A 42,042-nucleotide genomic window follows, 5' to 3' on the forward strand; every position below is an offset into this window, starting at 1 on the left:
GCTGACCAGTTGAAGAAGATCCGCAACCCGCCCAAGGACGACACGGATGGCGAAGGCCACCCCCAAAGCGATGTTGCCGCCGCTGCTGACGGCCTGACCCAGACCGCCGTGGAGTACTGAGCATGCGTACCGTGAATCTGATTCAGGGCACCCCGGAGTGGCATGCCCACCGCGCCAGCCACTTCAACGCCAGCGACGCTCCGGCAATGATGGGCTGCAGCCCGTATAAAACCCGCAGCCAGTTGCTGCGCGAGTTCGCCACCGGCGCGACCATCGAGCACGACGCCGGCACTCTGCAGCGCTTTGCCGATGGCCACCGCTTCGAAGACCTCGCCCGGCCACTGGCCGAGCGCATCATCGGCGAGGAGCTTTACCCCTGCGTCGGTGTCGACGGCAAGTTCTCGGCCAGCTTCGACGGTCTGACCCTGCTGGAGGACAAGGCCTTTGAGCACAAGTCGCTCAACGACGACCTGCGTCTGGCCATGCCGCTGGATGGCACCGACGCATGCCTGCCGCTGCACTACCAGGTGCAGATGGAGCACCAGGCCATGGTCAGCGGCGCCGAGCGCGTGCTCTTCATGGCATCGAAGTGGGCCGGCGACGAACTGGTCGAGGAGCGCCACTGCTGGTACACCCCGAACCCGGAGCTGCGCGCCAGGATCGTGGCCGGCTGGGCCCAATTCGATGCCGACGTGCTTGCGTATGACCCGGCGCCGGTCGCCGAGCCGGTGGCCCCCGGCCGCGCCCCGGATCAGATGCCGGCCCTTCGCATCGAGGTGACTGGCGAGGTCACCGCTTCGAACCTGGCCGAGTGGAAGGAACAGGCCATCGCCGTGTTCCAGGGCATCAGCACCGAGCTGGTCAGCGACCAGGACTTCGCGGATGCAGAGAAGACCGTGAAATGGTGCGGCGACATTGAGGACCAGCTGAAGGCGGCCAAGCAGCACGCCCTCAGCCAGACCCAGAGCATTGACCTGCTGTTCAAGACCATCGACGCGATCGCTGAGGAGGCCCGCTCCAAGCGCCTGGCGCTGGAGAAGCGCGTCAAGACCCGCAAGGACGAACGCCGCACCGAGATCGGCAACGCTGCCCGCCGTGCCGTGCAGCAGCACGTGCAGGCAATCAACGAGACGCTGGGCGAGTACGGCATCCCGATGCCGGCAACGCTGATTGCCGATATCGGCGACGCGATGAAGGGCAAGCGCTCGTTCGCCAGCATGCAGGAAGCGGTGGACGCCGTTGCCGCCAACGCGAAGGTCGATGCGAGCCAGTCAGCCGAGCGGATCCGCGCCAACATCCGCGTGATGGAAATGGAGGTCGGCACCCATGCCGCGCTGTTCCCTGACCGCGTGCAGCTGTGCTCCACGAAGTCGGCGGAGGACCTGCGCAACCTGATCGCCGCCCGTATCGCCCAGCACCAGCTGGCGGAGCAGGCCCGCCTCGACGCAGAGCGCGAGCAGATCCGCAAACAGGAGGAGGAGCGCGCGCGGGAGCTGGTAGCTACGGCCGCGCAGCCAACTGCGGCGCCGGAGCCCAAGCCCGAGGCGAAGCCGCACCCAGCCGTCCAGGCAGTGCCGGACCCGGTGGCGACGGAGGACCGCGCGCCCTGGGTGGCTGAGGGAAAGAGGCTGAAGCTCGGCGAGATCGTGGATCTGATCGCCCCACTCAAGATCGATGCAGAGGGCTTGCGTCGGCTTGGCTTCGATCCGGTAGCGACCGAACGCGGCGCCAAGCTCTATGCCGCCGACCAGGTGCCGGCGATCCTCGCCGCCGCAATCCGCGTTCTGCAGTCGGCAGCCAACGGCCAGAGCTATCCACTCGCGGCCTGATCGAACCTACACGGCGGGGCTGCTGCAGCAGCGGGCCGCGCGGGAGACGTAACCCGCCCCAGCGAAAGCTCATGGGTGAACGAGTGGTGCGGACGCAACGCCGCTGACTGCCGGGAAAGACCGGCCCCTATTCCGAAGGAGACCACCATGGCAATCCGCATCGATATGCAGGACGTCGAGTCCTCCCAGATTCACAGCATCGGCCACGATGCAGAGACCAGCACCTTGGCAATCCGCTTCACCAGCTGTCGAGGCGGCGTGATCGGTCCCGGCAGCCTGTACCACTACGCCAACTTCGATGCAGCAGAGTTCGCTGCGTTCCGCGACTCGGAGTCTCTGGGCAAACACTTCGGGCAGTACATCAAGCCGTTCCCGGCGAAGTACCCGTATCGCAAGGTCGAAGAGCCGGCGAAGGCCGCGTAAGGAGACTGCGATGGCCAGGAAGCTGCGCACGCAGTTGGACATCTTCGACCGCGATCCGGCGCGGCTGGCCAAGGCCAACCGAGATGCAGCCATGCACGCGCTCACTGACGTGCAGTTCCCGCCGGCAATCCGGCAGGAGCGCCACGACCACTACATGGCAGAGGCAGTGCGGCTGGAAGCCTTGGCCGCTCTCTGCACCCCTTCACAAGCCGCCTAACGGCGGACACCCACCGCAACGCGAGGAACGCACTTTGAACGCCATCACCATCCGTACCAAGGGCGATGCTGAAATCCAGCTGTCCCTGCCTCCCGCCTCCATCAACAGTTTCATCGAACTCGCCGCCGAGCAGGTGACCGCTCAGGGCGTGGTGGCCATCGGCCACACGAAGCTGCTTGCCGACGGAACCAGGGCCGCCGGCAGCGACCCGCGCATCGACCACGTCGCGGTGATCGATCACTCCACCGGCCTGATGTGGGCAGTGAAGTCCATCGGCGACAGCGATGGCGACCCGATGAGCCAAGCCGACTGCGAGAAGGCCTGCAGCGAGCTGCGGCTGCTGGGCCACGACGACTGGCGGCTGCCCACCCGCAGCGAGCTGGCCGCCCTGGTCGATGACACGCGCCATGAGCCGGCCATCGATAGCTCGCTCTTCCCCGGCGTGCTGCCCCGCTGGCACTGGACCAGCACGCCCTGCGCCTGGTCCTCGGCGTCCGCGTGGCTCGTCTCTTTCCGCAACGGCCACGTCTCCAACTACCGCCGCCACGGCGACGGGTTCGCGTTGGCCGTGCGTCGTGCCGGTCAGTAATTGGCCCTTTTGACCCTTTCCCTGGAGCAATCATGAACCCCATCACCCTCAAGAAGATCGGTGCCGACCGCAACCAGCTGCCGGACGATTCCAACGACCACGTCGCCGTCTTCCTGCCCGACCACGGCCTGACCTTCACTGCCACCAGCATCGTGGACAGCGACGTGCCGCACGCCGAGTGCGAAGCGGCCGCCAAGGCACTGACCCTGCTCGGTCACAGCGACTGGGATCTGCCGACCATCGAAGAGCTGCAGCTGCTGATCGACCGCAGTCGCTACTCGCCGGCCATCAACACCGACTTCTTCAAGGACATCGAGAACGACTGGTACTGGTCGAAAACCCCGGCCGCCTGGTCCTCGGCGTCCGCGTGGCTCGTCTATTTCTACAGCGGCGGCGTCTACGGCGGCCCCCGCTACGGCTACGGGTTCGCGTTGGCCGTGCGTCGTGCCGGTCAGTAATTGGCCCTTTTGACCCTTTCCCTGGAGCAATCATGAACCCCATCACCCTCAAGAAGATCGGTGCCGACCGCAACCAGCTGCCGGACGATTCCAACGACCACGTCGCCGTCTTCCTGCCCGACCACGGCCTGACCTTCACTGCCACCAGCATCGTGGACAGCGACGTGCCGCACGCCGAGTGCGAAGCGGCCGCCAAGGCACTGACCCTGCTCGGTCACAGCGACTGGGATCTGCCGACCATCGAAGAGCTGCAGCTGCTGATCGACCGCAGTCGCTACTCGCCGGCCATCAACACCGACTTCTTCAAGGACATCGAGAACGACTGGTACTGGTCGAAAACCCCGGCCGCCTGGTCCTCGGCGTCCGCGTGGGTCGTCCATTTCCTCAACGGCCTCGTCTACGGCTACCACCGCTACTACCTCGGGTTCGCGTTGGCCGTGCGTCGTGCCGGTCAGTGATTTGATTTTCTGCTGAGGCTTTCCCGATGACCTCCCGTTTCCAGCCACCACCCATCATCAAGGCCGCCGAACGCATGGCGGTCGAGATCGAGAATGCCGTGCGCAAGTTCGCTCGCTACCATCGCTACCAGATCGGCAGCGACCTCCGCGCACGTGCCCAACAGGTGTTCATCAACGCCAACAACGCCTGGCGTGAGCGCGCCGAGCAGGCGCGGTGGGTGGCGGTGCTGGTTCGGGACATCGACGCCCTCAAGCAGCTCCTGCAGATTGGCAAGGGGGTTGGCGCCTTCGCCAGCTTCCGCCAGTTTGAAATGCTCATTCGCCTGGCCGAAGAGGTGGGCATGCAGGCGGGCGGCTGGCGCCGCCGTCTGCGCGAAGTCTCCCATGCCCAGAGTGCGCAAGCCGATGGCGTCGCGCAGCGTGGCAAGAAACTGAGTACCCGTACCGCCCTTGCGGGGGCCAACTCATGACGAAGCCGCGCTATCCGCATCCGGGCTGCGCGGCCTGGTCGCAAGTGTATGGGGAGGCGGCCGCCTGGTCCTCGGCGTCCGCGTGGAACGTCAATTTCAACAACGGCAACGTCAACAACAACCACCGCAACAACAACGGGTTCGCGTTGGCCGTGCGTCGTGCCGGTGAGTTTCAGGGAGAGGTAGGCCTGCAGGAGCTGTATCAGGCTTGGCGGCGTGCGCGCCGCCAGAAGGTTCCAAGCTTCAACCAGCTGCGATTCGACCACCGCTGGGCCGATGGCCTGCTGCAGCTGCAGCGCGAGCTGCTGGCCGGCCGCTGGCAGCCACGGCCCTCGACGTGCTTCGTGGCAACGCGGCCCAAGGCGCGCGAGATCCACGCGCCGGACTTCGCTGACCGGGTTGTGCACCACTGGCTGGTGCCGCAGCTGGAAGCGCTGTGGGAGCCTACGTTCATCCACGACAGCTATGCCAACCGCAAGGGACGCGGCAGCCATGCGGCCGTGCGCCGGGCCCAGCAGTTCGTGCGCCAGGTTCACAGCGGCCAAGGCGGCGGCTGGTATCTGCAGCTGGACGTGGCCAACTTCTTCAACAGCATCCACCGGCCCACGCTCTGGCGGATGCTTCGCTCCCGGCTGCGCCGACAAGGCGTACCGTTGGTCGTCCAGCGGGCCACCCATGCGCTGCTGCGCCATTCGCCGCTGCACGCGGGCGTCCAGTACCGCGCCACTGCCGCAGAGCAGGCTCAGGTGCCGCCGCACAAGCGCCTCGCCAATGCGCCGGCCGGGCGAGGCCTGCCGATCGGCAACCTGTCCAGCCAGTTCTTCGCCAACGTCTACCTGGACGCACTTGACCAGTTCGCGAAGCACACCCTCAAGGCCAAGCGCTACCTGCGCTACGTCGATGACTTCGTGTTGTTTCACCACAACCGCGAGCAACTGGCGGCCTGGCGTGACCAGATTGAAGCCTTCCTGCGGGATCAGCTCGGGCTGCGTCTGAAGGCCGAGCAGAAGCTCTGCCGCCTCACCGACGGCCTGGACTTCCTTGGTTACGTGATCTACCCGACCCACACGCTGGCCCGCCGCCGCGTCGTTGGCCATCTGCATACGGCGCTGGCGGAGTGGGAAGGCCAGCACGTCCAGGGCGACCGCCTGCGTGGCACGCCGGCCGACTTTCGTGACATGGCCAATCGCATCGCCAGCTTTGCCGGCCACCTGCAGCACGCCAGCAGCCATCGCCTGATGCGGCGCGTTCACACCCGCTTCCCTTGGCTGCGATCCGCAGCCCGACCGCGCCGTTTCAGCCCGAAGGCAGAGCGTCGCATCCATTCGATTCAGTGGCACCAGCGCAAGGAGATTGCATGAACACCACGATGGCAGACGGCGCCAACGAGCGCCTGGACGCACAGATCGCCGAAGCGCTCTTCGGCCAGCCGGGCATGAGCAAGATGGACGTAGCCAACCGCGTGCGCGAGCTGCGCGGGGATGGGCCGGCGCTGCTGGTGCCGCGCGAGGCAGGTCAGGACGAGCGGGCACGGTTCGAGGCGTGGTATGTGGGAAACGCGTTCGACTACGAAAAAAATCCAATCGGCAGCAGAGAGTGCAGCCTGATGTGGAAGGCATGGCAAGCTGGACTCGCTACTCGTCAGACGGCGGGGCGGGAGCCGGTTGGCTATCTCTACGACTAGACCCACAGCAGCGCGCTCGGTCGAGGCGAGGAAACTTTCACGGCGTTCACGCCTGATATCGAAGCTGCGCGCGGCAGCAAGGGTGCAGTCAACATCCGTCCGGTCTACGCCGCCCAGCCCTCCCCGGGTGGTCAGGGGGAGAGTATGTCCATCAGCGACGACGACCGCGCCGTGCTGCAGCGCCTGCAGGATGCTCTGCCGACCGCTGGCATCAGCGGCTGGGCCAAAGGCGTCGAGGTGCTGGAGCGACTGCTGCGCGACTCGCTCGCCGCCCGCCAGCCGGTTGGTGTTCCCGCCGACACCCTTCGCGCACTGGCTGACCGCTGGGCGTCAGACCGCGACTACACCGGTAGCCCTGTCGATGACATTCGGGCACTGATTGATGCTCCGACTTTCGCGCGACAGCCGGAAGGCGCAACCGTAAAGGATTCCTTAACCATTGCCGCCCGCCAGCCGGTGGGGGAGCCGGTGGAAGATGACGCAGCCAGCGAGGCATTCGGCGAGTTCGCCGACGACTACCTGACCGATGGCAACGGCTATGCGCCGGCATCGACCTATGCCGCTTGCAGCAAGGCATTCGAGGCGGCATGGCCGGATCGTGCAGCCGCCACGGCCGCAGCGCGGGCCGAGTTGAAGCGCCTGCACGGGGATGACCGCACGGTCGGCGCGCGACGCGCCGAGGCTCTGAATCGTGCTGACGCACGCGACGATGCAGCCGATGCCGCCGCCCCGCCCGCGCAGGCAGTGGACCTGGGGAAGATCCTCGACCAGATCGCCCAGCAGTGGGAAGGGTGCAACTACGACGCCGTCGGCGAAACCATCGACATTGGGCAGGCAATCCGCGCGGCTGGCAAGCGGCTGATCGACAGCCAGGCGGTGGGCAATGGCTGACGCTGCCACTCTCACTCATGCCGAGCTGGTTGAGGCTGGTAGGCGCTGGTTACGCAGGCAGGGCTGCGGCGTGATCCTGCATGAGCCATTCCGGTCCGGAGTACTGATCGAGCAGCCGGACGTGATCGGCTGGCGCGAAGGCGCGTCCATCCTCGTGGAGGCCAAGGCCTCACGGTCGGATTTCGCCGTAGACGCCAAGAAGCCCCATCGTGCTGAACCAGAGCGCGGCGTTGGCGACTGGCGCTTCTACATCGCGCCTGCAGGCCTGATCGCTGTTGACGAACTGCCGGAGCGCTGGGGGCTGATCGAGGTTCAGGGCCGCAAGATCCTGCACACCCATGGAGTGCCCGGAAACTGCTTCTGGTTCCGGCACCCGTTCCCGCACGCGAACAAGCGCGCCGAAATCCAGCTGCTCATCAGCGCGATCGCTCGCCCAGAGTTCATCCCCCGACCGGAGACCAAACTTCGCCCGGGTATCGACTTCTCCGATTGGCAGGTGGGACAGGACAACAAGGAACCGACCAATGGCTGACCAGCTGCTCACCGCTGCAATGGTCCACGTGTTCGCCCTGGCTTGGTTCCTGCTGGTGCTGGGCGCCCTCTGGATCGCGCTGCAGGGCTACCGCGCCGCGCGCAATGGGCTGCGCTGGTGCTGGCGGAGGTGCGCTCATGGCTGAGGCAATCGACCACCGCGAGGTCGGCCGGCAGCTGGCCAGCATGTCCGGAGTCGAGCTGGACTCGGCTCGGCCGGCAACCGTGCGGACATGGGAGGCCCGTGGGCTGGCGCTGCAGGCGCTGGCGCGCGGCGACATGACCGAGGCGCAGCGGGTGATGGCACATGCCACGGGTGGTGCCCGATGAACTACTACAGCGAATGGGATCCCTACACAGCGCAGTGGATCCGCAACCTCATCGATGCCGGGCTGATCCCGCCCGGCCACGTCGACACCAGGAGCATCACCGATGTTCAACCCTCAGACCTCGCCGGATACCGGCAATGTCACTTCTTCGCCGGCATTGCCGGCTGGTCCCTTGCAGCTCGACTTGCTGGGTGGCCCGACGACCGCGAGCTCTGGACCGGAAGCGCCCCGTGCCAGCCGTTCTCCGTCGCGGGTAAGGGAAAAGCCCAGGATGACGATCGGCACCTGTGGCCCCACTTCCTTCGCCTCATCCGTGCCAGACGGCCCGCTGTCGTCATGGGAGAACAGGTTGCGGCGGCGGTTGGCAAGAACTGGCTCGACGGAGTGTCTGCTGACCTGGAAGGAATCGACTACGCCTGCAGGGCGGTTGTTGTCCCGGCTTGTGCCGTCGACGCGCCCCACCGACGGGACCGGCTCTGGTTTGTGGCCCACGCCAATGGCGCACGAAGCGCGGCTGGGCTACCAACGTCGGCGCGGGGACACGAAGGGCTCGCAGGAATCGCTCACCACGGTGGTGGTGAACGTGTCGGCGCCGTTGGACGATCCGCGCATTGCGGGCCTGTGGCCGACGCCGACCGCCTCGCTCGCCGACAAGGGCGTGCGATCGACGGAGGGTGCGGTCAAGGAGGCGGCGCGGAACCACGGGCCGGATCTGGCTGCGGTGGTGGTGGCATCGATGTGGCCGACTCCCGAAGCAAGCGATTCGACCGGGGGCCGCGTATCGAAGGAAATGGGGGGGTTCCGCCCAAGCGGAGCGAAGCGATCAATCACGCTGGGGACAGCCGCGCACCACGTTGGGACGGCGCAGCATGGCTCGTCGGCCACGACGGAAAAGCCCGGCGCGTTGAACCCAGCATTCGTCTGCTGGCTCATGGGGTTCCCGGCCGCGTGGGACGCCTGCGCGCCTACGGCAATGCCATCGCGCCCCCGCTCGCTGCGGAAGTAATTGGTGCTTATCTGGACTGTTACCCATGAAGATCTGCACGAAATGCAAAGCTGAGAAGCCTGAGGCTGAGTTCTGGCCCGACCGGCGTCGTGCTTCAGGTCTTATGGCGCGCTGTAAGGCCTGCAAGACCGGTGACGCTCGCGAGTACCGAGCCTCGCGTCCGGGCTACCACAAGGCAGCCTACGCCAAGACCCGCACAGCTACGCGAGAACGGCATTTGGTCCGAAAGTACGGTGTGACGCTTGCCGACTACGAAGCGATGCTGAAGGAGCAGGACGGAAAGTGCGCCATCTGCAGCGCACCCGAGGGAGAGCAGTTCAAGGGCGTATTCCACGTCGACCACTGCCACGCCACCGGGCAGGTGCGCGGGCTGCTGTGCAGGGGCTGCAACCACATGCTGGGCGTAGTTGGCGATGACCCGCACAAGCTGCTCAGGGCGATCACCTACCTGAAAGGCCCGCAGGTCGCGGCGGAAGTGATCGGCGCCTACATGGACTGCCACCCGGATCCAGACGAGCAGCTGCGCGCTGCGCTGGCCACGAACTGAAGGAGGACACCATGGCTACTGAGCCGCTCGTTTTCATCAAGATGCCCGAGGTCAAACGCCGCACGGGCCTGAGCAAGACCACGATCTATGACCGGATCAGCGCCGGCACCTTCCCGGCGCCTGTGCCCCTGGGCGGCAACGCGGTCGGCTGGATTGAGGCCGAGGTGGATGCCTGGCAGGCCGCCCGCGTCGCCGAGCGGGATGGAATTGAACCCGCCAAGGCTGCATAGAATGGGGGTATTGCTGGGGGTATCGATTTCGAATACCAGCACCAACCGCCTGCGCCATCAACAACTTACGTTCACATTGCGGTAGGGCCCACCTCCACCAACGAGCGGTCCTTCAAGGACCGGAGAAGCCCGGACATTCCCGCCAGAAGGGGATCTCCGGGCTTTTTTATTGCCTGCGGTACACACCGCTCGCCGCGCGTGTCGATCTCGACATCGGTAAATCAGTTCAGAAATTTCCTACCCCCGCACTGGGGGAGAACGGTCTGCGAAGCCGTTCGTTCAAGGTCGCCATCAGAGAGGAGACCGCGCGGACATACCCCCTTCATCTCGAGTCGAGCCCCCAGGGCACGACCGGCTCATCGCACCTTTCACAAAGGAACTGTATTCATGCGTACGTCGCTTCGGGTTTCCCTTGCCAGTGCCATCACCCTGGTCCTGGCCAGTGCCCCTGCCTTCGCCCAATCCACCGAACGGGTGTGGACACGGGGCATGGACAACAACCAGCAGTACAGCAGTTTCATCGTCAAGTACCGCGATGGCAGCCGCAAACGCGTCTCTGCCGACACCGCCCAGGATGCGCTGAAACAGCGCTTGGGCGCGCAGCAGCGCAGCAAGCGCTCGGTGGGTGCGGCGCAGGCTGCGGCGGTGGCGCATCAGCGCCGCATGGGTGGCGGCGCCGATGTGATCAGGACAGACAAGGCACTGGATCGTCCGGAGGCCGAGATCCTGATGCAGCGCATCGCCGACGACCCGGACGTCGAATACGTGCAGCCGAACTTCATGATGAGCGCGTTCGCCACGCCCAACGATCCGCGTTACGCCGAACAGTGGCACTACAGCAATCCCGTCAGTGGCGCACGCGTGCCGGCGGCATGGGATCGCTCCACCGGCCAAGGGGTCGTGGTGGCGGTGATCGATTCGGGCTATCTCGACAACAACGACCTGCAGCCGAACCTGCTGCCAGGCTACGACATGATTTCCTCCACCCGGCCGTTCAGCAATCTGCAGTGCATCCTGGGCGGGCTGAATCCCGGTTGTGGCGGTTCCGACGATGGGGATGGCCGCGATGCGGATGCCTTCGATGCCTCGGGCATCGCGCACGGCACCCACGTTGCGGGAACCGTCGCGGCGGTAACCAACAACCAGATCGGCGTGGCCGGCGTGGCCTACAACGCGAAGGTTGTACCGGTACGCGTGCTGGGCAACCAGGGCAATGGCGGCTCGGATGACATCATCGACGGCATGCTCTGGAGCGCTGGCATCGCTGTGCCGGGTGTTCCCGCCAATGCCAACCCGGCCGAGGTCATCAATCTCAGCCTGGGCGGCCGTCGGCCCTGCTCGCCGGCCGAGCAGGATGCGATCGACGACATCACGGCCACCGGCACCCTCGTGGTGGTCGCGGCGGGCAACAGCAACCTCGATGTGTCCGAGTTCGCACCGGCGAACTGCAACGGCGTGATCGCGGTAGCCGCGAACGACCAGGGCGGGCGCCGCGCGTTCTACTCCAACTACGGTGCAGGCATCCATATCACCGCGCCCGGTGGCGAGACGTGGTCGTGCCGCGCCTCGGTGGGCGAGTTCCTGCCCCTGGCCACACCCCCGAACTCGACCAACTGCGCACCGACCCGCCAGCATCCGGCGCAGGGCGTTCTGTCCACGGTGGGCAACAATGCCTTTGACTTCATGTCCGGCACCTCGATGGCGGCACCGCACGTGGCCGGCGTCGTCGCGCTGATGCAGGCGGTGGCACCGGTGCCGAAGACCACCAGCCAGGTCAAGGACATCCTGCGCCGCACCGCCCATCCGATCGCGGCGGCCAACTGCCCGGGGGGTTGCGGTCCGGGCATCATCGACGCCGCAGAAGCTGTCAGGGAGGCCAGCAACTGAGGCCCGGGCGCAGCGGCCCGCCACAGCCGCTGCGCCATGCGTTGCCCGCCGGTCAGATCCACAGGCCACCTTCTCCCACATTCCCGGCACGAAACCCATGAACTGGTTCGACGGCATGGCCATCGGCTTCCTGCTCGGTGTCCTGGCATGTACTGCTGCGGTGGTCCTGGCAATCCGCAACAGCGATCTGGACGATTGACGACCGGCCGCTGAAGGAACCGGCGCACGCCGCTTCCGCCTTGACATACCTCCCGCTAGAGTGGCGCGACCGCGCAGGAGGATCGTATGGCAACCACGGGAATGGGCATCGTCGGCCGCACGGCTCTCGTCTTCACCCTGCTGCTGGCGCTCAGCGGCTGCGCCACCCTGCGCCAGTTCGGGCCCTCGGTGCAGGTCGCCTCGGTTACCCCCGGCCAGTACATCGCGCTCAAGCGCGGTGACATCCTCACCACCGGCAAGCTCAGCTCGGCCACCCTGGAAACCCTGCGCGTGGCCGGTCTGGACGAGGGTGTCTGCGCCAGGCCCGGTCCGCCCTGCATCGATGCAATGGAGGCCAGCATCGTCGTGCGCGAGGAAGACAAGCGCTCGGCCCTGGCCGAACTCTGGCTGCAGTACGCATTGACCCTGCCCGCCCCCAAGCGCGAGTACTCCGCCGAAGGCCGCGCCAAGGCCGTGGTCACCGAACTGGACGCCGGCTTCCAGCCGCGTCTGGATGCATGGATGCAGGTTGCGAGGCAGGCCTACGCCTATCTGTTCTTCACCGAGCGCACCGCCAACCAGCGGGGTTTCGAGGATCGCCAGACGCAGGTGCGGGACTACTACAACCTGGCCGTGCAGGAAGCCTCCGTGCAGCTGTTCGAGGCCTACGCCACCGGCCGGGTGCACGGCGACACCAGCCGCTTCCAGCTGGGACGATGGACCTTTGTGCTGGCGCCATCGGACGACGGCTCGCCCTTGGACGAGCGTACGCCGAGGGAGCTGGTTCCCGCCGCAGCGCTCTCGTTCACCGGCACCTTGCGCAGCGTGCATCGCCGGGATGGCTTCGGCGCCGAGCTGGTGGCGGTGATGGATGATCCCGGCAGCGACGTGGACACGCCGGCTGCCGCGGCCAGCGCCCCCCCGCCGGTACAACGCAGCTGGAGCGAAATGCCTTCGCCCTCGATGTCGGTGCTGCTGCGGTTCTCCGGCAACAACCTGTGGGAAGTGCTGCACGACGACGAGCCGGAGGTGGAGATCCACGATCCCTACCAGGTTTCGGAAGTCACCCTGCATGGCCAGCAGGTGCCACTGGCGGCCAACTTCACGGCAGGCTACGCGCTGTGGCTCGCACGCTCCAACTTCAGCCGGCAATCGCTGCGCTCGCTGTTCGGCAGCAAGGGCGGCATCGATACGCCGCATCTGTACATGATGCAGCCCTACGACCCGAAGCGCCGCGTGCTGTTGATGATCCACGGCTTGGCAAGCAGCCCGGAGGCATGGGTCAACGTCGCCAACGAGCTGATGCGCGACGATGAGATCCGCCGGGACTTCCAGGTGTGGCAGTTCTACTACCCGACCAATATGCCCATCGCGATGAGCCACGATGCGATCCGCCACATGCTGGCCGACGTGCTGCAGCACTTCGATCCCACTGGAAAGGCGGCGGCCTCGCATGACATGGTGCTGGTCGGGCACAGCATGGGCGGAGTGATCTCGCGGCTGATGGTGTCTTCGTCCGGCGACCATCTGGTCGAGACCCTGCTGGCAACCGCGCAGATGACGCCGGCACAGCGCGAGCTGCTGCGCACCCGCGGCGCGCCGGTGCTCACGTTCAAGCCGGAACCGGAGATCTCACGGGTGGTATTCATTGCCACACCGCATCGCGGCACCGACGTCGCCGGTACCCGCCTCGGGCGCTGGATCGGCCGTCTGGTACGGCTGCCACTGACCGTGCTGGAGGACGTGGCGACGATCGCCAACGACGGCCACGTCGACCGCGACGACGGCAAGCACGGCTACCAGATGAACAGCATCCAGAATCTCGACAAGGATGACCCCTTCGTCAAGGCCGTCGCCGATCTGCCGATGTCCCCGAGCGTGCGCTACCACTCCATCATCGCGCGCGCCAAGGCCGATGGACCGCTGGAGCAGACCAGCGACGGACTGGTGCCCTACTGGAGTTCGCACCTGCCGGGCGCCGAATCGGAGAAGGTGATCGTGTCCGGTCACAGCGTGCAGGAAGCCACGCCCGCCATCGTCGAGCTCAGGCGCATCCTGCATGAAGACATGCAGGCACACGACCGGCGCGATGAATAGCGCAGGCTGATCGCCGTTCCGCCACCGGCGGAGACGGCGGGTCAGGCGTTGCGGGAAATCCCTCATCGCACGTACGCACAGTGCCTCCTATGCTGGCCGCACCTCCCCGACAGCAGGCCAGCCACATGAACACCCAGGACCTCAGCCGCCAACCCCGTCCCGATCCGGCCGAGCGCGATGCCTTCTTTCCCTCGCCCTGGTCGCTCTCGCAGTTCACGTCACCCACCAGCAATCTGTCCGGCGCGGACTATGCCGACGCACGCCGGGATGGCCGCTGGAAGATACTGATGATCGGCGCCGATGAGCGCTACCTGCCGACCGCCAACGGCCACCTGTTCTCCACCGGCAATCACCCGGTCGAAACGCTGTTGCCGATGTATCACCTGGACAAGGCCGGCTTCGACTTCGATGTGGCAACCCTGTCCGGCAACGCCGTGAAGTTCGAATGGTGGGCGTTCCCCGGCGAGGACCGCGACATCGGCGGTCTGTACGAACGTTACCAGGCGCGGTTCCGCCAGCCGAAGGTGCTGGATGACATCGTGGCCTCGCTGGACGCGGCGTCGGACTATGCAGCCATCTTCATTCCGGGCGGGCATGGTGCACTGATCGGCCTGCCGGAGAGCCGCGCGGTCAGCAAGGCGCTGCACTGGGCGATGGCACAGCAGCGCTACATCATCACGCTCTGCCACGGCCCTGCAGCGCTGTTGGCTGCCGGGATCGATGAAGCGGGCGGTGATTCGCTGTTCCGTGGCTACCGCATCTGCGCCTTCCCCGATGCGATGGACCGGCAGACGCCGGACATCGGCTACATGCCCGGGCAACTGCCGTGGTTCTTCGGTGAAAAGCTCGCGCAGCAGGGCGTGCAGATCGTCAACGAGGGTATTGACGGCAGCGTGCTGCAGGATCGCCTGCTGCTGACAGGCGATAGTCCGTTGGCCGGCAATGCACTCGGCCAGTTGGCCGCACGCACCCTGCTGGACGCGCTGGCAGGTCGCTGAACACCGTGGCCGCGCTGGTGCCCATGCTGCTGGAACTGGAGCAGGCGCGTTCGATCGCCGGGATCGGCGCGCTGCTTCGCTCGATCGCCGCGCCCCTCGGCTACGATCGCGTGCTGGTGTTTGCGGCCGGCACCGGGCTCGAACGCGGCGCACACCGCGTGTACTGGATCGAGGGCGACTGGCTGGGCGAAGGGCGTGAGACCGATCTTGCCCGCTACCTGCATGCCTGCCCGGTCAACCGCCACGTGCTCGACAGCGATGCCCCGTTCTTCTGGAGCAAGCGCGACGGCGTAAGGGGGGCCCGCTACCAAGTGGTCAGGCAGCCCCGCGGCGGCGGGCTGCATGGGCTGCAGGTACCCGTGTTCGGAACCACGGGGCTGGAAGGGGCGATCAGTTTCGCCGGAACGATCATCGACGCTTCCGCGCCTGCCCGGCTGCTGCTGGAGTCTGCCGGCACAGCAGCATTCCGCGCCGCCCGCCGGCTGGCCGAAGCACCGGCCGAACGCCCCTTGGGCGAACTGAGCACGCGGGAACGCGAGGTTCTGCGCTGGGTCGCAGCCGGCCGGCGCCAGGCGGAGATCGCCGCCACGCTGGGGTTGTCCGCGCGCACCGTGGAGAACCACCTGCGCCGCGCGCGCCAGCGCCTGGGCGTTGCGACGACGGCGCAGGCCGTGCGCGCGGCCGCGCGACGCGGCGAGATCGAAGACTGAGCGGGCCCCCGTGCAGCCGCCACGCCAATGACCCATCCCGGCATACCCTCCCCTGCCAATCCGTGCCATCCTTCATGGAATCGTTTACATGGAATGGAGGGATTCCACGATGCTGTCGCGTTTTCGTTGCCCTGCGCTGTGTGCGCTGCTGGCCTTCGCTCTTCCCGCCATCGCCTGGGCGGCGGCCCCTGCGCCGCTGAAGGTGATGTCCTTCAATGTCCGCACCCCGGCCGACACCGCGCCAGGCAAGCGCTGGCCGGATCGCCGCGATGCGATGGTCAAGGTCATCCTGGATGCCCGCCCGGCCGTCATCGGCACCCAGGAGCTGGTACAGGAACAGGCCGACTATCTCGCCGGCCACCTGCCCGGCTACGCGTGGTTCGGTGAAGGACGGCGCGGTGGCAGCGGCGATGAGCACATGGGCGTGTTCTACGACACGCGGGTGCTGGCCGTGGAGGAATCAGGCAACTTCTGGCTGTCCGATACACCGGAGGTCGCCGGCAGCATCACCTGGGGCAACCTGTACCCGCGCATGGTGACCTGGGCCCTGTTCCGTCGCCTTGACGATGGCCGCCGCTTCTACTTCATGGACACCCACCTGCCCTATCGCGACGAAGACGAACCGCGCCGGGTCAAGGGAGCCGAGCTGATCGGCAGGCGGGTGGCGACGCTGCCGCCGGATCTGCCGGTGGTGCTGACGGGCGACTTCAACAGTGAACCCGGGGGCGGAACCTACGCGACGCTCACCCGCGTTCTGCAGGACGCACGCACCCAGGTGGCGTCTCCCCAGGGGCCGCGCCTGACCTTCCATGATTTCACCGGCAAGGCCACCACGCAGCTGGACTGGGTATTGGTGAGAGGCTTCCGTGCGCGCAGCTTCCTGACCGATGACCGTCGCATCGACGGCGTGCTGCCCTCGGATCACTTCCCGCTGGTGGTCGAGCTGGACTGGCCCCGGCCCTGAGTCGGGTTGCCGCCGCGTTCACCGCGGCGGCTGCCGCGCCAACAGGCGATACAGCGCCTGGTGCTGATCGCGCGCCTGGCAGATGCGAGCGCCGATGGCCAGCAGCACGGCCACGCCGATCAGGCCCAGGCCCAGCATGGAGTCCGGCAGCCGTACGAAGCCGATGGCCGCGGCCAGCATCGCCAGCACCAGCAGAACGACCACCGCGACGGACAGTCCTGCACCGGGTGGTCCCGGATCGCCGAACAACATTCGTTGGGTATCCCGCTTGCCGTCCGTCATCGCCTGTCCTCTGATGGCCCGCCCCACTTGTTACACGGCAGAAGGCGCTTCCGGGAGAGTCAGAAGCGTCATGAATGTGACGGTGTCCACGGCTCACGCCGCGCTGCCCTGCCTGAGTTCGCAAAGTGTGGAGGACGGCATGGCAGGGCGGCAGGCGCCCGCCCATCGGTGGCCCTGACCGGAAACGAGGACGGAGGCCACTGCCTCCGTCCCCGTCCGGTCAATTCACCTGTGCCACGCTCGGCGCCTGCGGGGACTGGCCCCAACCACCCAGCGCCTTGTATACGCCGACTACGCTGACGTTGACCTCCGCCTCGGCGGCCGCCAGTGCATCATCGGCGGCCAGCTGGGTGCGCTGTGCGTCGAGCAGGGTCAGGAAGTCTTCCGAGCCCTCGCGATAGCGGATCTGCGCCAGCGACTCGGCTCGTCGTGCGGCCTGCGCCTGCTCCACCACGATCGCCAGCCGTGCCTGCTGCTTGGAGTAGCGTGTCAGCGCGTTCTCGGTGTCTTCCAGTGCCAGCAGCACCGTCTGCTCGTACTGCGCGGCAACGCCCTCGGCCTCGGCCTTGCTGGCACGCAGACGTGCGCGCACGGTTCCGAAATCGAAGGCTGCCCAGCTCAACGACGGCGTCAGCGACCAGGCCTTGTTGTTGCCGTTGACCAGGCCATTGGCGTCGCCGCCGAGGAAGCCGACGAAACCGGAAAGCGACAACCGCGGGAACAGATCGGCCGTTGCCACCCCCACCCGTGCCGTGGCGGCTGCCAGCCGCCGCTCGGCCGCACGCACGTCGGCACGCTGGCGCAGCAGCTCGCGGGTATCGCCCAGCGGCAACGGCTTGGCGAACGCCGGCACCTCATGCGGCGCGAGCATGTCGGCCAGTACTTCCGGGCGCTGGCCCAGCAGCACCGCCAGGCGATTGCGGGACTGCGTCTCGGCCACTTCCAGCAGGGGAATATCGGCCTCGATCGCCTTCAGCCGGGCACGGCTGCTCTGCACATCCAGCTCGCTGCCGGCACCCAGTTCCCAGCGCGCCTCGGTCAGCTTCTGCGTATCACGCAGATTGACCAGTGTGTGCTGGGCCACGGCGATGCGCTTCTGCGTGCCGCGCAGCTCGAAGTAGTTGCGTGCCACTTCGGCGGCAACCAGTACCTGCGCATCGGCCAGGTTGGCCTGCTCGGCCCCCAGATCGGCGCGTGCCGCTTCGGCAGCACGGCGCTTGCGGCCGAACAGATCCAGCTCCCAGCCCGCATCGAAGCCGAGCTGGTAGCTTTCACTGAACACCCGCTGCCCACCCAGCCGCGGATCGGGTTGCTTGCGGCGATCGTAACTGCCGCCTGCGGTCACGTGCGGTGCCTGGTCGAAGCGGCTTTCGACGAACACCGCCCGCGCCTGGCTGACACGCGCCACGGCCACGCGCAGGTCAAGATTGCTCGACAGTGCGCCGTGCACCAGCTCTTCCAGCACCGGGTCATCGAACTGCGCCCACCAGCTGGCAACGGGCGATGTGGTGCTGAACACCGGCTGCTCCGCGCCCTGCAGGACGACAGGCTCCTGCTGGGGCGCCTTGTAATTGGGACCGACGGTGACACAGCCGGCCAGCACGAGGCTGGAAACGGCCACCGCCAGGGTGCGGATCACCATGGCAGCACCTCGCCCAGATAGGTGAAGCTGCCGCTCGGGCCTTCATGGCCGATCAGCGCCATCTGCACGCTGGAACGCGCACCTTCGGCGATCTCGATCTCGCCGTGGCCACCATTCATGTCGGTCTTGACGTAGCCCGGGTGCACGGTATTCACCTTGATCGGCGAGCTGCGGAGCTCGTGCGCCAGGGCCAGCGTCCAGCTGTTCACCGCCGCCTTGGAGGCGTTGTAGGCCGGAATCTTGAAGTCATAGATGACCGAACCCGGGTCGGCATGCAGGGTCTGCGAACCGAGGATGCTGGACACGTTGACGATGCGCCCGGCCTTGGCCTGCTTCAGCAGCGGCAGGAACGCCTGGGTCACCGCCACCAGTGCATACACATTGGTGTCGAAGGTGCGACGCCACGTATCCAGCGACTGCTCCGACGGTGCCTGTGCCGGGTTCTCGATCATGATGCCGGCGTTGTTGACCAGGATGTCCAGCCGGCCGTGACGCTGGCGCACCTGCTCGACCGCGTCGGCGATGCTCGCAGCATCGGTAACGTCCAGCTGCAGCGCTTCCACCGGCAGGCCTTCCGCCTGCAGCTTCAGTGCCTGCTCCACCGCCGTCTCACGCTTGCGGCCGGCCAGCAGCGTGTGCACGCCTTCCTTCGCCAGCTGGCGCACGGTCTCGGCACCGATGCCACGGGTAGCGCCGGTAACCAGCGCGATCTTGTTCTGATGGGTGTTCATGGATTCATGCCTTTGGAGGGAGAAGCCGCCGCCGATCATCGACCGGCGGCGACGGGGTTCCGTATCAGTGATGAATGGTGGGCTCGCCGTGCTGCACCAGCTGGCCACCGCCGTTGCGGGTGACGAACTTGCGCAGGGCGACGTAGAACACCGGGGTCAGGAACAGGCCGAACAGGGTGACGCCCAGCATGCCGGCGAACACCGTGATACCGGTCACCGAGCGCACCTCGGCACCCGCACCGTGCGAAAGCACCAGCGGCACGGTGCCGGCGATGAACGCGATGGAGGTCATCACGATCGGGCGCAGGCGCAGGCGGCAGGCTTCCAGCGCGGCCTCGACGATGCCCTTGCCGCCCATCTCCAGCTCACGGGCGAACTCGACGATCAGGATCGCGTTCTTGCATGCCAGGCCCATCAGCACCACCAGGCCCACCTGCACGAACACGTTGTTGTCGCCGCCGGTCAGCCATACGCCGAACAGAGCCGACAGCAGGGTCATCGGCACGATCAGGATCACCGCCAGCGGCAGCGACCAGCTCTCGTACAGCGCGGCCAGCACGAGGAAGGCCAGCATGATCGCCACGGGGAACACGATGAACGCGGCCTTGCCCTGGGTGGCCTGCTGGTAGCTCAGGTCGGTCCATTCGGTGGCCATGCCGACCGGCAGCACCTGCCCGGCGATCTCGGTCAACTTGTTCATCGCTTCCGCCGAGGACAGCAGGCGCGGGTCGGCCTCGCCGGCCAGGTCCGCTGCCGGATAGCCGTTGAAACGCAGCACCGGGTCCGGGCCGAACGTCTGCTTGATGGTCACCATCGAACCGATCGGCACCATCTCGCCGCGGTCGTTGCGGGTGCGCAGCTTGGCGATGTCCTCGACGCTCTCACGGAACGGGCCGTCCGCCTGGGCGATCACCTGCCAGGTGCGGCCGAACTGGTTGAAGTCGTTGACGTACGCCGAACCCAGGTAGGTCTGCAGCGTGTCGAACAGCTCGGTCAGCTGCACGCCCTGCGCCTTCGCTTTCACACGGTCCACTTCCGCATCCAGCTGCGGCACGTTGGCCTGGTAGCTGCTGATCGGGAAGGCCATGCCCGGAGTCTGTGCAACGGTCCCCTGCATCGCCTGCACGGCATTCTGCAGCGCGCCGTAGCCCAGGTTGCCGCGGTCCTCGATGAACATCTGGTAGCCATTGCCGTTGCCCAGGCCCAGGATCGGCGGCGGCATCATCGCGAACGCGAAGCCCTCCTGCAGGCCTGCGATCTTCTGGTTGATCTCGGCGTTGATCTCCGCCGCGGTCCGGCCATGACGCTCGTTGAACGGCTTGAGCGGAATGAACGCCACACCGGTGTTCGGGGTGTTGGTGAACTGCAGCGCGTTCAGGCCCGGGAACGAAATGGTATGCGCCACGCCGTCGGTTTCCTGGGCGATCTTGGCGACCTTGCGCAGCATTTCATCGGTACGTGCGATCGACGAACCTTCCGGCAGCTTCACGCCCGCGATCAGGTACAGCTTGTCCTGGGTCGGGATGAAGCCCGGCGGCACCAGCTTGAAGATCACACCGGTACCGACCAGCAGGATCGCGTAGACCACGAACACAGCGCCGCGGCGGCCAAGGATGCGCGCCACGCCGCGCTCGTACTTCTCCGAGCTGGACTTGAAGAAGCGGTTGAACGGGCGGAACACCCAGCCGAACAGGCGATCGATCAGACGGCTCGGGCCATCCTTCGGAGCGCCATGGGCCTTCAGCAGGCGGGCGGCCAGGGCCGGCGACAGGGTCAGCGAGTTGATCGCCGAGATCACCGTGGAAATGGCGATGGTGACAGCGAACTGCTTGTAGAACTGACCGGTGACGCCCGACAGGAACGCCATCGGCACGAACACCGCGCACAGCACCAGTGCGATCGCAACGATCGGGCCGGACACCTCACGCATGGCCTGGTGGGCGGCTGCGGTCGGCGACAGACCTTCTTCGATGTTGCGTTCAACGTTCTCCACCACCACGATCGCGTCGTCGACCACGATGCCGATCGCCAGCACCAGGCCGAACAGGCTCAGCGTGTTGATCGAGAAGCCCAGTACGTACAGCGCTGCGAAGGTACCGACCACCGACACCGGAACCGCGATCAGCGGAATGATCGACGCGCGCCAGGTCTGCAGGAACAGGATCACCACCAGCACCACCAGGGCGATCGCTTCAAGCAGGGTCGAGACCACCGCCTTGATCGAATCACGCACGAAGATGGTGGTGTCGTACACCGCTTCGTACTTCACGTCGGCGGGCATGGTCTTCTGCATCTCGTCCATCGTGGCGATGACCTTGTCGCGAATCTCCAGTGCATTCGCACCGGGCGACTGGAAGATGCCGATACCCACCGCATTCTTGCCGTCGAGCTGCGAGCGCAGGGTGTAGTCGCCAGCGCCCAGTTCCAGGCGGGCAACGTCGGACAGGCGCACGATCTCGCCGTCGACACCGCTCTTGAGCACGATGTCGCCGAACTCCTGCTCGCTGCGCAGGCGGCCCTGGGCATTGATCAGGGTCAGGAACTGGCTGTTCGGCAGCGGCTCGGCGCCGAGCTGACCCGCAGAGACCTGCACGTTCTGCTCACGCATGGCACGCACCACGTCGCTGGCCGTCAGGCCGCGCGAAGCAACCTTGTCCGGGTCCAGCCATGCGCGCATGGCGTAGTCACCACCACCGAAGATCTGCGCGTCGCCCACGCCGGGAATGCGTGCCAGCGCGTCCTTGACGTGCAGGCGGGCGTAGTTGCGCAGGTACAGGGTGTCGTACTTGCCATTGGGCGACGTCAGATGCACGACCATCAGGAAGGTGGGCGACTGCTTCTGCGTGGTCACGCCCTGCCGGCGTACGTCCTCGGGCAGGCGTGCCTGCGCCTGCGCCACACGGTTCTGCACCTTCACCGCCGCCGCGTCCGGATCAGTGCCCGGGCGGAAGGTGACGGTCATCTGCAGCACGCCGTCGGAACCGGCGACCGACTTGAGGTACATCATGCCCTCGACGCCGTTGATCGCCTCTTCAAGCGGCGTGGCGACGGTTTCGGCGATGACCTTGGGATTGGCGCCCGGATAGACCGTGCGCACGACCACCGACGGCGGCACCACTTCCGGGTACTCGCTGATCGGCAGGATCGGAATCGTGATCAGGCCTGCGGCGAAGATCACGATCGACAGTACCGCCGCGAAGATCGGCCTGTCGATGAAGAAACGGGAAAAGTCCATGGAGGAATTCCTGGGAAATGCCGCCGGCGGGCAACAGCCACCCTGCCCCTCGCCGATATGACGAAGGCAGGGAAGGCCGCCGCTGGCGCCGGCAGCTAAGCGGAAACTCGGATCAGGAGACGGCGGATCAGCGGTTCAGCGCAGCCGTGGCATCACGACCTGGTGCGGCGGCCGCAGCCGGCTGCATCGCCACCGCCTTGGCCTGCACCGGCATGCCCGGCATGAAGACCTTCTGCACGCCATCGATGATGACCTTGTCGCCTGCGGACAGGCCCTGCTCGACGATGCGCAGGCCTTCCGCCGTGCGGCCAAGGCGGATGTCGCGGCGCTGGGCCTTGCCATCCTTGTCGACCACGTACACGTACTTGCGGTCCTGGTCGGTCAGCACAGCCTTGTCGTCGATCAGCATCGCCTGGAACTGGCCACTGCCCAGCAGCTGCACACGGGCGAACAGCCCCGGGGTGAACTGCCGGTCGGCATTGTCCAGCAGCGCACGCACGCGGATGGTGCCGGTGCTGCGTGCAACCTGGTTGTCGAGGAAGTCGACCTTGCCCGCGTGCGGGTAGCCTTCTTCACCCGACAGGCCAACCTTCACCGGCAGGTCGCTGTCGCGCTCGCTCGGGCGCTCGCCCTTGCGTGCCATCTGCGCGTAACGCAGGAAAGTGCTTTCGTCGGCATCGAAGTAGACGAACACGGTGTCCAGCGAGACCAGCGTGGTCAGCACGCTGGCGCTGTCGCCGGCGGTGACCAGGTTGCCCGCGGTGACCATCGCGCGGCCGGCACGGCCGTCGATCGGCGCACGCACCTTGGTGAACTCCAGGTTGAGCCGGGCAGCATCCAGTGCCGCCTGCGCGGCCTGCACGGCTGCGCCGGACTGGTCTGCCGCAGCGCGACGCTGCTCGGCGGTCTCGGTGGAGATCGCCTGCTGCTCGGCCAGGCGCTTGGCCCGCTCCGATTCACTGCGGGCCAGGGTTGCCTGGGTGCGGGCGCGGGCCAGTTCAGCGGCGGCGCGATCGTACTCGGCCTGGTAGCTGCGCGCGTCGATGGTGAAGAGCACATCGCCCTTCTTCACTTCCTGGCCTTCGACGTAGTTGACCTTGTCGATGTAGCCGGACACGCGTGGACGCAGTTCAACGCTCTGCACCGCTTCGATGCGGCCGCTGAACTCGTCCCATTGGCTGATCTGCTTGACCAGCACCGGGGCTGCGCTGACCTGCGGCGGTGGCGGTGCACCGGCTTCTTCGGCATGGCCGCCACTGCAGGCAGCGAGCACCGCCGCGGCGAGGATCGACACGCCGACCATCGCAATGCGATGGCCGAAACGATGTGGGGTGGTTTTGGGGGAAGTCATGGCATGCATCCGTACGGAGGGGTGGTACAGCTAATGAGAATGGCTATCAGAAAGTGCGGCGTATGCTGCAACCTCAACCAAGGTCAAGGTCAAGGTCAAGCGACACCGACGGCGTCGCGCCACGGTGGTGGAACTTCCAGTCGCAGCAGGCCCCGCGGCAGTTCCGCATCGCTGCTGTCGCAGCGAACGATGGCGCGGTTGTCGCGGCAGCCATCAAGCAGCGACACCACGCGCCGGCCGACCAGCAGCGAGCTCGGCCACTCGATGCAGGCGTTGGCGGCGTTGGCCGGTGTACACACCGGGCTGCACACCTCCAGCATCTGCGCACGGACACCGACCGCCTGTGCTTCCTGGTGCACCACCTGCGCGTACATGCGCAGGGCGGCGGTGGTGATCGAGGTCTCGCCGTAGCCGGCCCAGGGCTTGAGACCGGCAGGGCTGCCGATCATCACGTAGCGCCGCGCATGCACGTTGTCACGCAGCAGCGGCAGCAGGTGGCGTACCGCATGCACATGGGGCATCAGGTCGGCCTGCAGTGCGCCGAGCAGTTCGTCGCCCTTGCGGTCCATCACCCGGCCACGGTTGTAAGGACCGCCCATGGCCGCGATCACCGCCGCCAACGGCCGAGGGCGTTGCGCGACGCGCTCGGCCAGGACCTGCGCCGAACCGTCGTCTGCCAGTGAACCCAGCATGGTCTGCAGGCCGGGCTCATCGGCGAACTGCGCTTCCAGCGACGCCAGCCGTCCTGGATCGCGGCCGACCACCAGCACCGGGCTGCCGGCTTCCAGCAGCGCACCGACCACGCCCTGGCCGACCGCACCGGTTCCGCCGAGGACCAGGACTTCGGGCATCAGAATCCCATTCACGGGACATTTCCTCCCAAATCCGGGATAGTCCCGATTCGGCGCAGTCGATCGCTCTTCTGCGGCGCCAAGCGGATGGCACCGCCACGCTGCTGCCGCATGGGCGCGGTAAACTCACGGAAATCCTTGTGCACCAAGGAACTCGGGCGGATCTCAACGGTCATCGCCAGATCCAGGGCGTTCTGGCCGGCATGCCGGAAACGGGCAAGAATGTTGCGCAGGCTCATGGCGGGGGGACTCCATTTCACGAATGGCGCCACGATAGACCTCAAACCTTTACTTGATTAGTCCTGATTAAGGGGAATAATCATCCCGTTCCCGGTCCAATCGATCTGTCACGATTGTCCCACCCCCGACGTCCAGGACTCCCGACCATGTCCCACGATCTCAATGAAACGCTGATCTTCGTCAAAGTGGTCGAGCAGGGCAGCTTCATCGCAGCTGCCAAAGCGCTCGGCCTGCCCAAGACCACTGTCAGCCGCAAGGTGCAGGAGCTGGAGACGCGGCTGGGCGCGCGCCTGCTGCACCGGACCACGCGCCGTCTTGGCCTGACCGAGGCGGGCTCGATCTACCACGAGCACTGCCAGCGCATCGCGCGCGAGCTGGAAGAAGCCGAGAGCGCGGTCAGCCAGTTGCAGTCCGGCCCACGCGGCTGGCTGCGTTTCACTGTGCCCTACTCCATCGGTATCACCTGGATCGCGCCGTTGCTGGGCCAGTTCCATGCGCAGTACCCGGAAATCCGCCTGGACATGCACATGGGCAACGAGAAGCTCGACCTGATCGCCGGTGAAGCCGATCTGGCCCTGCGCGTCGGCGCCCTGCCCGATTCCAACCTGGTCGCACGCAAGCTCGGCAGCCTGCGCACGCAGGTGTTCGCCAGCCCAGCCTACATCGAGCGCTACGGCGAACCACTGCACCCGGAAGAGCTTCAGTTCCATCGCATCCTGGCCATGCGCAAGCCCTACCACACTGGCAATTCACCGCGCTTTACCTGGCAGCTGGGCGAGAACGGAGGGGAACTGCGTGACTTCCCGGTGACGCCGCTGATGACGGCCAACGACATGTCCGCGCTCAACGGCGCGCTGGTGTGCGGTGAAGGCCTGCTGCTGACCGGCGATGTGATGGCCAAGCCGTTCGTCGAGTCAGGCATGGTCCGTCGCGTGCTTGCCGGGTGGACAGGTCCGGAGGTGGATTTCAACGCGGTCTTTGCCGGCGGCCGCCTGGTCTCTCCGAAGGTGCGCGCATTCGTCGACTTCCTGGTGGAGAAGCTCAACTTCGACGCCAATTACATGCTGGCGCAGTGCCCTGGCGCGAAGCTGGCGCGGCAGCAGCAGGAGCAGGAAGATGCCGCGCTTGAGATCAGCGGCAAGCGGATCCTGGAGAAGGTGGCCGCGCCGGCGGCGTGAAGCGGGGCCTGCCCGGCGTCATGCGGTGCGCTGTTCCAGCAGATGCTCGATCAGTGCCCGCAGCTTCGGCTCGGCCTGGCGCCGGCTGGGGTAATACAGGAAGAACCCTGCGAACCACGGACAGTACGGCTCCAGCACGCTGACCAGTTCCCCACGCTGCAGCCACGGGCGCCATGTGTCCTCCATGCCGAAGGCCAGCCCGGCGCCCGCCAATGCCAGGCGGGTCATCGTGGCCATGTCATTGCTGGTGATCTCCGGCTGCACATCGACGCTGAACTCGCGTCCGCGCTCTTCGAATTCCCAGCGATAGGGCGCCTTGCGTGGTGCGGCGCGCCAGCCGATGCAACGGTGCCCGGGCAGCTCGCGCGGGTGCCTGGGCATGCCGTGCTGCTGCCCATACCGCGGAGTGCACACCACCACCTGCCGCTGCCGGCCGGACACCGGAATCGCCACCATGTCCTGGGCGATCACCTCGCCCAGACGCACGCCCGCGTCGAAACCCGCCTCGACAATGTCGAACTCCTCATCGGTCACCGTGATGTCCAGCTGCAGCTCCGGGTGCCGGGCGGCGAAGCTGGCCAGCAGGGGACCGGCCAGGAAATGCTCGGCAATGGAGGACACGGCCAAGCGCAGCTGGCCCTTGAGGGTGCTGCCGCGACGTAGCGTGGACTCCACGGCGCTGCCCAGCTCAGCCAGGGCGGGTCTGACCGCCGCAAGCAGCGCCTGGCCGGCATCGGTGAGGTTGACGCTGCGGGTGGTGCGCAGCACCAGAGCGACACCGAGCGACTGTTCCAACCGGGCGATGGTCTGGCTGACGGCCGACCGGGTCACGCCCAGTTGCTGGGCCGCCGCGGTGAAGCTGCTGCAGTCGGCTACCCGCTGGAACACCGCGAGGGCATTGAGATCGACGGACATTGGTTAGCGGATCTATACAAGGTAGTCAGCAGTCGCCATCTTATCGCGACGAGGCAGGCCGTCTACCGTGACTGCACCGGGCACGACCCGGCATTTCCCCCTAGCCCTTCCGGAGACCTGCCATGAGCCATTCCCGAACCATCCTGATCACCGGTGCCTCCAGCGGCATCGGCGCCGGCATCGCCCGCTCGCTGGCGCAGCCCGGCGCGCGCCTGGTGCTGGGCGCGCGCCGCCTCGAACGGTTGCAGGCACTGGCGGATGAACTGCGCATGCACGGCGCCGACGTACGCGTGCATGCGCTGGACGTGACACAGCGCGCGCAGGTCGAAGCGTTCGCCGCTTCGGCCCTGGAGCAGTTCGGCGCCCTCGATGTGATCGTCAACAATGCCGGTGTGATGCCACTGTCGCCGATGGCATCGCTGAAGGTGGACGAATGGGACCGGATGATCGACGTCAACATCCGCGGTGTACTGCACGGGATCGCAGCCGTGTTGCCCCATATGTGCGCACGCGGCCGCGGACAGATCATCAACATCGCGTCCATCGGCGCGCTGTCAGTCGTACCGACCGCTGCGGTCTACTGCGCCACCAAGCACGCGGTACGCGCCATCTCGGAGGGCCTGCGCCAGGAACACCGCGAGCTGCGGGTCACCTGCATCCACCCCGGCGTGGTGGAAAGCGAGCTTGCGGACAGCATCACCGACCCGGTCGCCGCCGAAATGATGGTCGGCTATCGCGCCATCGCCCTGCAGCCGGATGCGATCGGGCGCGCGGTGCGGTTCGCCATCGAGCAGCCCGACGACGTGGACGTGAACGAGATCGTGGTGCGGCCGACGGCCGCAGCATGACCCGGCCGCCGTTCCTGCGCTAGGCGCCGCGCATCTCGCCCAACGAAAATGCCGCCTGCAAGGGCGGCATTCCCGTTCCGGCTGCGCCGGACCTGCACGCACGCGCCGCGCGTTACTGCTGCAGCGGAATCACGCGGATTTCAACACGGCGGTTCTTGGCACGGCCGGCATCGGTGCTGTTGTCGGCAATCGGGTACGCCTTGCCGGCGCCCAGCGTTTCGATACGCACGCTCTGCACGCCCTGCCCGATCAGGTACTGGGCGACCGAATCGGCGCGCTCCTTGGACAGGCGGTTGTTGACCGCATCGCTGCCGATGCTGTCGGTATGGCCGACCACTTCGATCATGGTCTGGTTGTAATCACGCAGGGTGCCGGCCACGCCGTTGAGCGCGCCGTAGAACTGCGGCTTCAGTGCCGACTTGCCGAAATCGAAGGTGATGCCGTCGGGCAGGTTCAGCATGATGTTGTCGCCCTGGCGCTGCACATCGATGCCGGTGTTGGCAGTGCGCTCGCGCAGCGCGCGTTCCTGGCGATCCTGGTACTGGCCCACGGCCGCGCCACTGAGCGCGCCGATGCCTGCACCGATCAGCGCGTGCTGGCGGCGCTCGGTCGCACTGTCGCCGCTGAGCAGGCCGGCGGCCACGCCAATGGCGGTACCGATCAGCGCGTTGCGACCGGTCCGGTTCTGCTGCTCGGTCGGGTTGCCGTACTGATCGCTCTGCACGTAGGAACCGCCGGTGGCGCAGGCCGACAGGACGGCCGCGCTCATCAGGGCCAGTGCGACATTGCGGGTGGTGTTGCGGATCATGATGGTCTCCTTGGTTTCCGGTCGGGCCGGCGGCTTGCGGGCCGCCCAGAGGATAAACAGCAGGACGCGATGCCGGGATGATGAACACGCCGCTCGACAGGCCCTTGTTCAGCTAGCTGTCTGGAACTCCGCGACGGCGCTTTACCCCGCTCCCGACTGGCGGTAGGCGGCGAGCGCTGCATCCCGGCCGGCGGCCAGATCCACAAGAGGGCTGCGCGGATACTCCGGCGCGTGCTCGGCCAGCCACTGCGGATGCTGCCACGGCGCGAAGCGCGCCTTCACCGGCAGCGCCGCCAGTTCCGGTACCCAGCGGGTGATGTAGCGCGCCTGAGGATCGAACTTTTCGGCCTGGGTGACCGGATTGAACACGCGGAAGTAAGGCGCTGCATCCGCACCGGTACCGGCCACCCACTGCCAGCCCATCGTGTTGTTGGCCAGGTCGGCATCGACCAGTGTGTCCCAGAACCAGCGTGCGCCATGCAGCCAGTGCGCGCGCAGGTGCTTGCACAGGTAGCTGGCGACGATCATCCGCACCCGGTTGTGCATGTAGCCGGTATGCCACAGCTCGCGCAGGCCGGCATCCACGATCGGTACACCGGTGTTGCCGCGCTGCCAGTCATGCAGCTGGCCGGCGCTGGGCGTGGCCCACGCAAAGCGGTCGAAGCGCGGGTTGAGGTTGCCGGTGGGGGTCTCCGGAAAGTGATGCAGCAGGTGGTAGGCGAAGTCACGCCAGCCCAGTTGCCGCAGGTAGCCGTCGATGTCGGCGTCGGTACCGGCGCTGCGCAGCCCTTCCAGCGCATGGGCGATGCGCCAGGGCGCGATCTCGCCGAAGTGCAGGTGCGGTGACAGCCGCGAGGTGCCGACCCGGTCCGGCAGGTCGCGCTGCGCGCGATAGCCTCGCAGCGCGCCGTCCTCGAACACCGAAAGCGCCTCCAGCGCGCCGGCCTCTCCCGGCTGCCAGTGCTCCCAGAAGCCCTCGTCCCAGCCGAGCGCCGGTGCCAGCCCGAGCGCCTGCAGCGACTCGCCTTCGACGGCATGCGTTGCCAGTGCCGCGGGCGCCGCCTGCAGCCCGGGCAGGCGCCAGTGGCTGAGCACGTTGCGCCAGTACGGGGTGAACACCTTGTACGGCTGCCCCTGCTGGGTGGCGATATCCCACGGCTCGAACAGCAGACTGCCGTTGCAGCTCTGCGCATCGATGCCCTGCTCGCGCAGCGTGCGCTTGATGGAGGCATCACGTGGCTGGGTGGCGGGCTCGTACTTGCGGTTCCAGTACACCGCCGTGGCACCGGTCCGTGCGATCAGTGCCTGCAGCACCGGCAGGCTGTCGCCGATCTGCAGCACCAGGGAAGAACCGCGGCCACGCAGATCCGCATCCAGCGCGGCAAGCGAGCGATGACGCCAGGCGTTGGATGCCGCTCCCGGCGCCCACTCGCCTTCTTCGTGCGGCGCGTGGATGTACACAGGGACCACATCGTGCCCCGCATCCAGTGCGGCCTGCAGGGCCGGATTGTCCTGCAGCCGCAGGTCGCGACGGAACCAGACCAACGCTACCGACACGTGCACCGCCTTTGCTGTGGAAGGCGGCCATGATAGCCAGCACAGGTGAAGACCGCGCAGGGGTGCAACGCCGTCCGCAGCCGGACTACTTCCCGGCGTCGAAACGCTGCATGGCTTCGCGGATCAGCGTACGCGCCTCGGCCGCGTTGCCCCAGCCCTGCAGCTGCACCGGGTTGCGTCCAGCTGGCAGATCCTTGTACACGCGGAAGAACGCCTCGATGCGCTGCCGCTCGATCTCCGGCAGATCGGCCAGATCGCGGACGCCTGCATAGCTCGGATCAACCTTGTCGGTCGGCACGCCGATGACCTTCTCGTCATGTTCGCCGCCATCGATCATCTTCAGATAGCCGATCGGGCGGAAGCGGATGATCACGCCGGGGTGCAGGGGTTCACGGGTCAGCACCAGCGCGTCCAACGGATCGTTGTCGCCCGCCAGCGTGCGCGGCATCGAACCATAGTTGGCCGGATAGGCCACCGGCATCGACTGGAAGCGGTCGACGTGGACCAGCCCGTCGTCCTTGATCTCATACTTGGTGAAGCTGCCAGCGGGAATTTCCACGGCCAGGTTCACCTCCTGCGGTGCCTGCTGCGGCTGGGCCGCCAGGAACGGATGCAGCACCGCATCAGCGGCGGCCACCGCACCGGCCAGCAACAGCAGAGCGGCACCGATGGCAGCAAGAGGAACGATGCGTCGGGGCATGGTCATCGGCGTCTCCTTATTCCCAGCAACGGTCGGCGCGACCCTTGGCAGTCTGCGCGCGCGGGCAGTCGCGTGGCGTGATGCGGCCTTCGGTCAGCTCCGTGCGCTGCTTGCCCCCGCTGGCGTCACGGTGCAGCTCGAAAGCATCGTACAGCTGCCCGGTCACCGTGCGCGCCTCATAGCGCAGGTGCTGCGGATCGATGCGCAGCACCTGGAACAGCTGGGTGTCCTCGGCCACCGGGGCCATCGTCCTTCGGGCTTCATCGGAAAGACGGTACTGCTTCGGTCCCGCCACGGTCACCACGTACTGCGGTGTGGCGGCCTGTCCTTCGCCACGGCGGCCATAGGTGTGGTCGTGCCCCTGCAGCACCAGATCCACCTGGTGACGACGCACCACCGGCAGCAGCACGTCACGCAATGCGGCGTTCTCGCGGCCTTCGCGCGGCGAGTAGAACGGCTGGTGCAGCATTACGATGGTCCACGGCTGCGGATTGCCGGACAGCACCTTGTCCAGCCAGTGTGCCTGGGCCTGGGCGGTGCCGAGATCGAGTGCCGAGGTTCCATCAAGCACGGCCACGCGCACGCCCTGCGCATCGAACCAGTAGCTGGTCTGCTGCGCGGCAGGGGCGCCATTGCCCGGCAGTGCGAAGGTCACCGGCCAGTGCCGGCCCAGCACACGGCGTTCCTGCGGAGTGTCCTGGAACTCCTCGAAATACTCGTGATTGCCGATGGCAGGCGCCACCAGTGTTTCCTGCGCCAGCCAGGCGGTGGCAGCGAACCATTCGCCCCATTCACTGTCGTCCACACCGTCGCCGCCGCTGACCAGGTCACCCGCGAACAGGCTCAGGCGAGCGTCCGGTGCCGCCTTCTGCGCGGCCCGGATCACTCGGCTGACGTGACTGAGATTCTTGTTCTGGGTATCGCCGAAGTACAGCAGCGTCAGCGGCTGCCCGGCGGCCGCCAGCGTGCGCAGCTGGTTCCATGCACTCCAGCCTGCCCTGCCCTGCACACGGTAGATGTATGCGGTATCCGGCTGCAGGCCATCGATGTCAACGCGGTGATGGTGCGACAGGCCGTTCTCGGTCTGCAGCGCCTGCGTGGTCGCGCGCAGCGCGCGAATGCCTTCGATGGCCGGCGAATCGCCGGCACGCGCGATCTCCAGCAGTGGCGCCTGTACGCTGCCATCCGTGCGCCAGGCCACGGCGAATCCGTGGCTGGGGTCGGCCGAGGGCGAGGCAACGATGCGATCCGGCAGTGGCGATGCCGCATAGTGGCGGCTACCCGCAGGCACCTGCGTGTTGGGTTCGACCGCCGCGGTGACCAGCAGAGGCAGGGCCAGCAGCAGGCTGGCGACGAACGCGCGCGTGCTGTGCCGCCTCATGCGCCACACTCCAGCGGCAGCGCCAACTGCCTGGCAACGCTTTCCCAGTCAAAGGCGACCACGCCCTGATCGTCATGCACCGCATACAGCGCACCGTGCGGGAACCGCGTGCTGGGCTGCTGCATCAGCCAGATGCCATCGGTGTTGGCCACGGTATTGCCCTGGAAGGCACCGACCGGCTTCAGCGTGTGCCGATCGAACAGATGGAACACGCTGCGCTGCTTGCCCTGCTCGGTGGTGATCCACCAGCCGTCCTTGCCGCAGGTCCGCAGGGTCACCCCTTCGGCCTGCGCCTTGAACACGTCACGGCCGAAGGTGGTGCCGGTGAAGCGGCCTGCCAGCGTATAGACCTTGAACTCGCTGGCGTAGCTCTCATCCTCTTCGGCAATCAGCAGACGGTCGTTGTCCGGATCGCCCCAGATCGATTCGACCACGCGCAGCGCACCGGCCTCACTGGTGTCGCCGATGTCGGCGATGCGATTCGCGTCGATCTTCGCGCCGTCGCGGGAAACGTGGTACTGGCGCACGCGCTTGTCCAGTTCCGCCAGCGGCGGCAGGATGTCGCGGCCCTGTGCGTCCTCGCCGTTGTCCCAAGAGTCCGTGACGTAGACGCTGTAGCCGTCCGCCCTGCGATCGACCCACAGCCCGTAGGGTTTGCGCAGATCTTCGGCAGCGAACGTCGCCAGCGGTGTGAAGTCCGGCAGGGACAGGACCTGGACCCGGTGATTGTCGCGTTCCACGATCCACAACAGGTCGTCGGTCACGGCGATGCCATTGGGGCGATCGAACTGTCCCAGGCCGGTACCGGTGGCACCGACGTCGCGCAGGTGACGGCCGGTGCTGCCGTCATACACCACCAGTTTGTCGGTGGCCTTGGCGGTGGCGATCAGCCAGATCTGCCCGTTCGGCGTGCGCCAGGTTGCGGGCGAATCGATGTTGTCGGCGGGCGTGAGTGGCGACACGAACGCCTCGGCAACGGTGGCCACCGTGCGCGCCGGAGGCGTCGGCGACGCCGCATGTGCTGCCGGCGCACGGTCGGCCGCTGGCGTGCAGCCCACGACCAGCGCGGTTGCGATCGCTGCCACGAGCCCCGGAATGTGCCGCCCCATCACAGCGCCACCTTCAGGCCCAGCGCGTAGGTGCGGCCATATTCTTCCATCTGCAGCGTGCGCGAGCGCGTGCCCTGGTACAGCTCCAACGGCTTGTCCAGCAGGTTCTGCGCCTCGAAGTACAGGCTGACGCGCGGGCTGAAGCGATAATCCAGCGAGAAGTCGAGCTGCGTGTTGGGTGCCACGTAGATGTCGAATGCACGGCCCTTGCCGATGCTGTCCAGATATTCGCTGCGGTACACCGCAGCCAGGCGGGTGCTCAGGCCATATTTCTCGTAGCCGACGTGCGCGCTGTACACGTGCTTGGAGGCACGCGGCAGCGTGAAGTCCTCGCCGGCACGGTCCGCGATGCCGGCATCGAATTCGGTATCCAGCCAGGTGCCGCTGGCCCCGACCAGAAGACCGTCGAAGCCTGCCGGCAGGAAGGCCAGCTGCTGCTGCCAGTTGAACTCGGCGCCGCGTACCGTGGCCTTGCGGCCATTGATCGGCTGGGTCACGTCGAAGCCGTCGTAGTCCGGATCATTGGTACGCACGGTTTCCACGATATAGCCGTCGATGGACTTGTGGAACAGGCCAAGCGAAACGATGCCGGTGCTGCCGATGTACTTTTCCACCGACAGGTCGATGTTCTTCGACTCGTACGGATCCAGCTCGGGATTGCCCAGCCGCACTTCCTCGTCGCCGCGGCTGTAGCCCACACGGGGCGAAACGTCGCCGAAGGACGGGCGCGAGACGGTCTTGTTGGCCGAGGCGCGCAGCACCCAGTCATCGGCTGCGTCGTAGCGCAGATGCAGGCCCGGCAGCACATTGGTGTAGCTGTTGTTGGCCACGCGCGGGGTGACGGTGAAGCTGCGCCCGTTGGCCGACACCTCGACCTGGTTGCCCACCGCCTTGAAACGGGTGTTCTCCACGCGTGCGCCGCCGATGATGCGCAGCGCGCCGATATCCCAGGTCCCCATCGCATAGCTGGCGAAGATGTCTTCGCTGGCCACATAGTCCTCTTCCAGCGATGCCAGGGCATTGGCGCCGGCATCCTGCGGCCGGGCGCTGTACTGGCTGCCATTGGCCGCCCAGTAGGCCCGCATCGCCGCCGAATCCATGCCATCGCCCAGGTTGCCATGGCGATGCTCGGGGGCCGACGTGGTCCAGCTCGACAGTGCCACCTTCGGGCCCACCCGCAGCTCACGCTCGTCGGTATTGACATCGCGGTCGCGCCAGCGGCCCAGCAGGCCGAACTTCAGGCTGCTGCTGTCGCCGTCGAAGCGTACGTTGACCTGCGCGCTGTGCTCCTTGTCGTTGACCTGCTTGGGCGAAAGCACGATGCGGTCGAAGGCGTAGTTGCCGTTGTCCAGCCACTGCGGGTTGTCGAAACTGTAGGTCGGCAGCCGGCTGCGCTGGTCCAGGGTGCCGTTGAAGTCATCACCATCCAGTGTGAACCGCGCCTCCATCTCGTCGTTCACCCGCTCCTCGGTGCGGGTGTAGCCGATACGGTAATCGACCACCGCGCTGGTCAGCCGGTTCTCGCCACCGAGGCTGGCTGCGAAGGTGTTCTCTTTCTTGGTGCGGTAACGCATGCGCTTGTCGATCGCATCGCCCGGCATGTCATCCAGCCGGTACTGGTCGGTGCCGGTGCGCACCATGTCGGCATCGTCGAAATTGAAGATCACCCGCTGGCGGGTCTCGGCATCGTCGAACTGGCTGTACAACGTGCGCAGGTAGTACTTGCTGTCTTCATTCGGGCGCCAGTCCAGGTTGAGGTTGGCGCCGATGCGCTTGCGCTCGATCTCGTACTTGCGGTGCTGCAGGTTGATCGCGGTGACATCCCCCGGTGCAGCATCATCCTCGCCGTCGTACTCCACTTCGGTGTTGTCCGATTCAAACCTGCGCTTCTGGTAGTTCACGCCCAGCGCGATGCCGAACGTATCGGCGAACACTTCGCTGTAGTTGAAGGCGGCCTTCGGGCTGGTTTCGCCCGAGAGCTGCTGGTGGCTGCCCTCGATCTTGGCACGCAGGCTGCGCCCGTCGCGATCGAATGCCGAGGCCGATTCGACCAGGACCGCACCGCCGATCGCGTCGCCGGGCATGTCCGGCGTTGGCGACTTGACCACGCGCAGCCGCTCGGTGGAGTCGGAGGGAATGACATCCAGCGGTGCAGCGCGGCTGGAGTCCTCCGGCGTACCCACGGCGATTCCATCGACGCTGACGCTGTTGAGGTTGGCGTCCAGGCCCCGGATGACCACGAAACGGCCTTCGCCCTGGTCGCGGGTGACGCTGATGCCGGGTAGACGCTGCAGCGATTCGGCCACGTTCTTGTCCGGATACTGGCCAAGGGCGTCGGAAGACACGGCGTCTTCGATCGCGTCGCTGCTGCGCTTCAGATCGACCGCGCGGATCTGCGATTCGAGCTGCGCACGCACCTCGACGCGGTCCAGGTCGATCGCATCGACCGCCGCTGCCCCCGTGGCGGCGACCGTCTGCTGCGCGGCGGCCTGCAGCGGAGCGCTGGCCCCCATCGCCAGGGTCAGCGTGATGGCAACGGCCAACGGAGTCTTGATATGCACTGGGAATCCCCATTCCTGTTAAGAATGGGTCTGGACGGTATGTCCGCAAGGTTGCATGGCCATGACAGACGCCCTCGATCCGCGCCCGCTGGCTGCGCTCCGTTTGGGGTTCCGCACCCCGATCCGGCAGAATGATCGCCTCTCCCTTCCCCCTTTTCCGACCATGAAGATCGTCGAAGTGCGCCACCCGCTGGTGCAGCACAAGATCGGCCTGATGCGCAACGCCGCGCTCAGCACCAAGGATTTCCGCGAACTGGCCAACGAGCTGGGCACGCTGCTGGCCTATGAGGCCACCGCTGACCTGGACACCGAGCCGCACACCCTGCCCGGCTGGGCCGGTCCGGTGACCGTGCAGCGCATCGCTGGCGCCAAGATCACCGTGGTGCCGATCCTGCGGGCCGGCCTGGGCATGCTCAGCGGCGTACTGTCGCTGATCCCTGCCGCCCGCGTGAGTGTGGTCGGCCTGCAGCGCGATGAGGAAACCCTGCAGCCGGTGCCGTACTTCGAGCGCCTCACCGGGCGCCTGGAAGAGCGCGATGCGCTGATCCTGGATCCGATGCTGGCCACGGGCGGCACCCTGATCGCCACCATCGACATGCTCAAGCGGGCCGGTGCGCGACGCATCAAGGGCATTTTCCTGGTCGCCGCTCCGGAGGGCATCGACGCGGTCAAGGCAGCGCATCCGGATGTGGAGATCTACACGGCGGCAATCGACGCCCAGCTCAACGAAAAGGGCTACATCCTGCCGGGCCTCGGCGACGCGGGCGACCGCATCTTCGGCACCCGCGTCGGCTGACCGGTGCGACGGGGTCAGATCCCTTTCGCAGAAAGGGCTCCGACCCCGGCACTCACCCCAGCGCGCGCGCCTTCAGTTCACCCTGCTCGTGCAGGGTCACGAAACGCCCCTTGTCGTCGCGCCCCAGCTGGGCCAGTGCGACCTGCGGGTCGTGGGTAAAGAACAGATGCACGTTGCGCGCCAGCTTGTCCTCCAGGAACTGCCGCTTCTCGTCGATCAGCAGTTCCGCGTTGCGGTCATATCCCATGGTGATCGGCACGTGCACCCACGAGCGCCCCGGAATCAGATCAGCGCAGAACACCACGCCACCGCGCGCGACCTCGCCTGCATGCCCATGGCCGACGATCTCGGCCAGCATCAGCCCCGGCGTATGCCCATCGCTGTAGCTGAAACGCACGCTGCTCCCCAGCGCCCGGGAGAACTCGCCGTCGACCACTTCCAGGCGCCCACTGGCCTGCAGCAGCCCGGGCAGCTCCGGGATGAAACTGGCGCGGTCGCGCGGGTGCGGCTGAAGTGCGCGCTGCCAGTGCTGTGCACCGACCACATAGGTGGCATTGGGAAACAGCAGTTCGGGCTCGCGCCCCTCGCTCCATGCTGCCAGCAGGCCGCCGGCGTGGTCGAAGTGCAGGTGGCTGAGGACCACCACGTCGATGTCCTCGTGTTCGAAGCCCGCCTCACGCAGCGAATCGATCAGCACATGCTGGCTTTCCTGCACGCCATAGCGCTCGCGCATGCGCGGATCGAAGAACGCGCCGATGCCGGTTTCAAACAGGACCGTCTTGCCTTCCAGCGGGCTGGCCAACAGCGCGCGGCATGCCAGCTCGATACGGTTCAGCTCATCCGGTGCCGCCCATTTTTCCCACAACGCACGGGGTGCGTTGCCGAACATCGCACCGCCGTCGAGGCGCTGCGAGTTACCACGAATCGACCAGAGTTTCATGCGCCGATTATCGTCGGCAGGCCGTTAAATAATCGCTAGAACGAAACTGCAGCGCCCTGCCGTTGCGGGCAGGGCGCTGCGGTTCACCGTCGGCCGGATGGGACCCGGCGAGCCCGGCCGTTACCTGCCGGGCACCACCTGGGCGCTGCCGACCGGGTTGCGCGGATCGCTGCCGCCGAACAACCGGTTGCTCCTGCGATCCCATTCCACCGTCTGCAGATTGCCCCAGACGTGGCTGGAGCCGCGGCCACCGGCGGCGACATTCCCCGGCAGATCGATCTTGTGGCCCATCGCCTGCAGTTGCTTGACGGTGGCCGCGTCGAACGCGTTGTCTTCGGCCTCGATCAGGTCCGGCAGCCACTGGTGGTGGTAGCGTGGCAGCGCCGCGACCTGCTGCGCGTCCAGGCCGGCGTCGTAACCAAGGATGCCCAGCAGCACCATGGTGATGATGCGGCTGCCGCCGGGGGTGCCCAGCACCACGACCTTGTCGTCGTTCTCCATGAAGGTCGGCGTCATCGAGCTGAGCATGCGCTTGCCCGGCTTCGGTGCGTTGGCCTCGTAGCCCATCACGCCGAACGCATTGGGCGTGCCCGGCTTCAGCGCGAAATCGTCCATCTCGTTGTTCAGCAGCACACCGGTGCCCTTGGGTATCAGGCCCGAGCCGTACAGCAGGTTGACGGTCTGGGTGGCGCCGACGCGGTTGCCATCACGGTCGATGATCGAGAAATGGGTGGTCTCGTCGTCCTCCAGTGGCGTCGGATTGCCCGACAGCAGGTCGCTGGGCGTGGCCTTCTCCGGATGGATGGTGGCACGCAGGCCCTGCGCGTAATCCTTGCTGGTCAGCACTTTCTGCGGGATCTGCACGAAGTCCGGATCGCCCAGGAAGAACGTGCGGTCGCGGTAGGCGCGCCGCATCGATTCGACTACCAGATGGGCGCGGTGCGCCGGATCCATCTGCTTGATGTCCCAGCCTTCGAGGATCTGCAGCATGCTGGCCAGGGCGATGCCACCGGACGACGGCGGCGGCGCCGTGGTGATCTTCCAGCCGTTGTAGTCGAAGACGATCGGCTCGCGCTGCTTCACCCGGTAGCCGGCCAGCTCCTCGGCGGTCCAGCGGCCACCGGCCTGCTTCACCCCGGCCAGCAGCAGCTTGCCGGTCTGGCCCTTGTAGAAGCCATCGAAGCCACCCGCCGCCAGCCGCTCCAGTGTCTGCGCCAGTTCCGGCTGCCGGAACACATCACCGGTGGCGATCGGCCTGCCGTTGCGCAGGTACACCTCGCGGGTCCCGGGGTACCGCTCCATCACCTCGCGGCGCGAGGCATAGCCCTTGGCCATCCGCTCGTACACCGGGAAGCCATCGCGGGCGATGCGGATGGCCGGTTGCAGCGAAACCGCCAGGGGCAGCCTGCCGTGCCGGGCCGAAAGCTCCACCAGCGCCGCAGGCAGGCCAGGGATACCCGCCGACCAGGCGCCGTTGACCGAGCGGTCGCGGTCCAGGTTGCCCTTCCCGTCGAGGAAGGCCTGCGGCGTGGCGGCGGCCGGCGCGGTCTCGCGCGCATCCAGCATCACGTCCTTGCCGGTGGCCGCGTCATGCAGCAGGAAGAAGCCGCCACCGCCCAGGCCGGAACTGATCGGCTCGACCACCGCCAGCGTCGAGGACACCGCCACTGCGGCGTCGAACGCGTTGCCTCCCTGCGCAAGGATGTCCACGCCGGCCTGGGTGGCCAGCGCGTGGCCGCTGGCAATCGCAGCGCCATCGGGACGTTCGGCACGGGCCGGCGCATCGGCCCAGGCAAGCGGGCTCAGCAACAGGCCGAGCAGCAGTACGGGACGGACGAGCAGCGTCTTCATTCGGATGGGGGCTCCGCGTAGAGTTCGGGATGATCGTGCTGCAGCCGGCGCAGTTTGGCCAGCAGCTGGTCTTCCGTTTCCACGATCTCCGGGTCCGGATCGATGCATTCGACCGGGCAGACGACCACGCACTGTGGCTCGTCGAAATGGCCCACGCACTCGGTACAACGGGCGGGGTCGATCACGTAGATGGTTTCACCCATCGCAATGGCCTGGTTCGGGCAGGCCGGCTCGCAGACGTCGCAGTTGACGCAGAGCTCATTGATTTTCAGCGACATGGCGATACTCCTCGCCCGCGCCTTGGGACAAAGGACCGGCCAGCGCGGGCGCGCGGGCCGGTCAGGTCATCGGTGGCGCCCGCTACAGGCGCCACCCGGGCCACGTTGCAACGTGGCCGCCACGGCTCGGTCTTACTTGGCTTCGACGAAAATGTACTCGGCACCGGTCGGCTGCACGGCCGCCTGCACGCGGGCGTTGTCGGCCGACTGGCCGATGAAGACGACGCGCACGCCCTTCATCGAATCCGGCGACACGTCCTTGAACACGGCCTGGATCATGTCCGCCATCTTGCCCGAGGCCGACGAACCGAAGGCCAGCATGTTGCCCGGCTGCACGCCACGGGCCACGGCCTGGGTCGCGCTCTCGGTCTGGCGCTCGTACTTGGCCTGGAAGTCCGGGTCCGATTCCGGCGAGAGGTAGTACAGGAACGGGCTGTTGGAGATATTGCCCATGTTCTGGATGGCGACTTCCTGCAGGTACTTCTTCCAGCCTGCGTCGTCGTCCTTGGACGGGGCGACCAGCGCCTGCTTGGCTTCGTCGACCGGAGCGGCCTCTTCCTTCTTGCAGGCGGTGAAGGCCAGGGCCAACGAGGCGATCAGCATCGCGCGCATGGTGGTGTTCATGGTTTCCTCCCGGAATGGTGCGTGGTGTTGTACGTAAGGGGTGCGGGTACGGCGGGGCTTATGACTGGGTCGATTTCGCCTCGCGGACCCTGCGCAGGGCTTCCAGCACCGCGGCCGGCACGAAGCCGGACACGTCGCCGCCCAGGCGCGCGATCTCGCGGACCAGCGAAGACGAAATGAAGCTGTGCTGCTCGGCCGGCGTCAGGAACAGGGTCTCGACTTCCGGGATCAGGTGGCGGTTCATGCTCGCCATCTGGAACTCGTATTCAAAGTCCGACACCGCGCGCAGGCCGCGCAGCAGGACCCCGCCCTGGACGGAGCGTACGAAATGGGCCAGCAGGGTATCGAACCCGCAGACCTCGACGTTGCCATGGTGGCCCAGGGCATCCCGGGCCAGCTGCACGCGCAGTTCCAGCGGCAGGGTCGGCCCCTTGGACGGGCTCTGCGCCACGCCGACCACGACCTTTTCAAACAGCGGCGCGGCCCGGTTCACCAGGTCGATATGACCGTTGGTGATCGGATCGAACGTGCCGGGGTAGACGGCAATGCGGCGGTTGGCCACGGTCATGGGCGGTTGCAGATGTTCAGATGAAGTCAAAGTGTAGCAGCGGCGCGGCGGTACAGGGCAAAGCGCACCTCACGGGTGCCGCCCTCGCGGTGCAGCAGCCAGTCCGGCGGCAGCACCGGGACGTGACCGGCCGGCGACTCCAGGTAGAGCCAGGCGTCGGCTGCCAGATGGCGCGGCAGCTGGGCCAGCACATCCTGCCAGAGGCCATCGGCGAACGGCGGGTCGATGAACACCAGATCCGCCTGCTGCGCGGGCGCGCCCTGCAGCCAGCGCAGGGCATCGGCCTGGACCACGGTGATCTGCGCGCTGGCCTGCAGCTTGGCGACGGCGGCCGACAGATTGCGGCCGAGCTGGGCATCGCGCTCGACCAGGGTGGCGTGAGCGGCGCCGCGCGAGACGGCTTCCAGGCCCAGCGCGCCGCTGCCGGCAAACAGGTCCAGCACGCGGGCCCCGGCCAGTCGGGGCATCAGCCAGTTGAACAGGGTCTCGCGCACACGGTCACTGCTGGGCCGCAGGCCCGGCAGGTTCGGCACCGGCAGGCGGGTATTGCGCCAGCGCCCGCCGATGATGCGAACCTGGCCGTCATTGCCTCCACGGCCGCTCATCGGGGCCACCGGCGAAGGGTGTTCGAGAATTTCAGCATGAGCGGGATTGTAGTTCGGCCGGGCGGCGCCCTGCACCCGCAGAGGCCAGAGCCAAAGCAAGAGCGGGCACTCCGCGGGATGGCGGGGCACTGTGGGTTCGCGGGGGCGCCGTGAATCCGTCCATGGAGGCTTGGTCGCCGCATCCATGCGGCTCACACCCCGCGAACCCACAGTGCCCCGCCTTCGACAGTTGGCCGGTGGCCACTAGATCCACGCCGTGCGTGGATGAAATCTCTCAGATCTCGAGATCCAAGCCAGGGTCAGATCCGTTTTCCACAGGAAAACGGATCTGACCCCAAGAGCCGTTCCGACAGATCGCAGGAAACGGTCGAAGGCGGGGTGGGTCAGGTTGTGGGGGACGCCGTGAACCCATCCCTGGGGGCTTGGCCGCGGCATCCATGCCGCGGACACCCCCACAACCTGACCCACCCCGCCT

The 42,042-nt window shown here is 66.7% G+C and carries 46 protein-coding genes (1 of these 46 running past the window's edge); 25 read left to right on the forward strand and 21 right to left on the reverse strand.

All coding sequences use genetic code 11. The features are described 5' to 3' along the window. The 14 genes from N5J29_RS12670 to N5J29_RS12735 all read left to right on the forward strand — a co-directional run. Positions 1–120 carry the final stretch of a hypothetical protein gene (locus N5J29_RS12670; protein ID WP_279924413.1) on the forward strand. Its footprint begins 726 nt before the window's first position, so only the last 120 of its 846 coding nucleotides appear in the window; its start codon lies beyond the left edge, outside the window; it ends in the stop codon at positions 118–120. A 2-nt stretch (positions 121–122) separates the two neighbouring features. Further along, positions 123–1,829 (forward strand): lambda-exonuclease family protein, encoded by a 1,707-nt coding sequence (locus N5J29_RS12675; RefSeq protein ID WP_279924414.1) that lies wholly within the window; start codon positions 123–125, stop codon positions 1,827–1,829. Positions 1,830–1,976: 147 nt separating this feature from the next. Further along, entirely contained in the window at positions 1,977–2,252 is a 276-nt protein-coding gene (locus tag N5J29_RS12680; protein ID WP_279924415.1) for a KTSC domain-containing protein, read from the forward strand. 10 nt (positions 2,253–2,262) lie between these two features. Next, positions 2,263–2,469: a hypothetical protein gene (locus tag N5J29_RS12685; protein ID WP_279924416.1), complete on the forward strand. Its 207-nt coding sequence runs from the start codon at positions 2,263–2,265 to the stop codon at positions 2,467–2,469. 34 nt (positions 2,470–2,503) lie between these two features. Next, on the forward strand, positions 2,504–3,058 hold the full coding sequence (locus tag N5J29_RS12690) for a DUF1566 domain-containing protein (protein ID WP_279924417.1): 555 nt from the start codon (positions 2,504–2,506) through the stop codon (positions 3,056–3,058). 32 nt (positions 3,059–3,090) lie between these two features. Next, positions 3,091–3,516 carry a DUF1566 domain-containing protein gene (locus N5J29_RS12695; protein WP_279924418.1) on the forward strand — a complete coding sequence of 142 codons (426 nt, stop codon included), beginning with the start codon at positions 3,091–3,093 and terminating at the stop codon, positions 3,514–3,516. A gap of 32 nt (positions 3,517–3,548) precedes the next feature. Further along, positions 3,549–3,974, forward strand: a complete 426-nt coding sequence (locus N5J29_RS12700) for a DUF1566 domain-containing protein (RefSeq protein ID WP_279924419.1) — start codon at positions 3,549–3,551, stop codon at positions 3,972–3,974. A 26-nt stretch (positions 3,975–4,000) separates the two neighbouring features. Then, positions 4,001–4,444 carry a four helix bundle protein gene (locus N5J29_RS12705; RefSeq protein ID WP_279924420.1) on the forward strand — a complete coding sequence of 148 codons (444 nt, stop codon included), beginning with the start codon at positions 4,001–4,003 and terminating at the stop codon, positions 4,442–4,444. Then, positions 4,441–5,805 carry an RNA-directed DNA polymerase gene (locus N5J29_RS12710; RefSeq protein WP_279924421.1) on the forward strand — a complete coding sequence of 455 codons (1,365 nt, stop codon included), beginning with the start codon at positions 4,441–4,443 and terminating at the stop codon, positions 5,803–5,805. The genes N5J29_RS12705 and N5J29_RS12710 overlap by 4 nt, the downstream gene beginning before the upstream one ends. Next, entirely contained in the window at positions 5,802–6,128 is a 327-nt protein-coding gene (locus tag N5J29_RS12715) for a hypothetical protein (RefSeq protein ID WP_279924422.1), read from the forward strand. Before N5J29_RS12710 ends, N5J29_RS12715 begins: the two co-directional genes overlap by 4 nt. A 144-nt stretch (positions 6,129–6,272) precedes the next feature. Beyond that, the gene (locus N5J29_RS12720) at positions 6,273–7,019 is read left to right on the forward strand and encodes a hypothetical protein (RefSeq protein ID WP_279924423.1); all 747 of its coding nucleotides are present in this window, start codon (positions 6,273–6,275) and stop codon (positions 7,017–7,019) included. Further along, positions 7,012–7,551, forward strand: coding sequence for a hypothetical protein (locus tag N5J29_RS12725; protein WP_164152414.1), 540 nt, complete (start codon positions 7,012–7,014; stop codon positions 7,549–7,551). Before N5J29_RS12720 ends, N5J29_RS12725 begins: the two co-directional genes overlap by 8 nt. After that, a complete protein-coding gene (locus N5J29_RS12730) occupies positions 7,544–7,696 on the forward strand; it encodes a hypothetical protein (protein WP_279924425.1) in 153 nt (50 codons plus the stop codon). The genes N5J29_RS12725 and N5J29_RS12730 overlap by 8 nt, the downstream gene beginning before the upstream one ends. Then, positions 7,689–7,880 carry a hypothetical protein gene (locus N5J29_RS12735; protein ID WP_279924426.1) on the forward strand — a complete coding sequence of 64 codons (192 nt, stop codon included), beginning with the start codon at positions 7,689–7,691 and terminating at the stop codon, positions 7,878–7,880. Before N5J29_RS12730 ends, N5J29_RS12735 begins: the two co-directional genes overlap by 8 nt. 113 nt (positions 7,881–7,993) lie before the next feature. On the opposite strand, the gene N5J29_RS12740 is transcribed toward N5J29_RS12735, so the two are convergent. Continuing rightward, on the reverse strand, positions 7,994–8,341 hold the full coding sequence (locus tag N5J29_RS12740) for a hypothetical protein (protein WP_279924427.1): 348 nt from the start codon (positions 8,339–8,341) through the stop codon (positions 7,994–7,996). 34 nt (positions 8,342–8,375) lie between these two features. Here N5J29_RS12740 and N5J29_RS12745 point away from each other — a divergent pair, with 34 nt between their 5' ends. The 8 genes from N5J29_RS12745 to N5J29_RS12780 all read left to right on the forward strand — a co-directional run bounded on the left by N5J29_RS12745 (position 8,376) and on the right by N5J29_RS12780 (position 16,516). Next, the gene (locus tag N5J29_RS12745; protein WP_279924428.1) at positions 8,376–8,885 is read left to right on the forward strand and encodes a hypothetical protein; all 510 of its coding nucleotides are present in this window, start codon (positions 8,376–8,378) and stop codon (positions 8,883–8,885) included. A 103-nt stretch (positions 8,886–8,988) separates the two neighbouring features. Continuing rightward, positions 8,989–9,432, forward strand: a complete 444-nt coding sequence (locus N5J29_RS12750; RefSeq protein ID WP_279924433.1) for an endonuclease VII domain-containing protein — start codon at positions 8,989–8,991, stop codon at positions 9,430–9,432. 11 nt (positions 9,433–9,443) lie between these two features. Next, positions 9,444–9,662 carry an AlpA family transcriptional regulator gene (locus N5J29_RS12755; protein WP_053517467.1) on the forward strand — a complete coding sequence of 73 codons (219 nt, stop codon included), beginning with the start codon at positions 9,444–9,446 and terminating at the stop codon, positions 9,660–9,662. A 387-nt stretch (positions 9,663–10,049) separates the two neighbouring features. Continuing rightward, the gene (locus N5J29_RS12760) at positions 10,050–11,549 is read left to right on the forward strand and encodes a S8 family serine peptidase (RefSeq protein ID WP_229765817.1); all 1,500 of its coding nucleotides are present in this window, start codon (positions 10,050–10,052) and stop codon (positions 11,547–11,549) included. 285 nt (positions 11,550–11,834) lie between these two features. After that, positions 11,835–13,844 (forward strand): alpha/beta fold hydrolase, encoded by a 2,010-nt coding sequence (locus N5J29_RS12765; RefSeq protein ID WP_164152971.1) that lies wholly within the window; start codon positions 11,835–11,837, stop codon positions 13,842–13,844. Between the two features lie 125 nt (positions 13,845–13,969). Further along, positions 13,970–14,842: a glyoxalase III HchA gene (gene hchA, locus N5J29_RS12770; protein ID WP_065175070.1), complete on the forward strand. Its 873-nt coding sequence runs from the start codon at positions 13,970–13,972 to the stop codon at positions 14,840–14,842. Between the two features lie 5 nt (positions 14,843–14,847). Beyond that, entirely contained in the window at positions 14,848–15,552 is a 705-nt protein-coding gene (locus tag N5J29_RS12775; protein ID WP_164152972.1) for a PA1136 family autoinducer-binding transcriptional regulator, read from the forward strand. 109 nt (positions 15,553–15,661) lie between these two features. Beyond that, on the forward strand, positions 15,662–16,516 hold the full coding sequence (locus tag N5J29_RS12780) for an endonuclease/exonuclease/phosphatase family protein (protein ID WP_065174974.1): 855 nt from the start codon (positions 15,662–15,664) through the stop codon (positions 16,514–16,516). Between the two features lie 18 nt (positions 16,517–16,534). Here N5J29_RS12780 and N5J29_RS12785 read toward each other — a convergent pair whose 3' ends face one another. The 7 genes from N5J29_RS12785 to N5J29_RS12815 form a co-directional block, all read right to left on the reverse strand. Beyond that, positions 16,535–16,798 (reverse strand): hypothetical protein, encoded by a 264-nt coding sequence (locus tag N5J29_RS12785; RefSeq protein WP_053517461.1) that lies wholly within the window; start codon positions 16,796–16,798, stop codon positions 16,535–16,537. Between the two features lie 220 nt (positions 16,799–17,018). Next, complete coding sequence (locus N5J29_RS12790; protein WP_164152973.1) at positions 17,019–18,440, reverse strand: efflux transporter outer membrane subunit; 1,422 nt, start codon at positions 18,438–18,440, stop codon at positions 17,019–17,021. Continuing rightward, a complete protein-coding gene (locus tag N5J29_RS12795) occupies positions 18,434–19,171 on the reverse strand; it encodes an SDR family oxidoreductase (protein WP_164152974.1) in 738 nt (245 codons plus the stop codon). The genes N5J29_RS12790 and N5J29_RS12795 overlap by 7 nt, the downstream gene beginning before the upstream one ends. A gap of 64 nt (positions 19,172–19,235) precedes the next feature. Then, a complete protein-coding gene (locus N5J29_RS12800) occupies positions 19,236–22,406 on the reverse strand; it encodes a multidrug efflux RND transporter permease subunit (RefSeq protein ID WP_053517457.1) in 3,171 nt (1,056 codons plus the stop codon). A 127-nt stretch (positions 22,407–22,533) separates the two neighbouring features. Next, positions 22,534–23,757 (reverse strand): efflux RND transporter periplasmic adaptor subunit, encoded by a 1,224-nt coding sequence (locus tag N5J29_RS12805; protein WP_065181297.1) that lies wholly within the window; start codon positions 23,755–23,757, stop codon positions 22,534–22,536. A gap of 95 nt (positions 23,758–23,852) precedes the next feature. Then, complete coding sequence (locus tag N5J29_RS12810; RefSeq protein ID WP_053517454.1) at positions 23,853–24,623, reverse strand: SDR family NAD(P)-dependent oxidoreductase; 771 nt, start codon at positions 24,621–24,623, stop codon at positions 23,853–23,855. Continuing rightward, positions 24,620–24,847 (reverse strand): hypothetical protein, encoded by a 228-nt coding sequence (locus tag N5J29_RS12815; RefSeq protein ID WP_053517540.1) that lies wholly within the window; start codon positions 24,845–24,847, stop codon positions 24,620–24,622. The genes N5J29_RS12810 and N5J29_RS12815 overlap by 4 nt, the downstream gene beginning before the upstream one ends. Positions 24,848–24,994: 147 nt before the next feature. On the opposite strand from N5J29_RS12815, the gene N5J29_RS12820 reads away from it, so the two are divergent. Continuing rightward, entirely contained in the window at positions 24,995–26,026 is a 1,032-nt protein-coding gene (locus N5J29_RS12820; protein ID WP_065174970.1) for a LysR family transcriptional regulator, read from the forward strand. A gap of 18 nt (positions 26,027–26,044) precedes the next feature. On the opposite strand, the gene N5J29_RS12825 is transcribed toward N5J29_RS12820, so the two are convergent. Then, positions 26,045–26,941: a LysR family transcriptional regulator gene (locus tag N5J29_RS12825; protein WP_065174969.1), complete on the reverse strand. Its 897-nt coding sequence runs from the start codon at positions 26,939–26,941 to the stop codon at positions 26,045–26,047. Between the two features lie 122 nt (positions 26,942–27,063). On the opposite strand from N5J29_RS12825, the gene N5J29_RS12830 reads away from it, so the two are divergent. Continuing rightward, positions 27,064–27,789, forward strand: a complete 726-nt coding sequence (locus N5J29_RS12830; RefSeq protein ID WP_164152975.1) for an SDR family oxidoreductase — start codon at positions 27,064–27,066, stop codon at positions 27,787–27,789. 112 nt (positions 27,790–27,901) lie between these two features. Here N5J29_RS12830 and N5J29_RS12835 read toward each other — a convergent pair whose 3' ends face one another. The 6 genes from N5J29_RS12835 to N5J29_RS12860 form a co-directional block, all read right to left on the reverse strand. After that, positions 27,902–28,597 (reverse strand): OmpA family protein, encoded by a 696-nt coding sequence (locus N5J29_RS12835; RefSeq protein ID WP_053517326.1) that lies wholly within the window; start codon positions 28,595–28,597, stop codon positions 27,902–27,904. Between the two features lie 141 nt (positions 28,598–28,738). Further along, a complete protein-coding gene (locus N5J29_RS12840) occupies positions 28,739–30,154 on the reverse strand; it encodes a deoxyribodipyrimidine photo-lyase (protein WP_164152976.1) in 1,416 nt (471 codons plus the stop codon). 85 nt (positions 30,155–30,239) lie between these two features. Then, complete coding sequence (locus tag N5J29_RS12845; RefSeq protein ID WP_065174967.1) at positions 30,240–30,860, reverse strand: inorganic diphosphatase; 621 nt, start codon at positions 30,858–30,860, stop codon at positions 30,240–30,242. Between the two features lie 10 nt (positions 30,861–30,870). After that, a complete protein-coding gene (locus tag N5J29_RS12850; RefSeq protein WP_164152977.1) occupies positions 30,871–32,235 on the reverse strand; it encodes a metallophosphoesterase family protein in 1,365 nt (454 codons plus the stop codon). Further along, complete coding sequence (locus tag N5J29_RS12855) at positions 32,232–33,344, reverse strand: phytase (protein ID WP_164152978.1); 1,113 nt, start codon at positions 33,342–33,344, stop codon at positions 32,232–32,234. Before N5J29_RS12855 ends, N5J29_RS12850 begins: the two co-directional genes overlap by 4 nt. Beyond that, on the reverse strand, positions 33,344–35,905 hold the full coding sequence (locus tag N5J29_RS12860) for a TonB-dependent receptor (protein ID WP_164152979.1): 2,562 nt from the start codon (positions 35,903–35,905) through the stop codon (positions 33,344–33,346). Before N5J29_RS12860 ends, N5J29_RS12855 begins: the two co-directional genes overlap by 1 nt. A gap of 163 nt (positions 35,906–36,068) precedes the next feature. Here N5J29_RS12860 and upp point away from each other — a divergent pair, with 163 nt between their 5' ends. After that, positions 36,069–36,701, forward strand: coding sequence for a uracil phosphoribosyltransferase (gene upp / locus N5J29_RS12865; protein ID WP_053517320.1), 633 nt, complete (start codon positions 36,069–36,071; stop codon positions 36,699–36,701). A 52-nt stretch (positions 36,702–36,753) separates the two neighbouring features. Here the strand turns inward: upp and N5J29_RS12870 are convergent, their stop codons facing one another. From N5J29_RS12870 to rsmD, 6 genes are all read right to left on the reverse strand, one after another. Continuing rightward, on the reverse strand, positions 36,754–37,641 hold the full coding sequence (locus tag N5J29_RS12870) for an MBL fold metallo-hydrolase (RefSeq protein ID WP_053517318.1): 888 nt from the start codon (positions 37,639–37,641) through the stop codon (positions 36,754–36,756). Between the two features lie 120 nt (positions 37,642–37,761). Then, on the reverse strand, positions 37,762–39,492 hold the full coding sequence (gene ggt / locus N5J29_RS12875) for a gamma-glutamyltransferase (RefSeq protein ID WP_164152980.1): 1,731 nt from the start codon (positions 39,490–39,492) through the stop codon (positions 37,762–37,764). Next, a complete protein-coding gene (locus N5J29_RS12880; protein WP_053517316.1) occupies positions 39,489–39,770 on the reverse strand; it encodes a YfhL family 4Fe-4S dicluster ferredoxin in 282 nt (93 codons plus the stop codon). The genes ggt and N5J29_RS12880 overlap by 4 nt, the downstream gene beginning before the upstream one ends. 132 nt (positions 39,771–39,902) lie before the next feature. After that, complete coding sequence (locus N5J29_RS12885) at positions 39,903–40,394, reverse strand: hypothetical protein (protein WP_053517314.1); 492 nt, start codon at positions 40,392–40,394, stop codon at positions 39,903–39,905. A gap of 58 nt (positions 40,395–40,452) precedes the next feature. Next, entirely contained in the window at positions 40,453–40,962 is a 510-nt protein-coding gene (coaD, locus tag N5J29_RS12890; RefSeq protein ID WP_053517312.1) for a pantetheine-phosphate adenylyltransferase, read from the reverse strand. A 26-nt stretch (positions 40,963–40,988) separates the two neighbouring features. After that, positions 40,989–41,567 (reverse strand): 16S rRNA (guanine(966)-N(2))-methyltransferase RsmD, encoded by a 579-nt coding sequence (gene rsmD, locus N5J29_RS12895; protein WP_053517311.1) that lies wholly within the window; start codon positions 41,565–41,567, stop codon positions 40,989–40,991. Positions 41,568–42,042: the final 475 nt, after the last annotated feature.

Source organism: Stenotrophomonas sp. GD03680, assembly GCF_029844625.1.
In the GTDB taxonomy this organism is placed as follows: domain Bacteria; phylum Pseudomonadota; class Gammaproteobacteria; order Xanthomonadales; family Xanthomonadaceae; genus Stenotrophomonas; species Stenotrophomonas maltophilia_P.

Coding starts and splice junctions, on each gene's coding strand:
- N5J29_RS12675 (WP_279924414.1), top strand. CDS start 123: ATGCGTACCGTGAATCTGATTCAGGGCACCCCGGAGTGGCATGCCCAC.
- N5J29_RS12680 (WP_279924415.1), top strand. CDS start 1,977: ATGGCAATCCGCATCGATATGCAGGACGTCGAGTCCTCCCAGATTCAC.
- N5J29_RS12685 (WP_279924416.1), top strand. CDS start 2,263: ATGGCCAGGAAGCTGCGCACGCAGTTGGACATCTTCGACCGCGATCCG.
- N5J29_RS12695 (WP_279924418.1), top strand. CDS start 3,091: ATGAACCCCATCACCCTCAAGAAGATCGGTGCCGACCGCAACCAGCTG.
- N5J29_RS12700 (WP_279924419.1), top strand. CDS start 3,549: ATGAACCCCATCACCCTCAAGAAGATCGGTGCCGACCGCAACCAGCTG.
- N5J29_RS12705 (WP_279924420.1), top strand. CDS start 4,001: ATGACCTCCCGTTTCCAGCCACCACCCATCATCAAGGCCGCCGAACGC.
- N5J29_RS12710 (WP_279924421.1), top strand. CDS start 4,441: ATGACGAAGCCGCGCTATCCGCATCCGGGCTGCGCGGCCTGGTCGCAA.
- N5J29_RS12715 (WP_279924422.1), top strand. CDS start 5,802: ATGAACACCACGATGGCAGACGGCGCCAACGAGCGCCTGGACGCACAG.
- N5J29_RS12720 (WP_279924423.1), top strand. CDS start 6,273: ATGTCCATCAGCGACGACGACCGCGCCGTGCTGCAGCGCCTGCAGGAT.
- N5J29_RS12725 (WP_164152414.1), top strand. CDS start 7,012: ATGGCTGACGCTGCCACTCTCACTCATGCCGAGCTGGTTGAGGCTGGT.
- N5J29_RS12730 (WP_279924425.1), top strand. CDS start 7,544: ATGGCTGACCAGCTGCTCACCGCTGCAATGGTCCACGTGTTCGCCCTG.
- N5J29_RS12735 (WP_279924426.1), top strand. CDS start 7,689: ATGGCTGAGGCAATCGACCACCGCGAGGTCGGCCGGCAGCTGGCCAGC.
- N5J29_RS12745 (WP_279924428.1), top strand. CDS start 8,376: ATGGCGCACGAAGCGCGGCTGGGCTACCAACGTCGGCGCGGGGACACG.
- N5J29_RS12750 (WP_279924433.1), top strand. CDS start 8,989: ATGGCGCGCTGTAAGGCCTGCAAGACCGGTGACGCTCGCGAGTACCGA.
- N5J29_RS12755 (WP_053517467.1), top strand. CDS start 9,444: ATGGCTACTGAGCCGCTCGTTTTCATCAAGATGCCCGAGGTCAAACGC.
- N5J29_RS12760 (WP_229765817.1), top strand. CDS start 10,050: ATGCGTACGTCGCTTCGGGTTTCCCTTGCCAGTGCCATCACCCTGGTC.
- N5J29_RS12765 (WP_164152971.1), top strand. CDS start 11,835: ATGGCAACCACGGGAATGGGCATCGTCGGCCGCACGGCTCTCGTCTTC.
- hchA (WP_065175070.1), top strand. CDS start 13,970: ATGAACACCCAGGACCTCAGCCGCCAACCCCGTCCCGATCCGGCCGAG.
- N5J29_RS12780 (WP_065174974.1), top strand. CDS start 15,662: ATGCTGTCGCGTTTTCGTTGCCCTGCGCTGTGTGCGCTGCTGGCCTTC.
- N5J29_RS12785 (WP_053517461.1), bottom strand. CDS start 16,798: ATGACGGACGGCAAGCGGGATACCCAACGAATGTTGTTCGGCGATCCG.
- N5J29_RS12790 (WP_164152973.1), bottom strand. CDS start 18,440: ATGGTGATCCGCACCCTGGCGGTGGCCGTTTCCAGCCTCGTGCTGGCC.
- N5J29_RS12795 (WP_164152974.1), bottom strand. CDS start 19,171: ATGAACACCCATCAGAACAAGATCGCGCTGGTTACCGGCGCTACCCGT.
- N5J29_RS12800 (WP_053517457.1), bottom strand. CDS start 22,406: ATGGACTTTTCCCGTTTCTTCATCGACAGGCCGATCTTCGCGGCGGTA.
- N5J29_RS12805 (WP_065181297.1), bottom strand. CDS start 23,757: ATGACTTCCCCCAAAACCACCCCACATCGTTTCGGCCATCGCATTGCG.
- N5J29_RS12815 (WP_053517540.1), bottom strand. CDS start 24,847: ATGAGCCTGCGCAACATTCTTGCCCGTTTCCGGCATGCCGGCCAGAAC.
- N5J29_RS12820 (WP_065174970.1), top strand. CDS start 24,995: ATGTCCCACGATCTCAATGAAACGCTGATCTTCGTCAAAGTGGTCGAG.
- N5J29_RS12825 (WP_065174969.1), bottom strand. CDS start 26,941: ATGTCCGTCGATCTCAATGCCCTCGCGGTGTTCCAGCGGGTAGCCGAC.
- N5J29_RS12830 (WP_164152975.1), top strand. CDS start 27,064: ATGAGCCATTCCCGAACCATCCTGATCACCGGTGCCTCCAGCGGCATC.
- N5J29_RS12835 (WP_053517326.1), bottom strand. CDS start 28,597: ATGATCCGCAACACCACCCGCAATGTCGCACTGGCCCTGATGAGCGCG.
- N5J29_RS12845 (WP_065174967.1), bottom strand. CDS start 30,860: ATGACCATGCCCCGACGCATCGTTCCTCTTGCTGCCATCGGTGCCGCT.
- N5J29_RS12850 (WP_164152977.1), bottom strand. CDS start 32,235: ATGAGGCGGCACAGCACGCGCGCGTTCGTCGCCAGCCTGCTGCTGGCC.
- N5J29_RS12855 (WP_164152978.1), bottom strand. CDS start 33,344: ATGGGGCGGCACATTCCGGGGCTCGTGGCAGCGATCGCAACCGCGCTG.
- upp (WP_053517320.1), top strand. CDS start 36,069: ATGAAGATCGTCGAAGTGCGCCACCCGCTGGTGCAGCACAAGATCGGC.
- N5J29_RS12870 (WP_053517318.1), bottom strand. CDS start 37,641: ATGAAACTCTGGTCGATTCGTGGTAACTCGCAGCGCCTCGACGGCGGT.
- ggt (WP_164152980.1), bottom strand. CDS start 39,492: ATGAAGACGCTGCTCGTCCGTCCCGTACTGCTGCTCGGCCTGTTGCTG.
- N5J29_RS12880 (WP_053517316.1), bottom strand. CDS start 39,770: ATGTCGCTGAAAATCAATGAGCTCTGCGTCAACTGCGACGTCTGCGAG.
- N5J29_RS12885 (WP_053517314.1), bottom strand. CDS start 40,394: ATGAACACCACCATGCGCGCGATGCTGATCGCCTCGTTGGCCCTGGCC.
- coaD (WP_053517312.1), bottom strand. CDS start 40,962: ATGACCGTGGCCAACCGCCGCATTGCCGTCTACCCCGGCACGTTCGAT.
- rsmD (WP_053517311.1), bottom strand. CDS start 41,567: ATGAGCGGCCGTGGAGGCAATGACGGCCAGGTTCGCATCATCGGCGGG.